A 55,139-nucleotide genomic window follows, 5' to 3' on the forward strand; every position below is an offset into this window, starting at 1 on the left:
CACCGTGACGTCCACCGGCCCCGGCCGCTGCCGCTGTCGGGTTCCGGGTGCCGGTTCGGCTCCGCTCAGCCGCTCAGCGCCGCCCGGAGCGCCGGTCACCGCGGCCGCCGTCGCCGCCGCCGCCGGTCAGGCCCGCGCGGCGCAGCGCGTCCGCCATGGCGCTGTTGGCCGGCGCACCGCCGCCGGAGCCGCCGCGGTCACCGCCGCCGCCCTGACCGCCGCCGCGCCGGTCCTGGCCGCCGCGACCGCCCTGGCCCTGACCGCCCTGGCCGCCCTGGCCACCGCCCCGGCGCTCCTGGCGCGGCGGGCGGGCCTGGCGGTCGCCGCGGTCGCCGCGGTCACCGCCGCGCTCGCGCCCGACCTCGTCGTCCAGCCGCAGGGTCAGCCCGATCCGCTTGCGCGGCACGTCCACCGTGAGCACCCGGACCTTGACGATGTCGCCGGGCTTGACCACCTCGCGCGGGTCCTTGACGAAGTTCCTCGACAGCGCCGAGACGTGCACCAGCCCGTCCTGGTGGACGCCCACGTCCACGAAGGCGCCGAAGGCGGCGACATTGGTGACCACGCCCTCCAGCACCATGCCGACCTCCAGGTCGCCGATCTTGTCGACGCCCTCCTTGAAGGTCGCGGTGCGGAAGGCCGGGCGCGGGTCGCGGCCCGGCTTGTCCAGCTCGCCGAGGATGTCGGTGACGGTCGGGACGCCGAAGGTGTCGTCGGCGAAGTCCGCCGGGCGCAGCGCCCGCAGCCGCTCGCCGTTGCCGATCAGCTCGCGCAGCTCCCCGCCGGTCGCGGCCAGGATGCGGCGCACCACCGGGTAGGCCTCCGGGTGCACGCTGGAGGCGTCCAGCGGGTCCTCGCCGCCGGGGATGCGCAGGAAGCCCGCGCACTGCTCGAAGGCCTTGGGGCCGAGCCGGGAGACGTCCTTGAGCTGCCGGCGGGTGCGGAACGGGCCGTTGGCGTCGCGGTGCGCGACGATGTTGTCGGCCAGCGTGCCGGTGACCCCGGAGACCCGGGTGAGCAGCGGCGCCGAGGCGGTGTTGACGTCCACGCCGACGGCGTTGACGCAGTCCTCGACCACGGCGTCCAGCGAGCGGGAGAGCTTCACCTCGCTCAGGTCGTGCTGGTACTGGCCGACGCCGATCGACTTGGGGTCGATCTTGACCAGCTCGGCCAGCGGGTCCTGGAGCCGGCGGGCGATCGAGACCGCGCCGCGGATCGACACGTCCAGGTCCGGCAGCTCCTGCGAGGCGAACGCCGAGGCCGAGTAGACCGAGGCGCCGGCCTCGCTGACCATCGCCTTGGTGAGCTTCAGCTCGGGGTGGCGCCCCAGCAGGTCCTCGGCGAGCTTGTCGGTCTCCCGGGAGGCAGTGCCGTTGCCGATCGCCACCAGGTCGACGTCGTGCTTCTTCGCCAGGGCCGCCAGCGTCGCCAGGGCCGCGTCCCACTTGTTGGCGGGCTGGTGCGGGTAGATCGTGTCGTACGCGACGACCTTGCCGGTGGCGTCCACCACGGCGACCTTCACGCCGGTGCGGAAGCCCGGGTCCAGGCCCATGGTGGCGCGGGTGCCGGCCGGGGCGGCGAGCAGCAGGTCGCGCAGGTTCGCGGCGAAGACCCGCACCGCCTCCTCCTCGGCCTCGGCGCGCAGCCGGGCGCGCAGGTCGATGCCGAGCCGGACCAGCACGCGGGTGCGCCAGGCCCAGCGGACGGTGTCGCCCAGCCACTTGTCGGCCGGGCGGCCGCGGTCGGCGATGCCGAAGCGGGCGGCGATCCGCTGCTCGTAGTCGTTCTCGCCCGGAAGGTCGCCCTCGGACTCACCGTCGTACGGGGAGAGGTCGAGGTCGAGCACCTCCTCCTTCTCGCCGCGCAGCATCGCCAGGATGCGGTGCGAGGGGAGCCGGGTGTACGGCTCGGCGAAGTCGAAGTAGTCGGCGAACTTGGCGCCGTCGCCCTCCTTGCCGTCGCGGACCTTCGCGACCAGCCGGCCGCGGGTCCACATCCGCTCGCGCAGCGAGCCGACCAGGTCGGCGTCCTCGCCGAAGCGCTCGACCAGGATCGCCCGGGCGCCCTCCAGGGCCGCGGCGCCGTCCGCCACCGACTCGTTGAGGTACTGGGCGGCCAGCGCGGCCGGGTCCTGCCCCGGGTCGGCCAGCAGGGTGTCCGCCAGCGGCTCCAGGCCGGCCTCGCGGGCGATCTGCGCCTTGGTGCGCCGCTTCGGCTTGAACGGGAGGTAGATGTCCTCCAGGCGGGCCTTGGAGTCCGCGGCGAGCACCCGGGCGCGCAGCGCGTCGTCCAGCTTGCCCTGGGCCTCGATCGACTCCAGCACGGCCGCCCGGCGGTCCTCCAGCTCGCGCAGGTAGCGCAGCCGTTCCTCCAGGGCACGCAGCTGGGCGTCGTCGAGGGAGCCGGTGACCTCCTTGCGGTAGCGGGCCACGAAGGGCACGGTCGAGCCGCCGTCGAGCAGATCGACGGCCGCCTTCACCTGCCCCTCGCGGACACCCAGCTCCTCGGCGATCTGCCGCTCGATCGCCTGCTGGGCCTGCCGGGCCACCTGTTCGACTGGCGTGGTCACGAAGCCGGTCACCTTCTCCATCAGTGCTTGCGCCGTACGCCCTGCATTCTGGCAGGTGCCGACGACACCGACCGGCCGCCCCCGGGACGGCCGGGCGTGGCGCGCGCCTCCGGCTGACGGCCCCGGGGCTCCACCGAGGCTTGAGCGGGGCCCAGTTGCGGCTTCCTAGGCTGGCGGGCATGGACACTCTGGATGCCGCCGCCGAGTTGGAGCGGCTCGCCGCCGCCAAGTACCTGCTGTTCACCACCTACCGGAGGAACGGCACTCCGGTCGCCACCCCGGTGTGGGTCGCGCGCGACGGGGACGCGCTGGTCTTCACCACCGTCACCAAGACCGGCAAGGTCAAGCGCCTGCGCAACCGTTCGGACGTGCTGGTCGGGCCCAGCGACATCCGCGGGAACCTGCTCGGCGCCCAGGTGCCGGCCACCGCGGTGCTGGACCCCGACCGGGCGCCCGCCTACCGGAAGCTGCTGCGGCGCAAGTACGGCCTGCTGTGCGCGGTGGCGCTGACCGCCAACGTGCTGCGCTTCGGCAAGGGCGGCACCATCGGGGTGCGGGTCACCTTCGGGTGACCGTCGGGGCCGTCGGGGCCGTCAGGGCCGTCGCCGGGTGGCCGAAATCGCGCGTTCCGGTTCGAACGACCGTCGGAATGTGAGCAGTTCGGCAATCCGGCTGAACGGCGACGACCGGAGCTGTACGCTGCCGGGCATGTGCGCTGCCACCCGGATCCACCCCGACGGGCCGGTGGTCGACGCGGCCCTGGTGCGGCGGCTGATCGCCGCCCAGTTCCCGCAGTGGGAGCGCCTCCCGGTCACCCCCGCCGCCACCTCCGGGGCGGACAACGCGATGTTCCGCCTCGGGCCCGAACTCGCCGTCCGGCTGCCCCGGGTGGAGTGGGCCGCCGGGGGCCTGCGGCGGGAGCAGCAGTGGCTCTCCCGGCTGGCCCCGCGGCTGCCGCTGCCCGTCCCGGCACCGCTCGCGGTCGGCCGGCCCGCCGCCGGCTACCCGTGGGAGTGGTCCGTCCTGCACTGGCTGGACGGCGCCAACCCAGTCGTCCACGCCCTGGCCGCACCCCAGGCGCTGGCCCGCGACCTGGCCGGCTTCATCAACGCCCTGCGCGCCGTCGACCCGGCCGACGCCCCCGTCTCCCAGCGCAGCGTCCCGCTCGCCTCCCGCGACGGCGCCACCCGCGCGGCCATCGCCCAGCTCTCCGGCTCGATCGACACCGAGGCCGCGACCGCCCTGTGGGACAAGGCACTTCGACTGCCCGACTACGCCGGCCCGCCGGTCTGGCTGCACGGCGACCTCACCCCCGGCAACCTGCTGCTCACCGGCGCCGGCCGGCTCGCCGCCGTCATCGACTTCGCCCTGATGGGCGTCGGCGACCCGACCGCCGACCTGATCGCCGCCTGGAACCTGCTGCCCGCCACCGCCCGCCCCGCCTTCCGCGCCGCCCTCCACGCGGACGAGGCCATGTGGGCCCGCGGCCGCGCCTGGGCGTTCTCCCTCGCCCTGGTGACGATCCCGTACTACCGCCACACCGACCAGGCCCTGACCGCCAACGCCCGCCACGTCGTCCGCGAGGTCCTCGCCGACCGCGGCGTGTAGGGCAGGGCGGTGCCCGTCACCACTCCCGGGGCTCGACCATCTCCTCCACGTCCGCGTCCTCGAAGCCGTAGGCCGAGGCGATGATCCAGAAGGCCTCGGCGATGTCCTCCCGCGCCGCCGTCTCGATCTCGCTCCCCGCTGCCTTCAACTCCGTGTCCAGACGGTTGAACTCCTCCGCGGCGGCGTGGGAGAGCACGTACAGCGTCGGCAGGTCCGCCGGCCGCTCGGCCTCGATCCGCTCGCACAGCCGCACCAGGATGGCCCTGCCCTTGGCCACGAGGTGGTCGGGGAAGTACGGGTCCTCGGACATCTCCCGCAGGAACTCCTGCTCCGTCACCTGCTCGTTCGTGATCGCCATGACGCCCTTTCCGTCCCTCCGAAGAACCGACGTGCCGATCCTGCCCGACACCACTGACAGACGGCGGCGCCCGGGCCGGCCGCCGCCGCTCCCCCGGCCCGGCGGCGCTTGACGTGCTGGTTAGAGTGCCGCGCATGACCACACGTCACATCGAGTTCGAGGCCCTGCACAACTTCCGCGACCTGGGCGGCTACCCGGGCGCCGGCGGGCGGTCCGTCCGGTGGGGGCTGGTGTACCGCTCCGACTCGCTCGGCAAGCTCGGCTCCCCCGCCGATCTGGACCGGCTCCGGGCGCTCGGCGTGCGGACCGTGATCGACCTCCGCTACCCCTGGGAGATCGACGCCAAGGGCCGGGTGCCCGGGTTCGAGGGCCTGGAGTACCACAACCTCTCGATCGAGCACCGCCCGTACGACCAGGCCGAGATCGACCCGGAGGTCGACCCCTGGCGCCACCTCGCCGACCGCTTCGCCGAGGTCGCCGAGGACGGGGTGAAGGAGATCCGCCAGGCGCTGGACGTGATCACGGCCGCCGAGGCCCCGGTGGTCTTCCACTGCGCCTCCGGCAAGGACCGCACCGGGCTGATCGCCGCCCTGCTGCTCACCCTGCTCGGCGTCGGCGAGGACGACATCGCCGCCGACTTCGCCCTCACCGAGCTCGCCACCGCGCACTTCGTCGCCGAGTGGCACGCCGCCCACCCCGGCCGTACCCTGCGCTGGCCCGGCTACGGGCGCGCCCCGGAGGCCGTCATCCGGCTCACCCTCGCCGACCTCGCCGACCGCCACGGCTCGGTCGGGGCCTACCTCACCGGCGTCCTCGGCATCGACCGCGCGCAGATCGACACCCTGCGCGCCCGCCTGCTGACCGACTGAGCCCCGCCACCCCGCACGGGAGGTCGGCCGGCCCGACGCCCCGTGCGCGGACACCCCCGAAAACGCCCTCGCCCGGCGGGAGCGGCGCCTGGCAGCATGCCGCCATGCCCACGCCGAGCCCCGACCCGGACTACAGCGTCACCACCGGGTACGACCTGTCCGACGACGCCTACTTTCTCGAACTGCGGCTCAGGGCGGACCCGCGGGCCCTGGTCGCCGCGGTCGTCCCCGACGAGGACCCGGCGCGGGAGCCGACGATCAGCCTCGACCCGCGGGGGCGGGCCGTCGACATCCCGTACGAGGTGATGCGCTGGTTCCTGCGGCTGGTCGAGGAGGAGGCCGACGCCGTCCGCGCCTGGATGCGGCTGCGCCCCGAACTCGTCGCGCTCGTCCACCGGTTGCGCCGGGAGCACCGGGGCGTGATCGACGACGAGGGGTTCCCGGGCGTCCTGGCGGAGGTCCGCGCCGCCGTGCCGGAGGCCGACGTCGCCACCGTGCTCCGGGCCGTCTTCGGGGCGGAGGGCGAGCGGCTGCTCCGGGGGTCGGGGGTGCGATAACCCGGTGGCGGCCGGGGGTGGTTGCGAAGGAGGATGCCGGGCATGACCGAGCAACCCGTGCGATGGACCGAGGCGACCGTCTACCCCGACATGTGGGCCGACCCGGACGACGACCCCCGCAACAGTGAGGGCCCGAGCCCGGACGGCGAACTCGCCACCCTCCAGGACTACCTGACGAACTACCGGCTGACCCTGCGGATGAAGTGCGACGGCCTGGCCCCGGAGCAGCTGGCCCGCCGCTCGGTGCCGCCGTCCACGATGTCGCTGCTCGGCCTGGTCCGGCACCTGGCCCGGGTGGAACGGGACTGGCGGAACTGGATCACCGACGGCGAGCCGCTGCCCAAGCTGTACGGCGGGCGGGACGCGGACTTCGACGGGGCCGTCGGCGAGCAGGCCGTGGTGGACGCAGCGTTCCACGACCTGGAGCGCGAACAGGCCGCGCTGGACGCCGCGTTGGCCGGGTACCAGGACCTGGGCGAGCGGGTCGGGAAGGACCGGCTCTCGATCCGGGAGCTGCAGGTGCACCGGATCGAGGAGTACGCCCGCCACTGCGGCCACGCCGACCTGCTGCGCGAGTGCGTGGACGGCCGGGTGGGCCAGTAGCGCCTCAGCGCCGGCGGCCGCTCCGACCGGGGCGGCCGCCGCCCTTGCCCGCACGGGGTCCGGCCCCGGCGCCCGCGGCGGGAGCCGGGGCGGTCTCGGGCCAGTGGGCGGGCCGGGTGAGGCCGGCCGGGAGGCGGGTGGTGGCGTCGCCGCGGGCGGCGTCGAGCTGGGCCTGGGTGAGGAAGAGGGCCGTGCTGAGGTCGGCGCCGGCCAGGGCGGCGTCCCGCAGGTCGGCGCCGACCAGGTCGGCGAGGCGCAGGTCGGCGCCGGAGAGGTCGGCCGCGACGAGCAGGGCACCGCGCAGGTTGGCGCCCCGCAGGTCGGCGCCGCGCAGGCGGGCGCCGAAGAGGTCGGCGCCGCGGAGCTCGCGGCGGCGCGGGACGGCCGCGCGGACCAGTTCGCCGGCCCGCAGCAGCAGCTCGCTGACCCGCTGCCGGTGGGCCGGGACGTCGACGGCGAGGATCTCCTCGGGGGTGCCGCCGGCCAGCCGGTCGGTCTCCGCCAGCGCCTGCCGCAGTTCGTCGTGGACGGGCTGGGCAGGGGCGAAGGTGAGCGCCTCGGTGAGGTACCGGAGCAGCTCGTGCAGCTGCCGCACGACCGGGAAGACGTCGAACATCGCCTTGGCGCTGTCCGGCTCCTCGCGCCAGCTGCGGCCGCCGAAGGTGACCTGGGAGACCCGCTGCCCGGCGCCGAAGCAGTCGTAGACGGTGCAGCCCTGGAAGCCCTTGTCGCGCAGCCGCACGTGGATGCCGCAGCTGAAGTCGGTCTGGAGGTTGTGGCAGGGACTGCCGGCCTGCTTGTTCATGGCGAAGTCGGACCCGGCGGCGAACGGCAGGGCGACGCAGCAGAGCCCGAAGCAGCTGCCGCAGTCGGCCCGGAGCGCGGTCGGCTGCGGGGTCGGTGGCGGGGTCGGCGCGGCCGCCGTCTGGTCCTGCGGCGACTCGGTCTCGCGCACGTTCCGGGGTCCTTCCAGCAGCGGGGCGCCGGTCGGCGCGGTGAACCCCGGAATCCTACTGGGCAGACGACCCTCGACGCCGGTAAGCTGCCCAGCGCAGTAGAGACCATTACACACGGGGGTGGGTGCCATGCGGGAGCCGGACATCAGGGAACTGGTCCGGATGTGGATCTCGGGCTGGGCCGTCTCGCGCGGCTCCGCCGAGCCGGTGGACCAGCCCTGGGGCTGGAGCATCGACGTCGGCGCGCCGGTCGGCGAGGTCGGCCGGCACGTGCTGCCGGAGCCGACCGAGGCCGAGGTCCGCAAGCTCGGCGAGACCGTCACCGCGCCGACCACCTGGCTGAAGCTGTTCGCCGAGGACGCCACCGTACGCCCCTGGCTGGACGAGCGGTGGCGGCTGGACGCGCCGGGCTTCCTGATGAGCGTCCCGCTCGTCCCCGAGCGGTCCGAGGCCCCGGCCGGGTACACCGTGACCACCTGGGAGCGGGGCGGGATCCTCCGGGTGCTGGTGCGCACCGGGGACGGGCACCTCGCCGCCCGCGGCCAGGCGGGCCTGGCCGGCCCCGTGGCCGTACCGGACCAGATCACCACCGCGCCGGAGCACCGCCGCCGGGGCCTGGGCGCCCTGGTGATGCGGACGCTCCAGTCCGCCGCGCACGAGCGGGGCGCGCGCACCGGCGTGCTGGTCGGCACCCCGGAGGGGCAGGCGCTCTACACGGCGCTCGGCTGGGCCACCCACGCCCCGATGGCGAGCCTGGTCCTCGACGCGCCGGGCGTCCACGACACCGAGTAGGCCGGGGCCTGTGGCGCCTGGGCACCGGGCGGCGGGCCTCAGCGGTACGGCAGCAGCTCCGGCCGCTTCGCCGGGCGGCCGTCGCCCGAGGAGCGGCCGGTGAGGCGGCGGCCGATCCACGGGCCGACGTGGGTGCCCAGCCAGCGGGCGTCCTCGCGCAGCCGCTCGCCGCGGCCGGCCGGGGCGGCGGCGGGCAGCGGGGCGCGCCAGTCGAAGGCGGCGGGGCGGCCGAGCGCCTCCAGCACGCCCTCGGCGACCCGGCGGTGCCCCTCGGGCGACAGGTGCAGGCGGTCCTCGGCCCACAGCCGGCGGTCGTCGAAGCAGGGCGCGGAGAACAGGTCGACCACGACGAAGCCGTCCTGCCGGCCCAGTTCCTGGACGAAGGCCTTCATCCGGAGGATCGCGGGCAGCAGCCGGGCGCCGCCCGCCATCCGGCGGGTCGGGTCGGTGCTGGTGAACAGCACGACGGTCGCGCCGGTGGCGCGCAGCCCGTCGGCGCAGCGGCCGAGCAGCCGCTCGACGGCGTCGATGTCGCAGCCGGGGCGCAGCACGTCGTTGAGGCCGCCGGCCAGGGTGACCAGCTCGGCGCCCATCGCGGCGGCGGGGGCGAGCTGCTCGTCGTGGATCTGGCCGATGAGCTTGCCGCGGACGGCGAGGTTGGCGTACCGGAAGCCGGTGCCCGCGGACTCCGGCTCGGCGCGCTCGGCGTGCTCAGAGCCTTCGCTGTGCTCAGAGCGTTCGGCGCGCCCAGAGCGTTCGGCGTGCTCCGCGTGCTCGGCGGCCAGTGCCGAGGCGACCCGGTCGGCCCAGCCCCGGTAGTGGCCGTCCGGCAGCAGGTCGTCGCACATGCCCTCGGTGAAGGAGTCGCCGACGGCGACGTAGCTGCGGTAGGGGGTGGGCACGGGCTGGCCTCCGCTCTCCCGGGATGACTCCGGCGGTTCGACGATCCGACGATCGTACGTGCGTGCCCGTCCGGAACCACAGCGGGCCCCGGCGGCTCCGGCGGACCCCCGACGGTCCCCGGCGACCACCGGCGAACCTCGGCGCTCATCGCACGCCGATCGTTCGTTTATCGGCCCGGGCCATCCTGAGTCCACGGGGCGGCGGTCGGCGACGGGGGCCTTGCCGCCGCCCCATTCAGGCCACCGTGCCCGCCGCAGGCACCGCGCCCACCGCGACGGTCAGCCCGTCACGGCCACCGCCTCCTCGCCGGCCTCCTCGCCCGCCTTCCGGGGCGTGAACCAGTGCTCGCGCACGGCGTCGGTGGGCCGCTGCTCGCCGAGGGCGGCCAGGCCCCACTCCCCCAGCGCCTCGACGACCGGCCGCAGTTCGCGGCCGCGTCCGGTCAGCTCGTAGACGGTCGCGTTGGCGGGCCGCTCCAGTCGGCGGCGGGCGATCAGTCCGTCGCCCTCCAGCTGCTTGAGCCGGGCGGCCAGGATGTCGGTGGAGACGCCGGGCAGGTCGGCGTGCAGGTCGGTGTAGCGGCGCGGGCCGCCGAGGAGCTCACGGACGATCAGGAGGCTCCAGCGCTCCCCCACCGCGTCCAGGGCGCGGGCGACGGCGCAGTACTGGTCGTAGCTTCGGCGTGACATGCGGATCAGCATAGCCAAGAGGTTGGACTTTCCAAGTACTCACTTGGTAGAACAAAGCTGAAGCAACGGAGCGGTGGTGACGGTCGGGAGGCCGCAGATGGAGTTTCGACAGTCCAGCAAGCTCAATGACGTGTGCTACGAGATCCGGGGCCCGGTGGTCGACCAGGCCAACGCCCTGGAGGAGGCCGGGCACAGCGTGCTGCGGCTGAACACCGGCAACCCCGCCCCCTTCGGCTTCGAGGCGCCCGAGGAGATCCTCCAGGACATCATCCGCAACCTGCCCAAGGCGCACGGCTACAGCGACTCGCGCGGCATCCTGCCGGCCCGTCGCGCGGTGGTGCAGTACTACCAGCAGCGCGGGGTCGAGGGCGTCACCGTCAACGACGTCTACCTCGGCAACGGCGTCTCCGAGCTGATCCAGATGGCCGTCACCGCGCTCGTGGACGACGGCGACGAGGTGCTCGTGCCGATGCCCGACTACCCGCTCTGGACGGCCGTGGTCCGGCTGGCCGGCGGCAAGGCCGTGCACTACCTGTGCGACGAGCAGGCCGAGTGGTACCCGGACCTGGACGACATCGCCGCCAAGATCACCGCCCGCACCAAGGCGATCGTCGTCATCAACCCCAACAACCCCACCGGCGCGGTCTACCCGAAGGAACTGCTGGAGGGCATCCTCGACCTGGCCCGCCGCCACCACCTGATGGTGCTGGCCGACGAGATCTACGACAAGATCCTCTACGACGACACCGAGCACCACTGCCTGGCCGCCCTGGCCGACGACGTCCTCACCCTCACCTTCAACGGCCTCTCCAAGGCCTACCGGGTGGCCGGCTTCCGCAGCGGCTGGCTGGTCGTCTCCGGGCCCCGGCAGCACGCCACCGACTACCTGGAGGGCCTGACCATGCTCTCCGGCATGCGGCTGTGCCCCAACGTGCCCGCCCAGTACGCCGTGCAGGCCGCGCTCGGCGGCCACCAGTCCATCAACGACCTGGTGCTGCCCGGCGGCCGGCTCACCGAGCAGCGCGACATCGCGGTCAAGGCGCTCAACGAGATCCCCGGCGTCAGCTGCGTCAAGCCCAAGGGCGCGCTGTACGCCTTCGCCAGGCTGGACCCGGCGGTGCACCGGATCGTCGACGACGAGCGGTTCGTGCTGGACCTGCTGCTGCGCGAGAAGATCCACGTCGTCCAGGGCACCGGCTTCAACTGGCCCCGCCCGGACCACTTCCGCTTCGTCACCCTGCCCCGGGCCGACGACCTGGAGACGGCCATCAACCGGATCGGGCGCTTCCTCGCGACGTACCGGCAGAGCTGACCGCCTAGGCTCTGGGTCGTGACCGTCCTGCGCTCCATCGCCCTGTTCGTCCTCGCCGCCCTCGCCGAGATCGGCGGCTGCTGGCTGATCTGGCAGAGCGTGCGCGAGCAACGGCCGTGGTGGCTGGCCGGGGTGGGCGTGGTGGTGCTCGGCGCGTACGGCTTCGTCGCGGCCCTGCAGCCGGACAGCCACTTCGGCCGGGTGCTGGCCGCGTACGGCGGGGTGTTCGTGGCCGGCTCGCTGCTGTGGGGCATGGCCGTGGACGGCTTCCGGCCGACCCGCTACGACGTGCTGGGCGCGCTGATCTGCCTGGCCGGGGTCGCCGTCATCATGTACGGCCCCCGGCGCTGAACGCACCGGTGCCCCGGTGTCGGACCCATCTCCGACACCGGGGCACCGTCACGACCACCGGGCCCCGTCACCCTCGCCGGGGCACCGTCGCGACCGGCGGGGACTACCAGCCCCAGCCGCCGCCCTGGCCGTCGTCGTCCCGGTCCGAGTCCCAGCCCTCGCCGACCGTGCGCAGGATCGTGTAGTTGTCGATCTGCGTGCCGTCCTCGGCCAGCGCGGTGACCTTCATGACCGACTTCTGGCCCAGGTGCTTCGGGGTGACGTCGACCTTGATGAAGGAGTAGCCGGTGTAGCGCACCCGCGACCACTGGATGGTCTCGGGGGTCTTCACCTTGCCCTTGCTCCAGTAGTAGGTCTTGACCTCGTCCTGGTGGTTCTCGTGCCCCTCGTAGGTGTCCGGCACGTCGAACTTGTACAGGCTGCGGCCGGCCGCGCCCGCGGTGACGTAGACCACGCCGTCCTTGGCCGGCTCGATGGTGGCGCCGCTCGGCACCTGCTTCGAGACCTTGTTGCCGAGGATCGCGTCGGTGCGCTCGTAGATGTGGTTGTGGCCGTTGATGACCAGGTCCACCCGGTACTTCTCGAACAGCGGCACCCAGGCCTCGCGGACACCGCCCTCGGAGGCGTGCGCGACGGTGGTGGAGAAGGCGCAGTGGTGGAAGAAGACCACGACGAAGTCGATGGTCTCGTCGTTGCGCAGGTCCTTGAGGGTGCGCTCCAGCCACTTGGTCTGCTTGTTCGCCGAGATGCCCAGGTTGGCCGGGATCTCGTAGGAGACGTCGTTGGCGTCCAGCGAGATGACGCCGACGTTCTTGTAGCGGAAGGTGTAGACGCCGGGGACCTGGCGCGGGTCCGGGCCGTTGTTCGGCAGGAAGAAGCGGGCGTTCTCGCCGCCGTAGCCGTTCGGCGAGTACCAGGCCTCGATGTCGTGGTTGCCGTACGCGACCATCCACGGGATCTCGGCGGCGACCGTCTCGGTCTGCACCAGGAAGTCGTCCCAGGTCTTCGCGTTGAAGACGGACTTGTCCGGGTCGGTGCCGGAGCCGGCCGGGTCGGCGTAGCAGATGTCGCCGGCGTGCAGGTGGAAGGCCGGGTTCTGGGCCTTGATGATGTGGTCGTTGCCCGCCGCGTGCGCGCTGACGCCCTGGTCGCCGAAGGCGGTGAAGGTGAACGGCTCGTACACCTTGCCCCAGCGGTGGTCGCGGGACGGCGCGGTGCGGAAGGTGTGCAGGGTGGAGATCTGCTGCTGCGCGGCCGGGTCGAAGCCCTCGTGGCCGACACCGTAGTAGTAGGTGGTGTCGGGGCGCAGGTCCTCCAGCGCCACGTGCAGGTAGTACTGGTCCACCGGCTGGCTGTTCGGGGTCAGCGCCGGGGTGTGCAGGGCGCGGACCTCGGCCTGGACCTTGTGGCTCAGCTCCCACGGGGTCTTGCCGAAGCGCAGGAACGGCTTCTTGACCGGGGCCGGGACCTGCCAGGAGATACGGAACTGGGTGTCCGGCTCCGGGCCGAACTGGAGGTGACGGCCGATCGGCGCGACCAGCGAGCCGTCGATGCCACTGGTCGTGCCACCGGTCAGCAGCTGCGGGCCGGCCGGGGCGGCGAAGGCCGTGCCGCTGCCCAGCGCGCCACCGACGGCGACGGCGCCCACGGTCACGGCACCGGCGCGCAGCATCCGGCGGCGGGAGAAGCGGGCCCGCAGGTACTCGTGCTGCTCGGCCATGCTCATGCGGTCGGCAAGCTTGGCCGGCACGCCCATGTTGGGGATATCCATGCGCGGGACTCTTCCAGCGGCGCGTTGATCGCGCACGGACGCCGGGTGAACGGGTCGCAGCGTACCGCCCATTCGAACGCCAATGTTCGACCATGGTTTGGCAAAGGCCGTGTCCGCACCGTTCCGACGCCGCATCATGGCCCCCATCCGCCCCGTGGCCTGAGCGGGCGTCGGCGGAAGCGCGGACAGCGTTCGGGCCTGGTCAGCCGGAGCGCTCGTCCCACTGGGTGGCGGTCCGGTTGCCGGTGCCGTCGCAGGTGCGGCAGATCTCGTCCCGGTAGGCGTGCTTGGCGCCGGTCGCGTCGACCCGGTAGCGCACGTACACCCCGGTGCCGTCGCAGAGGAAGCAGTTGCCGCCCCCGCCGCCCACCTCGGTGGTGCCGGTGCCCTGGCAGGTCCGGCAGCTGAGGCCGGCGGTCCGGCCGGTGCCCGCGCAGATGCGGCAGACCGTCGTCATCGGCTTCCTCCCTCGCGCGGAAACGGCTCGGCGCCGTCCGGAAGGGCCCGACACCACCGGTCATGGTAGTGGTGAAGGCACCCGGGCCGACCCGGGTTCGGCCCGGGTAGACATGATCCGACGATCATCCTGTAGGACCAATGGCCGACCTCAGCCGGGGCCCGACCTCACTCCGGCAGACCCGTCCTCACTCCGGCAGGCCCTCGCGGACCCGCCGGGACACCGAGATCAGCTGGAGGTCCAGCAGCCCCGGCGGATCGGCCAGGCCCGGGCCGCCCGCGCGCACCCAGGCGCCGATCTCGTCGATCATGTCGTCCATCAGCACGAAGCCCAGCCAGACCGGCCGGCCGCCCGCCGCCCGGCCCTCCGCCGAGGGGCCGACCACCACCACGTTCGACTGGGTGCACACGTCCAGGCACTTGACCGCCCGGACCCGGCCCGCCGAACCCACCGCCGTCCGCAGCCGCTCGTACTGGCCCGCGTGGTCCACCCCCGGGTGCTTGGCCTCGGTGCCGCAGCAGCAGCCCCGGCAGACCGTCACGGTCACGGGGGCACCGGCGCCCCGCTTGCGGTCCCGGGCACCGTCGCGCTCTCGGCGGCTCATCGGCTCTGCTCCCCCTCGTGGTCGGCGGCGCGCTCCGCACCGGCCCCCGCACTGTACCCGCAGGCCAGCGGGCATCCCAGACCCTTAGGATGCGCACGGCCCACGGGCCACCACACGACACACGCGCGACAAGGGGAGGACGGCCTGATGCCGAAGCGAAGGGGCCGCCGCGGTACATGGATATCGGTGGCCGTGGGAGTGGTCGGGGTCCTGTGCGCCGTGCTCGGGTTCGCCGTGCTCGGCTCCGGCTACGGCTACCACCGCATGACGGGCGACACGATGTCGCCGGAGCTGCGGTCGGGCACCGGGCTCTGGACCGAACGGGTCCAGCCCGCGGACGTGCGCCACGGCGAGGTCTACGCCGTCGACTCCCCCTGGACGCTGCAGGGCATCGTCATCCAGCGGGCCATGGCCCTGGGCGGCGACCGCATCGCCTGCGTGAACGGGCAGTTCAGCCTCAACGGGAAGCCGGTCGACGAGCCGCCGGCCCGGCAGGTCCACACCTGCTACCTCGACTTCGACGTCACCGTCCCGCCGGGCCGGGCCTTCCTGATGGGGGACGTCCGCGGCGACGCCTTCGACTCCCGGATCAACCTGGCCGACCAGCAGGGCACCGTCGACCTCGCCAAGGTCGGCGAGCGGGTGGTGTGGCACAGCGGCGCCGACTCCGAGGCCCTGCCCGGCAAGCTCGCCGGCGCGCTCGTCGTGGCCGCGCTCGGGCTGCTGCTGGCCCTCGTAGGCCTGATCGCGGCGATCGTCTTCGCCGTCCGCGGCCGGGCCGCCCGGCCGCTGGGGTTGGAGCCGCCGGCCACCTTCTGACGCCGTCGCCACCCGTCGGCGCCCGGTCGACCAGCACTACGCAGCCAGGCCCTGACCGCCGGTTCCCGACCGGCCGGCCCTCGGTCTCGCCGACGGCGGGCCGGTCAGTCCGCTCGCAGGACACGGGAGACGTAGACCCGGGGCGGGTCCGCGTCCTCGTTCACCGCGTACTCCACCAGCCCGAGGTCCCGGCGCAGCGGGGCCGAGTGCATCCCGGGCCGGCCGGGCACCGGCATGCTCAGGCGCGGGAACGGATCCTCCCGCAGGTCGACCAGGAAGGCCACGACCGCCGAGAACACGTCGGCCGGCGTGCCAGGGTCGCCGAGGAACTCCTCCACGGCCGGGGAGACGGTGATCGGGTCGTCGTCGTCCGGGAACTCGTCGTAGCCGCTCACAGGGCCCCGAGCCGGCGCAGGACCGCGGAAGCGGAGGCGCCGGGAGCGGTGCCGGCCTGGACGGCGGCGTGGATCCGGTCGCCCTCCGGGTCGCGGTACAGCTCCGCCCGCAGCCACCACCGCTTCAGTACGCCGCCGATCGTCTCGATGTCGGCTTCGCCCATCTCCCGGTAGAACTCCATGCGCTGCGCGGGCGGCAGGGCCGCGGCCACGCCGTCCTGGGTGCGGGGGACGGGCTGGCGGCTGTCGTGGTGACCGTGCAGGGGTGCTGCGCTCACCGTTCCTCCGAACGTCTCGTGCGGGCGGGACCGCTACCAGTGTCCTCCCCCAGGGGCCGGTCCGGTACCGCCTTCCGACCGCCGGGGCCCTCCCCTGTCCGGCCGAGGGACATGCCGCAGGCCCGGTAGCAGGGGCCGGGGGGCGCCGCTACCCGACGGCCCCGGCGCCGCTACCCGACCGCCCGCGCCGCCGCCCGGCCCGCCGTGCGGCCCGAGAACAGGCAGCCGCCCAGGAAGGTGCCCTCCAGCGAGCGGTACCCGTGCACGCCCCCGCCGCCGAACCCGGCGGCCTCGCCTGCCGCGTACACCCCGGGCAGCACCTCGCCGTCGGGGCGCAGCACCCGGGAGGAGAGGTCGGTCTCCAGGCCACCCAGCGACTTGCGGGTCAGGATGTTCAGCCGGACGGCGATCAGCGGGGCGGCGCCCGGGTCGAGGATGCGGTGCGGGGCGGCGGTGCGGATGAGCCGGTCGCCGAGGTGGCGGCGGGCGCCGTGGATGGCGGTGACCTGGAGGTCCTTGGCGAAGGGGTTGGCCAGCTGCCGGTCGCGGTCCTCGACGGTGCGGCGCAGTTCGTCCGGGTCGATCAGCGGCTCGGCGGTCCTGGCGTTCATGCCCCGGGCGAGGTCGGCGAGGTTCCCGGCGACCACGAAGTCCCGTCCGTGCCGCAGGTGTCCCTGGACCGGGCCGGGGGCGCCGGGCAGCGCGCGTCCGAGCACGCCGCGCACCGACTTCCCGGTCAGGTCGGGGTTCTGCTCGGAGCCGGAGAGGGTGAACTCCTTCTCGACGATGCGCTGGTTGAGCACGAACCAGGTGTACTCGTACCCGGTGGTCATGATGTGTTCGAGCGTTCCGAGGGTGTCGAAGCCGGGGAACAGCGGGACGGGCAGCCGCCGGCCGCGGGCGTCCAGCCAGAGCGAGGACGGGCCGGGCAGGATGCGGATGCCGTGCCGGGCCCAGATCGGGTCCCAGTTCTCGATGCCCTCGGTGTAGTGCCACATCCGGTCGCCGTTGATCAGGCTGCCGCCGGCCCGGCCGACGACGTCCAGCATCAGTCCGTCCACGTGCGCGGGCACCCCGGAGAGCAGCCTGGCGGGCGGGGTGCCGAGCCGGGCCGGCCAGGCCTTGCGGACCAGGTCGTGGTTGCCGCCGATGCCGCCGGAGGTGACGATCACGGCCTGGGCGCGCAGTTCGAAGCTTCCGGCCACCTCGCGCGAGCTGGCCTCGCCCCGGCCCGCCGGGCTGGGCACCAGCACCTCGCCGGTGACGGTGTCGACGGCGCCCGCGGTGGCGGACAGCCCGGTGACCCGGTGCCGGAAGCGCAGGTCCACCAGGCCGCGGGCGGCGGCCGCGCGGACCCGCCGGACGAAGGGTGCGAGCAGTCCCGGCCCGGTGCCCCAGGTGATGTGGAAGCGCGGCACCGAGTTGCCCGGCCCGTCGGCGAGTTGACCGCCGCGCTCGGCCCAGCCGACCACCGGGAAGAACCGCACGCCCATGCCGTGCAGCCAGGAGCGCTTCTCGCCCGCCGCGAAGTCCACGTACGCCTCGGCCCAGCGGCGCGGCCAGGCGTCCTCGGGGCGGTCGAAGCCGGCCGTGCCGAACCAGTCCTGCCGGGCGAGGGCGTGCGAGTCGTGGATCCGCATCCGGCGCTGCTCGGGCGAGTCGACCAGGAAGAGTCCGCCGAAGGACCAGTGCGCCTGGCCGCCGAGGGAGGCCGCGGGCTCCTGGTCGAGCAGGATCACCTTCCATCCGGCGTCGGCGAGTTCGGCGGTGGCGGCGAGGCCCGCGAGGCCCGCCCCGATGACGATGACGTCGGCGTCCAGGGCCATGCGCAGTCCTCCGTGGCGGCTCGCGGTGGCGGCGCGCCCGGGACGCGCCGTCGCTGTGCGCCCGATACTGCGGCCTGCGGTGACGTCCGGTCAACCGGCGGGTAACAACCGCCGGCGTGAATTCCGCTCCACGCCGTTTCGGAATTGCCGTCGACGGCCGGGCGATACCCGCGCGATTGCCGAGCGATACCCGGTGGAGCGAAATGCGAAATGCCGTTCGACACCGTTCGACCACATCTGACGGAATGTCGGCGATTTCCGCGCGAACCATGGACGTCCGGGAAACACGGCAGTAACTTACCTGCGAGTAGCCGTAGTCCGGCTCCGCACGAACCCCCACCCGTCGTTTCTCTCCCCCAGGAGGAACCGTGCTCCGTCCTGCCCGGAAATCCCGGCACCTCCGGAATTCCACCGCCCTCGCCGCCGTCGCCCTCGGCGCCGCGCTCGCGCTCACCTCCACCACCGCCCAGGCCGCCACCCAGGCGCCCGGGCACTACGTGGCGCTCGGCGACTCCTACGCCGCCGGCGCCGGAGTGCCGGGCCAGTCGGCCGGCCTGTGCCTGCGCTCCGACCGCAACTACGGCCACCTGGTCGCCGGCGCCCTCAAGGCCGGCCGGTACACCGACGTCACCTGCGCCGCGGCCAAGATCAAGGCGATGACGCAGCCCCAGTACGACGCCTTCATCCGGGTCAACGACCCGCAGCTGGACGCGGTCACCGCCGACACCGACCTGGTCACCCTCGGGATCGGCGGCAACGACCTCGCCGCCAGCGACCTCGGGCTCGGCGAACTGGTCGCCACCTGCATCGCCGGCGCCGTCGTCAACCCGTTCGGCACGCCCTGCAAGGACGTCTACCACCACGGCCACTGGGACTGGAGCACCATGTCCTGGCAGTACGGCACCGACGACCTCGCCGAGCGGATCCGCACCACCATCACCCCGCAGCTGACCGACACCCTCAAGCGCATCCACACCAAGGCGCCCGGGGCCCGGGTGCTGCTGGTCGGCTACCCGTCCGTGCTACCCGCCGACGGCTCGACCTGTGTGCTGCGCCAGCCCGTCACCCCGGGCGACGTCGAGTACATGCACGGGGTGCTCGACAAGCTGAACGCCGCCCTGAAGGCCACCGCGGCCGCGAACGGCGCGACCTACGTGGACACCGCGACGCCGACCCTCGGGCACGACGTCTGCTCGGACGACCGCTGGATCGAGGGCGCGCTGCCCGGCTCGCCCGCCGTGCCGTTCCACCCGAACGCGACCGGCGAGCAGGTGATGGCGCAGGCGGTGCTCGCCGCGCTGAAGTAGCGGCGGGGCGGTGCCACCGCGGCGCCGGAGACGATGCGGCCGGGAAAGCCCCGAGGGGCCGGTGACCAGACCCCGGTCACCGGCCCCTGGGTTCTCGTGCGCGCGCTACTCGGACTTCGCGGAGGCGGAGCCGGAGGCCGAGCCGGAGCCGGTGGCCGAGGCGGCGGCCAGCCCGGCCGACCACTTCTCCTCGACGTTGCCGAGCTTCCAGTAGGCGATCGCCGCGGCCCAGGTGAGCACGAACAGTCCGACGATCGCGTAACCGACGAAGTTGAGGTCCAGCCCGCCGATCCAGGCGATCGGGCCGCTGGTGATGTCCAGCTTCTCGCCGAGCAGGCCGATCAGCTCGATCGAGCCGATCACCAGCGCGACGAGCACCGACAGCCCGGTGACGGTCAGGTTGTAGTAGATCTTGCGGACCGGCTTGGAGAAGGCCCACTCGTACGCGAAGTTCATGAACGAGCCGTCGATGGTGTCCAGCAGGCTCATCCCGGCCGCGAACAGGATCGGCAGGGTGAGCAGCGCGTACCAGGGCAGCGAGAAGGCCGCCGCGCCGCCCGCCAGCACCAGCAGGGACACCTCGGTGGCGGTGTCGAAGCCCAGGCCGAACAGCAGGCCCACCGGGTACATGTGCCAGGGCTTGGTGACGGCCCTGGTGACCCTGCCGAGGATGCGGTTCATCAGCCCGCGCCGCTCCAGCTGGCGCTCCAGCTCCGCCTCGTCGTAGTCGCCCAGGCGCATCCGGCGGAAGACCTTGAGGATGCCGTTGAAGGCGCCCAGGTTGATCAGGCCGAGCAGCAGCAGGAAGGTGCCGGAGACGGTGACGCCGATCAGGCCGGTCATCTCGTGCAGCGTCGAGTCGTCGGACTCCACCTGGCCGGCCAGCGAGCGGATGCCGAAGGCCAGCAGGGCGCAGAGGCCGAAGACGATCGAGGAGTGCCCGAGCGAGAACCAGAAGCCGACCGACAGCGGCCGCTTGCCCTGGCCCATCAGCTTGCGGGTGGTGTTGTCGATGGCGGCGATGTGGTCGGCGTCGAAGGCGTGCCGCATGCCGAGGGTGTAGGCGGTCAGGCCCATGCCCGCGCCGAACACCTGGCCGCCGACGGTGTAGTGCTCGGGCTCGACCAGCGCGAGCAGGGTGAACCAGCCGACGACGTGCAGCGCGAGGATGAATCCGCCCATTCCGGCCAGGCGGATCCACTCCTCACGGGTGAGCCGGTCGCGCCAGCGGGGGGCGGTCATCGTCGTGTCCTTTCGGTCGGGCGGTCGAAGCTGGGCCATCTTTCCGCCTTGACGCGCGCAGTTGCAAGTCATGCGCAATTACGGATTCGTCTCCCCCCGCTTCCGCACCGTTTCCGCCCCGCTTTCACACCGCTTCCCCCCGGCTTCCCCCGACTTCCGATCGACCCCCGGAGATCGTCACCACCCGTACAAGGCTTCGTAACCTCCCGGGGCTTTCACCGTGCGCTCTACGCGCGGATACTCCCGTTCTACGCGCGAAAACCTGCGCTCCGACCCCTCAACTCCCCACGGAGGAACGGCTCATGACGATCCGTATTCGAACCGCCGCGGCCCTGGCCGGTGCGGCGCTGCTCGCGGCCGGTCTCACCACCCCCGTCGCCACCGCCGCGCCGGGCCCCACCGCCCCCACCACCCGAGCCGCCGCGGCCGGCGCCACCCCGCACCGGGTGCTGTTCGACAACAGCAAGGCCGAGACCGCGGGCAACGCCGACTGGATCATCAGCACCAGCCAGCCCGACCCGCTGACCCAGAACGCCAACCCCACCACCGAGAAGAGCTGGACCGGCGCCCTCTCCGCCTGGGGCGTCGCCCTCCAGAAGACCGGCCAGTACAGCCTGAAGACGCTCCCGGCCGGCTCCACCATCAGCTACGGCACCGGCGCCGCGCTCGACCTCGCCAACTTCGACACCTTCGTGATCCCGGAGCCCAACATCCGGTTCAGCGCGAGCGAGAAGACCGCGATCATGAAGTTCGTCCAGAACGGCGGCGGGCTCTTCCTGGTCTCCGACCACGTCAACAGCGACCGCAACAACGACGGCTGGGACTCCCCGAAGATCATCAACGACCTGCTGACCAGCAACGGGGTGAACAACAACGACCCCTTCGGCTTCTCGGTCGACCTGCTCAACATCACCACCGACAACCCGCGCGCGGTCAACGACGCGACCGACCCGGTGCTGCACGGCCCCTTCGGCACCGTCACCGGCTCGATCCTGCGCAACGGCACCACCTTCACCCTCAAGCCCGCCGACAACCCGAACGTCAAGGGCTTGGTCTACCGGACCGGCTACAGCGGCAACACCGGCGCCTTCTTCGTCACCAGCACCTTCGGCTCCGGCCGGGTCGCGGTCTGGGGCGACAGCTCCCCGATCGACGACGGCACCGGCCAGTCCGGCAACACCCTGTACAACGGCTGGGACGACCCGGCGGGCACCGACGCCGCCCTCGCCCTCAACGCCACCGCCTGGCTCAGCAAGGCCTGACCGGCCGCGCCCCGCGCCCGGGCGGCTCGCCCCGGGCGCCCTCGCCAGGAGACCCGGGCGCCCTCACCAGGAAAAGGGCCGCTCCCTCCCCTACTGTCGGAGTACCGACGCCCGCGGCGCGCTCGTACGGAGCGGCACCCCGTCCGTACGCGCCGCGGGCCCGCCGGTGCTCCACCGGCCCGGGACCGACGGGAGCGGCCGATGCCGTCCTACCCCTTCCACACCACCCGCGAGGACCTGCGCGTCCCGCTGCCCGACGGCACGCGGCTGGCCGCCCGGCTGTGGCGGCCGGTCGGCGACGAGCCCGGCCCCGCGCTGCTGGAGTACTCCGGCGGCCGCCTCACCGACCGGACCGCCGCCGAGGACGCCCGCCGCCACCCCTGGTACGCGGGCCACGGCTACACCGCCGTCCGGGTCGACACCCGCGGGCACGGCAACTCCGAGGGCGTCCCCGGCGAACCCGGCGGCGAACAGGAGCTGGCCGACGGCGCCGCCGTGGTCCACTGGCTCGCCCGCCGCCCCTGGTGCAACGGCCGGCTCGGCCTGCTCGGCGTCGGCGCGGCCGGCACCACCGCGCTGCGGCTCGCCGCCCGGACCCCCGAGACCGTCGGCGCCGTGGTCACCGCCTGCCCCGAGGGCGGGCACCGGACCGGCGGCGCCGTGCTCGCCGCCGACCTGCAGACCCGGCTCACCGCCCTGGTCGCCGACGCCGCCCTGCCGCCCGACCCGCGGTACGTCGGCGACGCCTGGCGGGCCGCCTGGCTGGCCCGGCTGGAGTCCCTGAACCCGCCCGTCGACGACTGGCTCGCGGCCGGCGAGAGCACCGTCCCGGTGTCCGTGCCCACCCTCGCGGTGGCCGGCTGGGGCGACCCGTCCTGCTCCTTCGTGCTGCGGCTGCTCGCCGAGTCCCCCACCGCGCGCGCCCTGATCGGCCCCTGGCCGCACGGCCTGCCCGAGGCCGCCCTGCCCGACACCCTGCGCTGGTGGGACCACTGGCTGCGCGGCGTCGACACCGACGCCCTCCAGGAACCCGCCCTGCGCAGCTGGCTCACCACCCGCTGGACCGGCGACGAGGCCTGGCCCTCCCCCGACGTCCGCGCGATCCACTACGGCCTGGACGGGCCGCTGCGCACCGCCGGCACCGCCTCCGACGAGCGGTACGTCCGGGTCCGCTCCCCGCAGCACACCGGCCTCAACGCCGGCGCCTACGTCCCGCACGGCCGCCCCGCCGACCAGCCGCCCGACCAGCGGGAGGAGGACGGCCGCTCGGTCTGCTTCGACTCCCAGCCGCTGCCCGAACCGGTCGAACTGCTCGGCACCCCGACCGTACGGCTGCGGCTGCGCGAGGACGACGCGCCCGCCCAGGTGGCCGTCCGGCTGTGCGCGGTCGGCCCGGACGGCACCTCGGACCTGGTCACCCGGGGCGTCCTCGCCGCCGGGGGCCCGGACGCCGAGGTCGAACTCGCGGCCTGCGCCTCGACCATCCCGGCCGGGCACCGGCTGCGGCTCGCCCTCTCCTCCGTCTACTGGCCCTGGGTGTGGCCCCCGGCCGAGGACACCGGGTACGGCGTCGACCCGTCCCGCTCCACCCTCAGCCTGCCGGTGCGCCACCTCGCCGCCGACGTCGGCTCCCGGCCCGTCACCTTCGAACCCCCGATACTGCCCGAACCGCTCGCCGTCCACCTCACCGAACCGCTCACCGCCCGGCCCGAGCACCTCACCGTGCACGACATCGGCCGCCACGAGTGGCGCGCCGAGTTCTCCCCCGCCACCGACGGCACCCGCACCCACCCCGACGGCCTGGTCCGCGACGAACACACCGTCACCGCCTACCGCGTGCTCACCGGCGCCCCGCTCAGCGCCCAGGCCCGCACCGACCACACCGTCCGCCTGGAGCGCCCCGACATCGGCTGGGACGTCACCGTCCAGACCCGCACCCAACTGCGCTGCGACGCCGGGCACTTCCTCAGCATCGTCCAACTGCGGGCGCTGGAGGGCGGATCGGAGGTGTTCGCCCGGGAGTGGCAGCACCGGGTGCCCCGGGAGAGCTGATCAAAGATTTACTTATGCACTTGCCTCGCATTTCGATTCCGGCTTATAAATGGCCCCATGAAGACCATCGGCCTGATCGGCGGCATGAGCTGGGAATCCACCGCCGAGTACTACCGCCTGCTGAACCGACTCACCCGCGAGCGCCTCGGCGGACTGCACTCCGCCCGACTCGTGCTCTACTCCGTCGACTTCGCGCAGATCGAACGGCTGCAGACGGCCGGCCGGTGGGAGGAGGCCGGCGAAGTCCTCGCCGACGCGGCCCGGTCACTGGAGGCGGCCGGCGCCGACCTGCTGCTGATCTGCACCAACACCATGCACAAGGTCGCCGACCAGGTCGCGGCGGCGGTCTCCGTCCCCCTGCTGCACCTGGCCGACACCACGGCGGCCGCCGTCCGGGCGGCGGGCCTGCGGCGGGTCGGACTGCTCGGGACGGCCTTCACGATGGAACAGGACTTCTACCGCGGCCGGTTGGCGGCGGGCGGCCTGGACGTCCAGGTGCCGCAAGCCGACTCGCGCGCCCTGATCCACCGGGTGATCTATGAGGAACTGTGCGTCGGACTGGTCCGCGAGGAATCCCGGGCGGCCTACCGGCAGGTGATCGGGGAACTGGTGGCCGGGGGCGCGGAAGGCATCGTCCTCGGCTGCACCGAGATCGAACTGCTCGTCCGGCCGGAGGACAGCCCGGTCCCCGTCTTCCCCACCACCCGGCTGCACGCCGAAGCGGCGGTCGACGCCGCCCTGGCCGGCCCCTGAACCCCGACCGCCGCCCTGAGGTGCGCGGTCGGCGGGCACCGGGACAATGGTGAGCGGACCGGTTTCTCCAGCACTCCGCCCCGCGCCGCCCACCCCGAAACCGGGGGCCACGGGGCGCGAACGAGAGGGACGACCATGGCCGTTTCCAGCACCCCGATCAACCTCACCCTCGCCGCCCACGTCGGCATCTCGGTCTCCGACCTGGACGCGTCGATCGCCTTCTACACGGCCCTCACCGGGCGGGAGCCCGTCGCGCAAGGCACCATGCACAGCGTGCCGTTCGGGAAGTCGCAGGGCCTGCCCGTGGCGAAGCTGCGCTACGCCACGATCAACCTGGACAACAGCCTCGGCATCGACCTCATCCAGTTCCAGGAGCCGGTCGGCGAACGGACCGGCGGCATGGCCAACCGGCCCGGCTCGATGCACCTGTGCCTGCGGGTCGACGACTTCGACGCCGTGTACCGGCGGATGAAGGACGCCGGCTACGACTTCCTCGGCGACGACTACACCTTCATCGAGGGCGAGGTCACACCGGACGCCGCCCTCGGCACCCGGGTCGCCTACTTCAACGACCCGGACGGCACCAACCTGGAGATCATCCGCCCCGAAGGCGGCTTCGCCAGCTAGGAGTTCGCGGCGACCGGCCGCCCGGGCCACCCGCGCAGGGCGGCGCGGGCGCGGGCGACGCCTCCGGGGGTGGCGGGCGCGCCGGTGCCGACGGCGACGGTTCTCGTGCCGAGGCCCGCGCAGGCGCGGCAGATGCCGGGGCGGGGCACCGGGTCGTGGCAGCGGCCGCACTCGGCGTACGGCGTCGGTGGAGGCGCGGCTCGTTCCGGTGGCAGCTTCCGTTGCAGGCGGTCCCGGAGGATCGCCACCGGGGAGTGCATCGGCTGCGGCAGCCCGGGCAGCAGGGCGTGGGCCAACTCGGCTTCGTCGCAGCCCCGTTCCAGCCACTGCGCGACGAGCGGTGCCAGCGCCTGCGCCTCGGCCTCGCCGAGGCGCAGGCGGGGTTCGGGCCGGATCACCCGGAACAGGGTCGCCACGGCGGCCCGCGTCCGTTCATCCGGGAGGGTGGGTTCTTGTCCCGGGTCCTTTACGGGAGGGGTGACAGCGCGGCCGGAACTCCCTCCACCGGAGGCCGGGCGGGGGACAGCCGGTTCGGGCTGCGGGGCGTCGAAGACGTGGGCCTCGGACCGGACCGTCCCGTCGGCCATCCGGACCCTGTCGACCCGGTAGTACCCGGCGCTGGTCAGCTCCTTGAGGGCCCGCCGGACGGCGCCCCGCCCCTGTGGACTGCTGTCCGCCATCTGCCGCCCGTCCTCCCGCCACCCGTCGGGGCGGGAGAGCAGGTCGGCGAGGAGGCCACGGGCGGTGTAACTCAACCGCCGGTCCTGCAACAGGCCGTTCGGAAGAACGGTGAACGCGCGCGTGCGCGCGCTACGATGAATCCGCATCTGGAGCTCTATCTCCTGGTGCCAGACCCCGGGGTGTTACGAGCACCGCCGGGGTCTCCTATGTTCTGTTGATGATGCGGAAAGTAGCACAGCGACTACGAAGAGTGCGAACCGTTCGAGCGCAAAGCCCGGACCCCCACATCACGCACGCCCCTACCTTTGGCGTGGGAAGTCGGCGGGGCCGACTTCCCACGCAGAGCACGGTGTTCAGGAGTGGGCGCGTTCGATCGCTTCGAAGATGTCCGCATCGGTCTCCTGCTGCCACGACGGCAGATCGACCCAGTCGGCGACATAGCCCGGCTTCGGATTCTCGATGTGCTTGTGGATCTGAGCGATCCAGCACGTAGCGACGAAGCGGCCCTTCTGCTCCCGGGTGAGCTTGGACGTGTTGCCGCCGCTCACACTGATGAAGTCCCGGACCTGGCCGAACACGGCAGCGGCGCACTCCCGCTCCCACTCGGGGGTCTCCTCCCACGGGGCGACATAGCCCGCCTTCGGCTCGCCCGGGTAGTGCTTCGACACGCCCGCGATCCAAGCTTCGCGGAAGATCTGCCCATCAGTCGACATGCGTAACTCCTTTGTCAGATGGCACCGTCAAGCGCCGAAAAGCGGTCGAAGACGAGTGTCGGTGGCGTCACGCGAGGTAGACCTTCTGCCACTCCAGGGACGTCATGGTCAGTGCGGCTTCGGCGAGGGCGTGGGCCGATTCGGTCTTGAGGCTGCCGAGGCTGCTGTCGATCCACGGCTGCACGTTCCGGTAGCCCTGCTCGCGGTACTCCACGGCCTGGATCAGGCACTCCAGCTTGTCCGCGTCGTGGGCGACGGTGACTTCCAGGTTCTCGGCGTTCTCGTACTCCTCCACGAGGGCCTGGAGTCCGGCAACGACGGCCGGGTGAGCGGCGCTGACCTGGTCGGCGGTCACCCGCTCGTTCGACGCGGCGGTGAGGTAGCGCCGACTGATGTGCGGGATATCGCTGACCCGGGTCTCCTGGGTGTCGTGGAAGAGGCACAGCAGGGCGACCTTGGCCGGGTCGGCACCCTCCATCATCGCGAGCACCGCGCCGATGACACCCGTCCGGAACGAGTGCTCGGCGATCGACTCGGGATCCTTGACGCCGGCGATCCACCAACCCTGACGCTTCGCCCGCTTGAGCATGCCCGCCTCGAACAGGTAGCTCGCGGTGCCCCTCACCTGCTTGTCGTCCGTCATGACTGCCCTTCGCTACCGGATCGGCTGCTGCGGTAACCGCCTACCCACAGACCGTAGTGCACAGACTCCAGCTCTCGACGGGCCACCGTGAAAGGCCGTCACCATCAAATCGACACGGGGGCTCGCCGTGCCAGCGCGGTGAGGCGCGCTACGCCTCTGGCGGCACGCTGTAGCGGTCCAACACGTCGTCAGCCGTGGACCTGTCCAGTAGGCGCAGCTCCCAGGGCCCGGTGTTGACGTCGAACTCCTTGCCGAAGCCGACCCACTTGCCGGCCATGCGGCGCCCGGTCGGATCGACCAGCAGCTGAATGGCGCCGTGGTACCTGGCCCCCTGGTAGTAGCCGTCCTGTGCGGTCTGCTCCACCCACGAGCCCGTCACGACGTTCCGGTCGACGGTGAGGTCGAACGACAGCGGCGAGTCGGGATTGGACGACGCACCGGGGAGCGACCGGCCGGTGATCCGGTTCCCGCTCTGGGACAGTACGACGTGGTGCAGGCCGGTGAACGTGTTCTCCCGGCTGCTGCTGAAGAACTCGTAGTGGCTGACCCAGACCCCCGAGTAGTCCTCACCCATGGGAGCGGGTGCGGCCTGCACGGGCACGCCCGGTTCGTCGCTGCTCATGTCATGGCCTCCCGTACCGTTCGCGGTACCTGCGGGCGGACGCCGGTGAGGACGTCCGCAACTGGTCGTCCAGGGACCTGATCCGTTCGGTCATCGCCGCGACGGACTGGGCCGCCGAGGCTCCCCACGTCGATCAGTCCTGACACCGTATCCGTCGACTGGCCGGCGGAAGTAGCTATCTCATGGAACCCGGCCGCGCACCAGCCGACCAACGTCAACGTTGTTTGACCGAATGATCTGTGACCAGGCGAGTTCGAGGGTACGGTCCCCTATGCAGGGTTCAAGGAATTCACGAGATGGGGCCAGCGTGGCACCTCCGGACGGAATCAGCACCGGCCAGCGCATCGCCGCCTACGAAGATGTGAGAGGCCTGAGCCATCGGCAACTCGCTGATCGTGCTCACGTCTCGTACAGCCTGCTCACGAAGGTGGTGGCCGGGCACAAGCCGGCGACGCCGGAGTTCGTTGCAGCGGTGGCCAGGGCTTTGGGAGTTGAGCCCGGCGACCTCCAACCACCCCCGTACAGCGACGGGACGGCAGATGACCCGTTGGTCCCGCTGATGGGCCCGATCCGTACGGTGCTCGATCTGTACGACCTGCCGCCGCAGGAGGCCGTTCGGCCTCGCGCCCTGCCCGCGCTTCGGGCAGCGGTACGACAGGTGAACACGCTGGCCCAGGCCGCGAAGTACAAGCCGATGGTGGCGATGCTGCCGGGCCTGCTGGTCGAACTGCACACGGCCGCACACGAGTTCACCGGTGAGCAGCAGCGGCAGGCGTGGGGCCTGCTGGCGGAGGCCTACCGGTGCGGGCACTCGGTCGGGATCGCCATCGGGCTGAGCGACCTGTCCGCGACCGCACTGGCCCGGATGGACTGGGCCGCGGAGCGGGCCGGCGACCAGGCACCCGCGCTACGGGCCGCCCGCGAGTACCTGCGGGTCACCGCCTACCTGCGCGTCGGCGACCTCGCGGCCTGCCGGCGCCTCCAGGAGTCCGGCCGCGGCCACCTGGAGGGGACCGACGCCAAGACTCCGAGCGCACTGGTCACCACCGGGCAACTGCACCTCGGCTCGGCCGTGGTCGCCGCCCGCGCCGGACAGAAGGACCTGATGCAGCACCATCTGGACGAGGCTGAACGCGTAGCCGCCCGGACCGGCGAGCAGCCGGACCTGTCGCTGCACTTCGGGCCCACCAACGTGCAGGTGCACCGGGTGATGACCCTGGTGGAGGCCGGCGAGCACGACCGGGCGGTGGCCGCCGCGAAGGGGCTGCGCTTCCCCACCGGATGGGCCCCGACCAGGATCGGGCACCACCACATCGACCTGGCCCGTGCCTACCGATGGATGGCCCGACCGGAGGCCGCACTCGACCAGCTCGACGCCGCGTACGCGGTCGCACCCGACCAGGTATCCCGGCATCCGCTCGCCCGCGAGACCGTGACCGCACTGTCACGCTCCGCTAGCCGCCGGAGTCTGCGGCTGTCAACCTGGATCACCCGAACGGGTATCTGACGATCTTTCACTTCTGGTGAAATTCAAGGCCTTCCAGCAGCGGCATCGTGGTGCTCAGCACCCCGAGAAGCGACGCCTCGGGGTGCGAGCCCGGTCGGGTCCGGGCTCGCACACACCACTGCCGCATCCCTTGGAGCCCGCGATGGCCGCCGCACCCCGCCCTTCGTGTCCTGCCCAGACGCCGACACCCGGGCCGCGCAGATCCGCCGAGGACCGCCTCCGACGGAACGCCCTGGCCACCGCAGCGGCCGGCTGGGCAGAGTTCGCCCCGACCGCCGACCCCCGGGCCCGCCGGGCCTCGTGAGTTCGGAGACGGCTCTCTCCCCGCTTGCAGCACGCCCCGCCCCGGTCGGGTGTCCAAACCCCCGATCGGCGGCAGGCCTGGCGTACGTCGCACTTCCTTCACATGCTCCCGCCCCGCCCCTCCGAGGTACCCCCATGTTCACGTCCCGTCGTCCTCGCATGTTCGTCGCCCGGCTCTCCTCCCGGGCCGAATCCGCGCCCCTGGCCCGGTACTTGCTCCAGGCCTACCTCTCCGGGCTGCCCTCCGGGGACCGCTACCGCGACACCGCCGAGCTACTCCTCGGCGAGCTCTTCGCCAACGCCGTCCAGCACTCCGACGGGCCCGACGACCACCACATCGAAGTCCGCTTCGCCCTCACCGGCTCCCGGCTGCGACTGGAGGTACACGACGCCGGTAGCAGCCGCCCGTCGGTCCGCACCGCCGCGCCTGACGACGAGCACGGACGCGGCCTCTACCTCGTCAACGAGCTGGCCGAGCGCTGGGGCTGCGCCTCCCGCCCGTACGGCATCGGCAAGTTCCTCTGGGCCCACATCGCCCCCACCACCGCCTGAAAGCCCGACTTCCTATGCACCTCGCGACCCGCGCCCGGCGCACCCTTTCCCGTGGCGCCACACCCGCCGCCACCTACGCCCATGGCAGCCTCCGCTCCGGCCACCACCACGACCCCACCCGCTGGTTCACCACCGAAACCCTCACCATCACCCACTGCCGCACCCGCGCAACCCACCCGTAAGCGCAGGAAGTCGGCCTGGCCGACTTCCTGCGCAGCAGACATCGAGAGGCCAAGATGACCACGATCCAGCGCGCCACTGCACACGCCACCACCGGCTGGCTCCAGGGCCGCTCGGTCTCCTCGCATGCGAGAACGTCGTGCTGCGCGGGCACTGCGAAGGCGCCGACCATCGCGAGCTGATGGCCTGGCCGCACTGGGCGTTGAAGCACCTGTACGCCCCGGTCGGAGTCATGTTCGGCAAGTTCCCCCAGAGCGTTGTCGAGACCGGTCGGCGCGGGCAGCGGATCCCGCCGCCGCCGTTCTCGTTCCTCCCGGTGCGGGCGGGAGTCCGGCCGCTGGACCCGCAGTTTCTGGAGACCACCCCGGACCTCGCGGCGGCGCTGGCGGTCTCGGCCGACGACGGCCGCGACGTGTTCGAGCACATCCCTTGTGAATGGAAGGCAGTTCGAGAATGGGCGAGTTCCTTGCCGAGGCCCGCGAAGCGCTGAGGGCGGCGGAGGCCTTCTGTGGGCCGGTCGAGCTGACGGAGGTCAGCAACCGCCGGGGCTCGGCGGTGTGGAAGGCCAGCGGTCCGCGCGGCTCCGCGAGCATCAAGCTCGGCACCGGCGGGGCCGCCGAGGTCACCGCTCGCGAAGCCTCCGTGCTGGACCAGCTCCCCGGCTACACCGTGACCGCCGGCCGCTTCGCCGACGGCATCTGGTACGTCACCCCGTGGCTCGCCGGCCCCTCCACCTGGCAGGTCTTCCGCCCCGTGCGCAAGGGCGACGGCGGGAAGGACGAAGCCCTCGCCGCCGCCGTCGGACTGTGCCGCGCCGTCGCGGACTTCCACGCCGACGGCTGGGTGCACGGGGACCTCCAGCCCGCGCACGGCATCCACAGCGAGGACGGGACGGTGCGCCTCCTCGACTTCGCCTGGTCCCGCAGGCTCGACAGCACCCCGTGGCCGACGTTCGAGGGCACGATGATCCACCTCACCGCGCCCGAACTCGCCGCCCGGATCATCAACGGCCCCCAGCCCGTCGCCACGACCCAGACCGCCGACATCTACGCCCTCGCCGGAACCCTGTGGACCTGCACCACCGGCACGTGGCCGCTGGACTACGACACCGCAGGCCTCCCCAAGGGCACGCCCGTGGAGGAGATCCGCAAGGCCATCGCCCACCGAGCCGTCCCCATGTCCACCGCGATGCCCTGGCCCGCCCTCCAAGCCCGGCTGCGCTGCGTCCTGCTGGCCGCCCCCGACGAGCGGCCCACCGCCGCCGAACTGGCCGAGATCATCGAAGCGGTGGACGGATGATCGAGCTGCGGGAGCTGCGCCCCGGCGACGAAGGAGCCCTGCTCCGGATCTACAGCGCGGAGTCGACGAAGTACCTGGGCCGCGCACCCATACAATCCCGCCTCCGGTCACGTCCTCCGCAAGACGGGGTTCATCCCGACCGGCGAGCGCGCCGGCTTCAAGACCTACGCCCTCGGATCGACCGAACCGGGACACGAGCAGATCAGACAACCGCCCGGTGGCGAACCTACTACTGCCATGGGCAATTGACCGTCTATCGCTGGCAGATCGCCAACGATGACGTGGATGACCCCCTCTCCTTTTGCTTCCAAGGTGCTCCCTCATGCCCACTTCCCGTCGCCCCCGGGCTTTCGTCGCCCGGCTCTCCTCCCGGGCCGAATCCGCGCCCCTGGCCCGGTACTTGATCCGGGCCTACCTCTCCGGTCTGCCCTCCGGGGACCGCTACCGCGACACCGCCGAACTACTCCTCGGCGAGCTGTTCGCCAACGCCGTCCAGCACTCCGACGGACCCGACGACTGCCACATCGAAGTCCGCTTCGCCCTCACCGGCTCCCGGCTGCGACTGGAGGTACACGACGCCGGTAGCAGCCGCCCCTCGGTCCGTACCGCCGCGCCTGACGACGAGCACGGGCGCGGCCTCTACCTCGTCAACGAGCTGGCCGAGCGCTGGGGCTGCGCCTCCCGCCCGTACGGCATCGGCAAGTTCGTCTGGGCCCACATCGCCCCCGCCACCGCCTGAAAGCCCGACTCCCCATGCACCTCACAACCCTCGCCCGGCACACCCTCTCCCGTGGCACCACACCCGCCGCCACCTATGCCCTCATCGCCCGCCTCGGCCACCCGCCCCTGCCCGTCGCACGCGCCGTCTGCCTCGCCCTCGACATCCCCCACGCCGAAACCACCCGCCGCCTGGCCGAGTGCTACGACGCCCTCCTCGCCGACCCACGGCCCGACACCGAGACCGACACCGGCGAACTCCTCGAAGCCCTCGGCGTCTTCGACGTCCCCAAGTCACTCACCGACACCGAACTCGCCGTCGTCGAACACCTCCTCACCGCCATCGACGCCCACGGCAGCCTCCGCCCCGGTCACCGGCACGGCCTCCAACGCTGGTTCACCACCGGCAACCTCGCCACCGCCTACCTCTCCCTCGCCGCCGCCCACCCCCTCCCCCGCACCGGCGACCCCGCCCTCTACTGGACCACCCTCGTCACCGCCGGCGAACTCCTCGCCACCATCCTCCCCTCCGACCGCCGCATCACCTACGCCCTCACCCACTGCCGCACCCGGGCAACCCGCCCGTAAGCGCAGGAAGTCGGCCCCGCGACTCTGCTGGCAAAGTCGAGGGCTGGTTCTGTGGTACTGCGACAGGTTTGTCTCACGATATGAGACCACGGGATGGGTGCTTCCAGCTGTTTTGTCACGAAGTGCTCGCTGCGACATACCCGGCAAATCGACTTTGCCAGCAGAGTCGCCCCGCCGACTTCCTGCGCAGGAGCGGCCCGTCGCCGCTTCGGCCAGGCCGAAGCGGCGACGGATGATGGGGTGAAGCAAGTGCTGCTCGGCGGTGGTTTCGGCGGCCCCGGCCATGCGTGGCCGGGGCTGCCGTTGCTCTTGCGGGTTCCTGAAAGGGACGGAATGCGGGGTGCTTCCCTCGCCTTTTCTTGTCGTCGGGCGGGCCCGCCCGACGACATTGATCGGCCGCCGGACCCGCCCGGCGGATCGCCTCGCCGCGCACAGGAAGTCGGCCCGGCCGACTTCCTACGCAGCCGCAGCGGCGCTGCCTGGTGGGGTGAAGCGCTATTCGGCTGTCGACCATCACCGTCCCCGAGATCCCGCAGGCCGTGCGGAACTTGACCGCCGTCGGCATCCGCTCGGTGAAGGTGTTCGCCAACAGTCCGCGCCGTGACGAGCGGGCCGCCGGTGCCGTCGCGTCGGACAGCCTGATGGTGCGGGCAATCCGCGCCGTCAAGGACACCGAGCCCGGCATGGCCGTGATGACGGAGAACTGCCTGTGCGGCCACACCGACACCGGCGAGTGCCACCTGACCGTCGGCGCCCGGATCAATCTGGAAACGACGGCCGCGCTGACCGCCGCCCAGGCCGTCATCCAGGCCGGGGCCGGCGCCGACATCGTCGGCCTTGCCGCGATGACCCGGGGTACCACCCGGGCCGTGCGGCAGGCGCTGGACGAGGCCGGTCACCGGGACGTGGCGACCATGCCGCACCTGATCGTCGACTCCGCCCTCTACGAGGGCTACCGCACCACCATGCGGGCCGTCCCCACCCCCGCCGCCCGCCGCCCGTTCCGGATCAGCCCTCGCAGTCCGGAGACCGCCGTCGACACCGGACTCGCCTTCCTCGACGAGGGGGCGGACATGCTGCTGCTGGAGCCGGGGATGCCGTCAGTGGACGTGCTCGCCAGCCTCAGGGTCAGGACGGCAGCCCCGCTGATGCCGTTCTCCGTCTCCGGCGAGTACACCCGCCTCGCCTCGCCCCGCCCGACCCGGCCACCGGACGGCGGGACTTCCACCCGCTCGCGGAACTGTTCACCATGCTCAAACGGGCCGGAGCGGACCGGATCGTCACCTACGCGGCAGTGGGCCGGACCTCCGCCAGGATGCCCTCCGCGCCCTGGTCCAGCAGGAGGCCTGCCACCAGCGCGCCCAGCTTCTCCGGCTCGCTCACCGGGCCGGAGAGCCGGGCCTCCACCTGCCGCCCGCCGTCCACGGAGGTGACCTGCCCGTGCAGGGTCAGCACGTCGCCGTCGGCCTTGCCGAACGCACCGACCGGCACCGAGCATCCGCCGTGGAGCTCCCCCAGCATCGCCCGCTCGGCCCGGACCTCCGCGTCGGTCACCGGGTCACCGGAACCGGCCAGGACCTCGCGGGCCCACTCGTTGTCCTCCCGGATCTGGATGCCCAGCGCGCCCTGCCCGGGAGACGGCGGAAACAGCCCGACCGGCAGGATCTCGCTGATCTCCTCGCCGCGGCCGAGCCGCTTGATCCCGGCGGCCGCCAGGACGACAGCGTCCAGCTGCTGCGTCCTGAGCTTGCCGAGCCTGGTCGGGACGTTCCCCCGGATCTCCACCGGCACCAAGTCCGGACGGACGTGCAGCAGCTGGGCGATCCGGCGCGACGCCGACGTCCCGATCCTGCCCCCGTACGGAAGGTCCGCCAGCGTCGAGCCGCACAGGGCGTCGTGCACGTCCGCACGGGTGGGTGGGGGCAGGAGGATCAGGCCGGGCGGGTTCGCGGTGGGCAGGTCCTTGAGCGAGTGCACGATCACGTCGACCTCACCGGATACCAGCGCGTTCACCTGGTTCACCGAGAACGCCGAGCCGCCGCCACGCTCCGAGACGTCCCTCAGGGCCGACCTGCGGTCCTGGTCACCGGCCTCCGTGATCACTCGCCGGCGGAACACCACGCCGGGGAAGCGCCCCCGCAGCGGCGCCAGGAACTCCCTGACCTGAGCCCGCGCCAGGTGACTGGCCCGCGACCCCACCACCAGTGTGCTCATAAGCCAACTCCAAGCATCAGACGAAGCGTTGGCCGCATGCTACCCGCATCGAACATGCCCGGTTTCCGACGTTATGTCGGAAACCGGGGAGAAGTCCACGGGGGCGTACATCACCCGAACCGTCGTCGGCCCAGTGCCGCATCAAGCAGCGTCCGCCCTGGGTGACGCGCCGTCCGGATGGTGATCCGGGCGGCGCGTTGTGCGTCATGCCGAGTCTCGCGATCAGGCCCAACACGGCCTGACTGTCGACGATTTCTCGAAGACCGGCTCTCCACGCCCCGGTACGGAGCATCGCTGAAATCGCGGTCGCGGACAGCCGTGGCTGACGGTCTCCTCCAGAGCGCGTGCTTCGCTCTGACAGGATGCGCCGGTGATCAACTACAGCACCGATCTCTCCGATCTTGCGGAGCAGGACCTTTCCGGGTTCTTCGTAGGCTGGCCCGCACCGCCGACGGCCGCGCAGCACCTTGCCGTACTCAAGGGCAGTTACCGGGTCGTGGTTGCTCTGGATGCCGGGACGGGGCGCGTCGTGGGCTTCGTCAACATGATCAGCGACGGGGTCCTCACGGGCTTCATCCCGTGGCTGGAGGTCTTGCCCGAATACCAGGGGAAAGGCATCGGCGGGCAGTTGGTCCGGCGGGTCCTCGCCGAGGCGGAACATCTGTACTCCGTGGACCTGACCTGCGACGAGCCGCTGCGCGCGTATTACGAGAAGCTCGGAATGCTGCCGCTGAGAGGCATGGCCGTCCGACGGTGGCAGGTACTGGCCCCGGAGCGCCGAGTTCCGGCGGAGTCCTGAAAGCCACGGTTGACTTCGGCCCCGCCGACTTCCTACGCAGGTGTGGTGGTGCCGTTGCCGCTTCGGAAAGGCCGAAGCGGCAACGGGCTCAGCTGGTCATCCCGTAGCGAAGCGATCCCGCATGCATGCCGCCGACTCTGGATTTCACTGAACTCCGGTCAGATCATCGATTCTGGCGATTTCTCATGTTCGCCGAGGTTCCGCCCTCGGCCTCGACTTGGTTCGCTCATCGTCTGCGCAGGAAGTCGGTGGGGCCGACTTCCTGCGCAGCGATAGCGGCGCCGGATGGTGGAGTGAAGCGCTGCTCGGCTGCCGACCTGCCGATGTCGACCGTCACCGTCGCCGAGATACCGCAGGCCGTACGGGAGTTGGCCGCCGGCTGTTGCCGCTCTTCCGGCCTGCTCTCTTCGGGTGGCCCCGCCGGCCGCCCCCCTCCTTCCCCGGGCTGGATCCGTCGGCGGTGTGAGAATGCCGGGACGGGAAGGCGAGCCAGGGGAGGGCGAGCATGCTGACCGAGTCGGTGTACCGGACCGAGGACGTGGAACCGCGGGACCGTTTCGAGTACTGGCAGCAGCAACTCGTCCGGCTGATCGCGCCGTTCGACGTCCGCACCGAGCACAGGGCCGACTTCCGGTCCGAGGTGCACATCCTGCCGCTCGGCGACGTGGCGCTCTGGACGATGGAGCACCCGCCGCTCGCCGCGAGGCGGTCACCACGCCTGATCCGCTCGTCCACCGACCCAGAGCTGTACCTGTTCTCGCTCCCGTTCGGCGACTCCGCCACCGCGGTCCGCTCCGACGGCCTCGGCGCCTACCGCCCGCACGACGTGGTCCTGCAGGACAGCGCCCGGCCCCTCCTCCTCCAGGCGAGCACCGACGATCCGCGCCAGCGGGTCCGCGGGGGCTGGCTGACCGTGCCCCGGCAGGCGCTGCCGCTGTCGCCGGACCGGATCGGCACGCTCACGGCCCGCCGGATGCCCGGGGGCACGGGCGTGGGCGCCCTGCTCGTCCAACTGCTCGCCGGCATCGCCGCCGACCCCGGCGCCTACCGGGCCGGCGACGCACCCCGACTGGGCACCGTCGCCCTCGACCTGGTGTCGGCGCTGCTCGCCCACCACCTCGACGCCGAGGACGCCGTACCGCCGGAGAGCCGGCGCCGGGCGCTGGTCCAACGGATCCGGGCCTTCATCCGCTCCCACCTGCACGAGCCGGACCTCGACCCCGGCGCCGTCGCCGCCGCGCACCACATCTCGGTCAGCTACCTGCACCGCCTCTTCGAGGGCGAAGAGGAGACCGTCGCCGCCTGGATCCGCCACCAGCGCCTCGAACGGGCCCGCCGCGACCTCGCCGACCCGGCCCTGGCCGCCACCCCCGTCCACGTCATCGCGGCCCGCTGCGGGTTCCCCCGCGCCGCCGACTTCAGCCGCGCCTTCCGCGGCGCGTACGGGCTGCCGCCCCGCGACTTCCGGCACGGCGCCGCCGCGACGGCCGCGGGTGGACGCTGAGCGAAGCGGACGTGGACCGGCTGCTAACGACAACTCCCTTGGTGTCTCGGCAAGCTGATGCTGTGTCCACCACGGGGAACCAGGTGGTGGACGCGAACCCACCGACACCCTCGAAGGGGGACCATCCATGTCCAGCAACGGACTCCGCAGGAACCCGCGCTCCGCCGCCGCCGTCGGCCTCGCCGCCCTGGCGCTCGGGCTCACCGGCCTCGGCGGCGGTCAGGCCGTCGCCGCGCCGCAGGACGACCCGCGCACGATCGGGACGCCCGTCACCATGTCGGAGTCCGCGATCACGGCGGCCAGCCTGCCGTGCATCACCAGCCCCGGGGTCAAGACCTGCTTCGACAAGGCCGGCGACAAGGTGCTCGTGCTCGACACCGCAAAGGACGGCTTCTCCGCCGTCGGCCGGTGGAGCACCGACTACGGCCGCACCGGCGCGTGCCGCAACGCCCTCGGCGTCGGCCACTGGGCGGAGTGCAACTACGACATGCGCGAGACGGGGCACATCCAGCTGAACAACGCCCTCTACGACGGCGACACCGGGCTGTTGGTGCTGACCGACACGTACTCGGGCTGGCTGTCGATCGGCTGACCTGCCGACGGCCCGGCCGCTCCCCGCCCGTCGTCTCGCGGGCGGGGAGCGGCCCGTACGCCTACGCGTGGTCGGCCAGCACCTCGGCGATGACGTGGCGGGCGATGGCGGTCATCCGCGGGTCGCTGTCCCGGTAGTAGGAGACTTCCATCAGCGCGACGGACAGGGCCCAGCCGCGGGCGCGGTCCCAGGCCGCGTCGTCGGCCGCCACGGCCGTACGGAAAGCGGGGCGGGCGGCGGCGGGCAGGACGTACCAGGCGGGGATCAGGTCGACGGCCGGTTCGCCGAGGCCCGCGCAGCCGAAGTCGATGACGGCACTCAGCCGGCCGTCCGGGGACACCAGCAGGTTGCCGGGCTGGAGGTCCCCGTGGAGCCAGACCGGCGGGCCGTCGGGAGCCGGGGCGGCCAGGGCCCGCTCCCAGGCGGCGGTCGCGGCGGGGGCGTCGACGAGGTCCGCCACGGCCGCGATCGAGGTCCTGGTCCCGGCGTCCCGCGAGGCCAGCGACTCGCTGCGGTGGGCGGCCGGGGCACCGGTCGGGTCGATCCGGCGGATGGCCGTCACGAAGTCGGCCAAGTCCCCGGCCAGCGCCCCGGGTTCGGCGATCCGGCCGGGCACCGGTGTGGCGCCGTCGAGCCAGCGCAGCACCGACCAGGGCCAGGGGCAGCCGTCGACCGGTCCGCCCACGGCCAGCGGGACCGGCACCGGGACCGGCAGCCGCGGGGCCAGCCGCCGCAGCCAGACGTCCTCCTTGGCGATCTCCTCGACCACCCCGGGGATCCGCGGGACGCGCACCACCAGCTCCGCCCCGAGCCGGTACATCGCGTTGCTGGTCCCGGCCGGTTCCACCGGCTCGACCGACAGACCGGCCCAGTGCGGGAAGTGCTCTGCGACCATCCGGCGCACCAGCGCCTCGTCGATGTCCAGTTCGTCGGCGTGCAACTTGTGGGAGGTGGCCATAGCGCCCGACCCTGCCAGCCGCGGGCCGCGCCGGGCAACCGATTTGCCGCCGGACCGACGGCCGCCCGGAGGGCGGCGGCTAGCCCTGGCGGACCGCGCCCGCCGCGATCAGGGCGGGCAGCTCGCGCATGTCGTCGAAGACCACGGTGCCCGGTCCGGCCAGCCGTTCCGCGGCGGTGACGCCGCCCGCGTAGCCGAGTGCGCGCATCCCGGCGGCGCGGGCGGCCTCGACGCCGGGGCGGCTGTCCTCGACCACCACACAGGCGGCCGGGTCGACGCCCATCGAGCGGGCGGCGTGCAGGAAGAGGTCCGGTGCGGGCTTGCCGCGCTCGACCTCGGTGGCGCTGAAGATCCGCCCGGCGAAGTGGTCGTGGAGGCCGGTCCGGCCCAGGGTGTGGCGCATCTTCTCGTGAGTGCCGCTGGAGGCCACGCAGGTGGGCAGGGTGATCGCGGCCAGCGCCTCCGGCAGGCCGTCCACGGGGGTCAGTCCGGCGTCCACCGCCTCGGCGTGCAGTTCGACGAAGCGCTTGCTCCACACCGTCGCCGTCTCGCCGCCGAGCCGTTCGGTGACCGTGGCCCGGTTGGCCGCCTCGGACCGTCCGACGAAGAGCTCGATCGCCTCCGCCTCGGTCAACGGCCAGCCGTACTCCTCGCCGAGCCGCACCAGCACCCGGACGGCGATCACCTCGCTGTCCACCAGGACGCCGTCGCAGTCGAAAATCACCAGCTCAATCGGCTTGATCATCCCACCAGCATAGGCCGGTGCCCGCGCCCGGGGGCCGGTGGCCGTCGAACTGGCCACCGGCGCCCGGGCGTTGACCTCAGCTGGTCTGGATGGAGGTGTCGTCGATCACGAAGCTGGTCTGGAGCGAGGCGTCCTCGGTCCCGGCGAACTTCACGGTGACCGTCTGGCCCGCGTAGGCCGACAGGTCGAAGGTGCGCTGCTGGTAGCCGGCCGCGGCGTCCACGTTGGAGTAGGTCTTCAGCGCGGTGCCGTTCACCGAGACGGTCAGCTTGTCGTACGCGGTGGTGCCCGACTCGGCGGTGTCGATGTGCAGCCAGAAGCTCAGCGTCGCCTTGCAGCCGGCCGGGATGCTCACCGTCTGCGACAGCGAGTCCGAGTGGGTGGAGCCGTAGCCGTTCAGCCACGCCTTCCAGGAGCCGCTGTGGGCCGCCTGCGAGGCGCTGCTGTCCACCACGCCGCTCGACGTCGTCCACGGCGTGGCCGTGCCCGACTCGAAGCCCTCGTTGCCCAGCAGCTGGGCCGGGGTGCAGCCGCCGCCACCGGTGGAGACGGCCCAGGTGAAGCTGGTGGAGGCCGACTTGCCGGCGGCGTCCGTCACGGTGACGGTGACGGTGGAGCTGCCCGCCGTGGAGACGGTGCCGGTGATCGCGCCGGTGGAGGAGTTGATCGACAGCCCGGCGGGCAGGCCGCTCGCGGCGTAGGACAGCGGGGCGGTGCCACCGGAGGCGTTGATCTGGAGGTTGACCGCGCCGCCGACGGCGGTGGACTGGTTGCCCGGGTTGGTCACCGAGACGGCGCTGCCGGCCGGCTTGGTGAGCAGGCAGCCGGCCACGTTGAGGTCGATGGCCCGGGTCGAGGAGTTCAGGCAGGTGGTGAACCAGTACGTCTCCTCGCCGTAACTCTGGCCCTTGTAGGCCTTGGTGGTGCCGTCGGCGGCCACCTCGCACGGGTTGTTGAGGGTGCACATGCCGCCGTCGTCGTTGCCGGTGTTGTTGATGCCGACGATCCGCCCGCTGGCGGAGTCGACGATCGGCGAGCCGGAGGTGCCGTGCGTGGTGTTGCAGCCGGAGCTGTAGCGCAGCGAGTCGTGCCAGGTCCAGGCGTCCTCGCGCAGGGTCGGCACGAAGCCGTTGACGGAGCAGTTCCAGACCTGCTTCCAGTACGACGAGGGTATGTACATCGACGCGCCGTCGGTCGGGTGGGCGTCGCTGATCGTCAGCGCGGTGGCGCCGTACTTCGAGCTGATCGACCCGTAGGTGTCGGTGAGTTGGTAGAGGGCGACGTCGGTGCCGGTCATGGTCGCGTAGAGCAGCTTGTCGGCCTGGACGGTGCCCAGGCTGTTGCCCGCGCCGTCCAGCAGGGTGCCGCTGCGGCTGGCGGTGGTGTTCTGGATGACCTGGCCGGCCGAGGGCATGGTCGGCAGGCAGTGTCCGTTGGTGAGCATCAGCGCCCGGTCGCCGGCCGCCGAGGTGGGGTAACGGACCAGCGAGGCCGAGCAGTTGCTCAGGGCGATGGTGGACGTCAGGTCGGCCGCCTGGACGGCGTGCGCGGGGGCGGCGGCGAAGGCCAGCCCGCCCGCGACGACGGCACTCGTACCGGCCACCGCGACAAGTCTCTTGAACATGGCTCTCCTTGTGGGGGATCGCGGGGTGTACGACTGGTCGCCGACGCCCGCGCCGCATGAAAGTGCCATGGCCACTTCAAGAGGTCAAGGAGTGTGACCGAACTCGCCACTGCCCGGCACGGGCCGTGCCATCCGACGGCAACGACCCGTCCCGGTATGCCCGTTACGGGCCGGGGCAGTGGATACGGCTGCGGCTGCGGTCGCGGTTGCGGCTACGGCTACGGCTGCGGGAAGGCGTTCGGGTCCACGTCGTTGGTCTTGGCGTTGCCGTCGGCCACCGGCTGGAGGGTGATCTCCCAGGAGGTCGCGGTCCGGCCGGTCTCGAACGGGAAGGTGTCCTCGAACTTGGTGAACTGGCAGTTCTGGGTGAAGCCCTTGGCGTCGGAGTCCCAGTCCGCGCCGCCGGAGACGTAGACCTCGTACGTCCCGTCCTCCACGCCGTCGACACTGGCGTGCTGCCCCTTGCCGACGAACACCGAGTGCACGGCCTTGCCGTTCAGCGCGAGCGACACCACGGCGTCCACCTTGCCGCCGTTCTCGACCTTGAACACGCCCTCGCCGCGCAGCTTCCCCTTGCGGACCATGGTGCCGTTGTCCAGCGCGCGGGACTGCTGCTGGGGCAGCGGCGGGACGGCGAAGGTGGTCTGGTAGCCGGCCGCGGTCATCGTGACGAGGGCCGCCGACACCGCCGCCAGCCCCTGGGAGGCGCCCAGTTCGGCCTCGGCCGAGCTCAGCGCGCAGACGTCGTGGAACTTGATGTCGCTGCGGACCTTGCCGGCGTCGGTGGCGAGCGAGGTCAGCGCCGCCACCAGTTCCTTCCGCGCCGCCGTCACCCCGGGCGGCTCGTCCGCCACGCTCAGGGACTTGGCGGCGCCCTGCGCGCTGGTGACGATGCCGCCGAGCACGGTGTCGAGGTCGCCCAGGTCCTTGGCGCCGGCCACCTGGGCGAGCGCGACGGTGACCGGGTCGACGCTCGCGCTGAGCACCGGGCCGTACGGCGCCCGGGTCGGGGTCGGCGTCGGCGTCGCGGTCGGCTTCGCCGAGACCCCCGTCCCCGCCGCCCCGGGCGCGGACGAGCCGCCCGCCGAACCACCGCCCCCGCCACCGGAGCAGGCCGCCAGCACCAGCGCCGTGCCGACGGCCAGAGCGGCCTTCCCCACGAACCTCTCGGACCCCGTGAACCTCATGCCCCACCCCCGGGTAGCCGGACCGCGCGCACACCGCGCAGCCGTGCGGTCACACATGGTCCCGAGCACGAACGACCCCGTCAACCCATTACCCGGCGGTCACCTCCGAGGGGCCCTCCGAGGCCGTCTCCGGAGGTCAACTACGATCGGGCCCGTGCTCAGTCTCACCGGACTCCCCCTCCAGATCATCGCCTCGCTCCTCGCGATCGCCGTCTTCGCCGCCACCATGTGGCTCTGGCCGCGGTTCGGCGGGAAGGGCTGGAAGGCGTGGCTGGGCCGGCTCGGGGCGTTCCTGGCCACCCAGGTGTCGGTGCTGGCCGCGATGGGCCTGATCGCCAACAGCTACTTCGGCTTCTACAGCTCCTGGACGGACCTGCTCGGCACCAGCGGCGGGCTCGGCACGGTGGTCGACCACCAGCCCAACGCCTCCGGGGTCGCCGTCACCGGCGAGCAGAAGTTCTACTCCGCGCAGGGCTCGGACCCGGAGCGCTCCGGCCTGATCCAGAAGGTCGACGTCAAAGGAGCCGGCAGCGGCCTGACCACCGAGGCGTACGTCTACCTGCCGCCGCAGTACTTCCAGCCGGACTACGCCAAGCAGCGCTTCCCGATGGCCCTGGTGCTCACCGGCTACCCGGGCACCCCGGAGAAGCTGATCTCGCTGATGCAGTACCCGGCGTCCACGCTGAACGCGATCGAGCAGAAGAAGCTGCCGCCGACCGTCCTGGTGATGACCCGCCCCACCCTGGTCGGCGACCGGGACACCGAGTGCGTGGACGTGCCGAACGGCCCCCAGGTGGAGACCTTCTTCACCAGCGACCTGCCCAAGGCCCTCGCCACCACCTACCGGATCGGCACCGACCCGGCCAGCCGGGCGGTGATCGGCAACTCCACCGGCGGCTACTGCGCGCTCAAGTTCGCGCTGCGCAAGCCCGACGCCTACCGCTCGGCGGTCGCGCTCTCCGGCTACTACGACGCGGCCCACGACGCGACCACCGGCGACCTGTTCGGCGGCAACGACCGGCTGAAGCAGGAGAACGACCTGCTGTGGCGGCTGAAGAACCAGCCGCCCGCCCCGGTCAACCTGCTGCTGACCACCGCGTACGACGAGAACAACTACGACGAGACCAAGGCCATGATCGCGGCCTTCAAGGCCCCCACCACGATGTCCTCCATCACCCTGGACACCGCCGGCCACAACTTCCACACCTGGACCAGGGAGATCCCCCCGGCCCTGGAGTGGCTGGGCAAGCACCTCGCCGTACCGCCATCCGCCTGACGTTCCAGATCACACGCGCCTCACACTCCCGTCTCACGGTTCTCTCAGGCACGCCACCGACGGTATGGCGCATGACCACGAGCAGCTACTCCCCTCCGGCCGGCGAACCGTGGCCCGAGGCCGCGCACTACCCGCCGCCGGAGGTGCCGGGGCCGGACCCGGTCCGGTCGGACCCGGCGCCGCTCTTCCCCGAACAGCCCCTGCCGCCCGCCGGCCCCAAGGGGTTCGCCAGCTGGCCCGACCGGCTGCGCACCCTCCCCGCCCGCGCCTGGCGCGGGCGCGCTGACGACCCGCGCTGGGTGCGCCCGGCCCTGCTGGCGCTGCTGGCCGCGACCGCCGTCCTCTACCTGTGGGGCCTGAGCGCCTCCGGCTGGGCCAACTCCTTCTACTCGGCCGCCGTGCAGGCCGGCTCGCAGAGCTGGAAGGCCTTCTTCTTCGGCTCCTCGGACGCGGCGAACTTCATCACCGTCGACAAGCCCCCGGCCTCGCTGTGGCCGATGGCGCTCTCGGCGCGGATCTTCGGCCTCTCCTCCTGGTCGGTGCTGGCCCCGCAGGCGCTGATGGGCGCGGCCACCGTCGGCGTGCTGTACGCGACGGTGCGCCGGCGCTTCTCCCCGCTCGGCGGCCTGCTGGCGGGCGCCGCGCTGGCTCTCACCCCGGTCGCGGCGCTGATGTTCCGCTTCAACAACCCGGACGCGCTGCTGGTGCTGCTGCTGACGCTGGCCGCGTACGGGATGGTCCGGGCCGTCGAGGCGGCGGGCACCCGGTGGCTGGTGTTCACCGGGGTGATGTTCGGCCTCGCCTTCCTCACCAAGACCCTGGCGGCCTTCCTGGTGCTGCCCGCCTTCGCGGTGATCTACCTGGTGGTGGCGCCCACCGGCCTCTGGCGGCGGGTGCGGCAGACCCTGCTCGCGGGCGCGGCACTGCTGGTCTCGGGCGGCTGGTGGGTGGCGGTCGTCGAGCTGATGCCCGCCTCGGCCCGCCCGTACATCGGCGGCTCGCAGGACAACAGCTTCCTCTCGCTCACCTTCGGCTACAACGGCCTCGGCCGGGTCGACGGCAACGAGCGCGGCAGCGTGGGCGGCGGCGCCCGGATGCCGGCCGGGGTCGACCTGCCGGGCGGCGCGGCTCCCGGCGGCGGTCGCGGCTGGGGCCAGACCGGCCTGACCCGGATGTTCGGCACCGACATCGGCGGGCAGATCGCCTGGCTGCTGCCGGCCGCGCTGATCCTGCTGCTGGCCGGCCTCTGGGCGACCCGCCGCTACGGCCGCGCCGACACCGCCCGCGCGGCCTTCCTGGTCTGGGGCGGCTGGCTGCTCTCCACCGCGCTGGTCTTCAGCTTCATGTCCGGGATCTTCCACCAGTACTACACGGTGGCGCTGGCCCCGGCCGTCGCGGCACTGGTCGGCATGGGCGTGGACGGGCTGTGGCGGGCGCGGCACCGGGTGCCCTGGGCGCTGGTGCTGGCCGGGACGCTCGCGGTGACGGCGGTCTGGGCGTTCGTGCTGCTCGGCCGCAGCTCCGGCTTCCTGCCGTGGCTGCGCTGGGCGGTGCTGGCCGGTGGACTGCTCGCGGCGGCCGCGCTGGCGGCCGGGCCGTTCGTCGGGCGGGTCTCCGGCCGGGCCGGCGCGCGGATCGCCTCGGTGGCGGGCCTGCTGGGCCTGGCGGCGGCGCTCGGCGGTCCGGCCGCGTACGCGGTGGACACCGTGGACTCCCCGCACACCGGCTCGATCGTGACCGCCGGGCCGGGCGTGAAGGGCGGGTCCGGGCCGGGCGGCATGGGGCACCGAGGCGGCAAGGGCTTCCCGGGCGGCACCGGCAACGGCAACGGGCACTGGTTCGGCCAGGGCGGCCCGGGTGCTCCGGGTGGCCAGGGGGCCTTCGCGGGCGGTCAGGGCGGTCAGGGCGGTCAGGGCGGTCAGCAGGGCTTCGCGCCCGGGCAGGGCTTCCCGGGCGGCGGCACCGGCAACGGCGGCGACCGCGCCAACGGCCGCCACGAGCGCGGCACCGGCGGCGGCACCGGCCTCCCCGGCACCCAGGACCCCGAGGGCACCGGCACCGACGGCACGAACAGCACCGGCGGCACGGCCGGCGGCCCGCCCCCCGGCGGCATGGGCGGCCTGCTCGACGGCCCCAAGGTGACCGACGAGGTCGCCGCCATGCTCAAGGAGAACGCCGACCACTACACCTGGGCGGCCGCCGCGATCGGCTCGCAGACCGCGGCCGGCTACCAACTCGCCACCGGCGAACCGGTGATGGCCCTCGGCGGCTTCAACGGCACCGACCCCTCGCTGACCCTGGCCGGCTTCCAGAAGTACGTCCAGGAGGGCAAGGTGCACTGGTTCATCGGTGCGGGCGGCTCCCGCCGCGGCTTCGGCGGCGGCGCGGGCGGCGAGGGCGGGCAGCAGAGCGAGTCCGCCCAGATCGAGTCCTGGGTGACCGCCCACTTCACCGCGAAGCCCATCGGCTCGACCACCTTCTACGACCTGACGGCCCCCACCTCCTGACCGGGGGTCCGCGACCCCGGAGGGGGCGTGCCGCGCGAAAGCGGCACGCCCCCTCCGCGCTGTCCCCGGTCGCCCCTCCGCCGTCCTCGGCCCGGCCCCCGCCGCCCTCAGTCCGACCCGCAGTGGGTGCCCGCCGCCGGCAGCCGCCCGTCCACCAGGAACGCCGTCACGGCCGCCCGGACGCAGCCGCTCTTGTCGTACGCGGTGTGCCCGTCGCCCTCCCGGGTGAGCAGCACGCCGTGCTCCAGCCCGGCGGAGAGCCGCTCGGCCCAGGCGTACGGGGTGACCGGGTCGGCGGTGGAGCCGATCACCAGGAGCGGGGCGCTGCCCGGCGCCCGGACCGGTCGCGGCGGCTCGGCCGGACGGTACGGCCAGGAGCGGCAATCCGCTTCGAGCAGGGTGCCGACCGGGTCGTGCCCGCTGGTCAGCGGGGCGCGGGCGGCGAGTTCGGCGAGGGCCGGGCGCAGCTCCGCCTCGGTGGGCGGCGGCGGGCCGTCCGCGCAGGAGATGGCGGCGAAGGCGTCGGCCGGGGTCCGGTAGCGGCCGTCCTCGCCGCGGCCGTCGGCGCCGTCGGCGAGGGCGAGCAGGCCGTCGGCGTCGCCCCGGGTGACGGCCGGTTCGAGGGCCTCGCGCAGCCGGGGCCAGGAGCGGCGGCCGTCGGAGAGCACGTCCAGGGCGGCGACCCAGCCGAGCGCGGCGGTGAGGGTCCGGCCGTCGGCGGCGCGCAGCGGGTGGTCGCGCAGGCCGTCGAGGAAGCGGGCGAGGCGCTGCGGGGCGGCGGCCGGGTCGGCGCCGAGCGGGCAGGCCGGCCCGTCCTCGGTGGCGCAGGCGGCGGCGAAGGCCCGGAGCCCGGTCTCGGCGGCGACGGCGGCTTCGATGCCGAGCCGCGCCGCGGGGGCGCTGTGGTCGACGGCGCCGTCGAGGACGAGCCGGCCGGTGCGCTCGGGGAACTCCTCGGCGTAGCGGGCGCCGAGGTGGGTGCCGTAGGAGAAGCCGAGGAAGTCCAGCCGGCGCTCGCCGAGGGCGCCGCGCAGCACGTCGAGGTCGCGGGCGGTGTCGCGGGTGCCGAGGTGCGGGAGCAGGTCGGCGTGCCGGGCACGGCAGGCCTCGGCGAGGATCCGGGCGTGGTCGTAGGCCGGGTCGTCGGTGGCGTTCCACTGGTCGCGGGTGCGGTCGTCCAGGCAGCGGACGGGGGTGGTGTCGCCGGCGCCGCGCGGGTCGAAGCCGACCAGGTCGTACCGGTCGTGCAGCGGCCCCTGGTAGCTCTGCCAGCCCCAACGGACCATGTCGACACCGGAGTTGCCGGGTCCGCCGGGGTTGAGCAGCAGGGCGCCGAGCCGCCGCTTCGGGTCGGCGGCGGGCACCTTGGCGAGGGCGACGTCGACGGTGCGGCCGCCCGGGTCGGCGTAGTCCAACGGGACCTTGAGGGTGGCGCACCGCACGGCGGCCGCGCCCTGGTCGCCGTCGTCCTCGCCGGGGCAGCTCCGCCAGTCGATCCGCTGGTCGTAGAGCGCGCGCAGGGCGGGGGCCGCGGTGGCGGCGACCCGTTCGTCCAGCGGCGGGCGGACGGCCGGACGGGCGGAGCCCGTGCAGCCGCTCGACAGCGCGAGGGCGAGGGCGGCGGCGAGGGCGGGCACGGCGCGCCCGGCCGACCGGGGGAGCGGGGAGATCATCGGGGCCACCGCCCACGAATACCACCCGGCCCGCGCCCGGCCGTCACCGGGGGCACACCGCGCCCGTCCTTCGACGGCGGGGATTGACGTTTCGTCAGCCGCCGCACAGCTGGAGCATGGTCTTCTTGTCGGCCTCGGTGACGGGCAGCTGGTACTTCAGCGAGACCTGGGCGAAGCGCACCGCGTAGGAGCAGCGGATCTCGGTGTTGGCGGGCAGCCAGGAGGCCGGGCCGGAGTCGCCCTTGGAGGCGTTCTGCGAGCCGTCGGCGGGGATCAGGTTCAGCGGGTCGTTGGCGATCTGGACGCGCTTGGCCTTGTCCCACTTGCTGGCGCCCATCTGCCAGTCATAGGAGAGCGGCATCACGTGGTCGATCTGGATCTTGGAGGCCTGCTGCTTGGTCCACTGGACGCTCTTGCCGGTGTACGGGTCCCAGATGGTCATCGCGGTGACCGTGCAGTCCGAGCCGTCCTTGTGCTCGACGGCGGTGCCGTCGCGGGCCAGCAGGTCGTTGCGGGTGTCGCACTTGTTGCCGCCGAACGGGACGCCCTCGACGTTGTCCGTCCAGGCGGGGCCGAACTCGTTGCGGTCGTAGCCGTCCTTGGTGCCGACGGCGGCGGTGGTCACCTTGGCGATGACGTCCCGGCCGGCCTTCTGCTCCTCGGGGGTGGTCAGCGGCGCCAGGCCGGGCTTGGTGCCGTCCGGGTTCTGCAGCGGGCTGGTGCCGGTGGCCCCGGCGGCGGCGGTGCCGCCGTTGGCCTTGGGGCCGGTCGACTTGTGGTCGCGGCCGCCGATCAGCCAGCCGACCAGCGCGAGCGCGCATATCAGGAACACGGTGGCGGCGGACAGGGTGGAGCGGCGGGCGGGCACGGGGAACTCCGGAGGTCAGGGGCGGGTTGACGGCAAGCCAGCAGACCAGCCGCCCGGGGGGAGGTCAAGCCGACGCCACGCGATCCCGCCGAGCATGTCGAAGCTCACACCCGCTCATGCCCTGGTCCGGGCCCCAGCCCCGGCCGCGCCGTCAGCCGCCGATGGCGGACATCGGGCGGTCGGGCCGGACGAACTCCGCGCTGCCGACGGCGTGTCCGGGCCCCTTGCCCGCCACCGCGGCCCGCCAGGCCGCCTCGATCGCCGCGTCGTCCGCCCCGCCGCGCAGCAGCGCCCGCAGGTCCGACTCCTCCGTCGCGAACAGACAGGCGCGCAGCTGCCCGTCCGCCGTCAGCCGCACCCGGTCGCAGCCGCCGCAGAACGGCCGGGTGACGGAGGCGATCACGCCGACGACCGCGTCCGTACCGGCGATCCGCCACTCCTCCGCCGGGGCGTTGCCGGACCGGCCGACGGGGACGAGGTCGAACCGCTCCCCCAGCGCCGCCAGGACCTCCGCCGCCGTCACCATCGCCGAACGGTCCCACGCCCCTTGCGCGTCCAGCGGCATGGACTCGATGAACCGCATCCGGTACCCGTGCCCGACGGCGAACTCCACCAGCTCCACGATCTCGTCGTCGTTGACCCCGCGCACCGGTACCGCGTTCACCTTCACCGGCCCCAGCCCGGCCGCCCTCGCCGCCGCCAGCCCCGCGAGCACGTCACCGATGCGGTCCCGGCGGGTGATCGCGGCGAAGCGCTCCGGACGCAGCGTGTCCAGGCTGACGTTCACCCGCCCCAGCCCCGCCGCCGCCAGCCCGGCCGCCGCGCGCGCCAGCCCGATCCCGTTCGTGGTCAACGACACCTCGGCCCCCAGCGGGGCGATCCGCCCGACCAGCCCCGCCAACCCCCGCCGCAGCAACGGCTCCCCGCCCGTCAGCCGGACCGACCGCACCCCCAGCCGCTCCACCGCGATCCGCACCAGCCGGACCACCTCGTCGTCCCCCAGCAGCCCGGCGCGCCCCAGCCAGGGCAGCCCCTCCGCCGGCATGCAGTAGGTGCAGCGCAGGTTGCAGCGGTCGGTCAGCGAGACCCGCAGATCGGTGTGGACCCGGCCGAAGCGGTCCACCAGCGGGGGCGGGGCGGGGTCGCGGGCCTCGGTGTCGTGCGGTCGCGTGTCGTACGGAGGCGCGGTGCGCGGGGCGGGGCTGTGCGGGGCGGGGTTGTGCGGGGCGGGGTTGTACGGGGCGGTGTTCATCGGCCCAGTACAGGCGGGCCGGGCCCGCCCCGGCCAGCGGCCGAACCGCCGGGGCGCGGCCACCGCGCACCGCCTCCGCTTGTGGCTTCCCACAATGCGCGCCCCGGCCCCGACCGGGCAGGCTGGCCCCATGCAGACAGCGCCGACACCCGCCGGACCGGGCCCGGTCGCCGCCCTGGTCCTCGCCGCCGGCGGCGGGCGGCGCCTCGGCGGGCGGCCCAAGGCGCTGCTCCGGTACCGGGGCCGGCCGCTGGTGGAGCACGCGGTGGCGGTGGTCCGGGCCGGCGGCTGCACGGAGGTCACGGTCGTGCTGGGCGCGGCGGGCGAACGGGTCCGGGCCACCGCGCACCTGCCGGGCTGCCGACTGGTCGGCAACCCGGACTGGGCGCAGGGCATGGGCTCCTCGCTGCGGGCCGGCCTGGCCGCGCTGCCGCCGCAGGCCTCGGCGGCACTGGTGATGCTGGTGGACACCCCCGGCGTCACCCCGGCCGCGGTGGCCCGGCTGCTGGCCGCCCACCGGGCGGGCGCCGAACTGGCCGCCGCGGCCTACGAGGGGCGGCGCGGACACCCGGTGCTGATCGGCGCCCGGCACTTCGCCGAGGCGGCGGCGGGCGCCTGCGGCGACGCCGGGGCCCGCGCCCTGCTGGCGGCGCACGCGGCGGAGCTCGTCCTGGTCGAGTGCGCCGACGTCGCCGCCCCGGACGACCTCGACACCCCCGCCGACCTGGCCCGCTGGTCCGCCGGCTGAACGTCCCGGTCCGCCCCGCCGGGCATCCCCCTCCGGAAGGATTCCTTCCCTACCCGAGCAGGCAGGATCCCCTGATCCGTCCCTGAGGATTGCCCCATTCCGCGCCCTGCGCCGGACATTTCGGGGAGCATGGGAGACGTCCCACCCACCCGACACCGACGGACGGAGCCCGCGATGGCCGGACTGCCCGACGACTTCACCGGACACGACCCCGCTCGGACGGGGCCCGGCGGTGGCGCCCGGGCGATCCGCTGCCCCGCCTGCCGCCGCGAGCACCTCTACGAACCGCCCTCCCTCCCCTGTCCGTGCGGGGCCTCGCTCAAGGTGCCGCTGCTGCGCGGCGGAGTGCCGGTGCAGGTGCGCTTCCGGTCCTGGGAGGACTCCTGGCTGAGCATGCGCTGCCCGCACTGCGGCCGCTCCGACCAGTGGCCGCAGCCCGAGTTCACCTGCAACTGCGGCGCCACCGTCCGGCTGCCGGTGGACCGCGCCACCCGCCTGGGCACCGGCACCGCCGCCCCGCTCGCCGCCCCCGGCCCGCAGGCCGCCCGCCCGCTCCCGGCCCACCCGGCGAACGCCCCCGCCCCGGCCCCGCCCGCACCGTCCCCGACCGGCCGCTCCCGCCCGTTCCGCCACCGCGCGCCGTTCCGCCCGCACCCGGTGCGCACCTCGCAGGACGCGGTGTTCACCGCCGCCCGCTACCTGGAGTGGCTCGGCTTCGACGACCTGGAGCTCACCGAGTCCCAGGAGCGCGACGGGGTCACCCTGCTGGGCGGCCGGATGGTCGCCCAGGTGGACACCTGGACCGAGCCCGCCGACGTGAAGTCGGTCGAGTGCCTCTGGCTCCAGACCCTGCACGCCGAGGAGATGGCCGCCGCGATGTTCACCCTCGCGGGCTATTCGCACCAGGCCACCGTGCGCGGCGAACAGCTGCTGGTGGCCCTGTTCAGCCTGGACCTGGCGGGCGTGCCGCAGCCCGCGAACGGCGCCGCCGAGGCCCTGATGGAGACCGGCTGGACCTCCTGACCCACCGGGCGGCCCCGCCGGGCCGCCCCACCGGCCCCCTCCGGGCCCCTTTCCCTCGCGCACCCCTAGATCATTTCTCTTCCAAAAGCAACAACCTTCGCTCGTGATCTGGTGCACAAGCTCACCCCCGTGTTGAATTGCCGCCACAGCGCGGGCCTTTCGCCCTGTCGTCGCCATGCGTGCGGGTCGTGGCGACAGGGCCTCAGGGGCAGGTCCGTGCCCATGCCGGATGGCGCACACAAGGAGGTGGCGTTGTCGGAGCACGGATGGGACCCGAGCAACCCGGAGGGGCGGGGGCGGGCGGCAGCGGAGGAGCCGGGTGACACCGTGTGGCGGCTGAGGTCCCGGGGGTGCTGGCAGGAGGCCGCCGAACTATTGCGACCGACCGCCGAGCACGACCCGGACGCGGCCCTGGGGCGGGCCGAACTCCTCATCGAGCAATGCCTGTTCACCGCCGCGAACTGGACCCAGGCGGAACAGGCGCTGCGCCTGGCGGAGGCCCTGGCCTCCGGCACCGAGCAGCGCGCGGCCGCCGCCTGCGCCCGCGGCTTCCTCGCGTACGTGGCGAGCGTCCTCGGCCCGCGCGACCGGCTGGACGAGGCACAGGCGGCGCTCGGCCGCACCTCGGCCCTGCTGCCGCCGGACGCCCCGGGCCGCCCGCTGCTGGACTTCCGGCGCGGACTGGTCGCCGAGAACCTGCTGCGCGACCGCAGCGCCGCCTGGATCGCCTACCGGCGGGCGCACGAGGGCGCCGGCGAACGCGGGGACGAACTGCTGCGCTCGTACACCTGGCGGCACCTGGCCGCGCTGGCGCTCTCGCGCGGGGAGCGCGGGAACGCCCGGGAGGGCTTCGACGCCTCCCTGCGGCTGCGCGAGCAACTCGGCTTCACGGTGGGGGTGGCGCCGGCGCTCGCGGCGCTCGCCGAGGTGTCCGAGCCGCCCGAGGCCGCGCGGCTGCGGGCCGAGGCGACCCGGCTGGTGGACGCCCTGGGCGGCGTGCCGGTCTGGCTCGCGCGCCAGCTGAACGCCCTCCGCACAACCGGTGCTCCCCCGGACGGGCGCATCACCAGCGAGACCGGGGGGACGATCAGCTAAGGTGAGGCTAACCTGGCCGGGGGGAGCAGTACCCCGGCCAGGTCGCCTTGCCGTTCCCCGGGCACCGCCATGCCCCGGTCCGGCCGCGTCCGGCGCCGCCACCACCCGGCCGGGCACCGCCGGGCGGACCATGGGCGCCCCGGTCGACCCGATGGGGCCGTCCATGACCGCGAGCAGCACCCGGCCCGGCCCCAGGCCGCGCGTCCCCCGCGCCACCGGGGCGCGCACCCCCGCCCCCACCACCCCGGGCGCCCCCTCGTACCACCGGCTGTCCGGACTCACCCCCGTCCTGACGGTGCGCTGCGCCCCGCCCCGGCGCGGCGGCGGCTGGCTGCCCGTCGCCGACCTCGCCGCCCGCCCCGAGGCGGTGCGCGAGCTGATCGCCCACGACGCCCGGCAGGGCCTCGCCCGCTACGGGCAGCCGCTGCGCCCGGACGTCGCGGCCGGCTTCGGGCTGCACCGCTTCGTCTGGCCGGTCTCGCTGCTGTTCACGCTGCCGTGGTTCCTGGAGCGGCGCGTCCCGCTGCTCGGCCTCGGGGACGTCGCGCTGCGCCGACGCCCCGACGCGGTCGAACTGACCGTCCGCCCGGCGGAGTTCGCCTGCCTTCCGGACGACCCGGCGGCCGGGTCGGGGGCGGGTTCGAAGCCCGGGACGGCCGTCGGCTCCGAGTGGGCCCGGACGGTGCCGGACGAGGCGGCGCTGGCCGCCGCCCTGCGGTCCGCGCTGGGCGCCTTCCTGGCCCCGGTGCTCACCGCCTTCGGCCCGGAGGCGCGGCGCGGGCCCCGGGTGCTGTGGGCGATGGCCACCGACGCGGTGGTGGAGGGGCTCTGCTACGCGGGCGGGCTGCTCGGGGAGCAGGAGCGGGCGCGCGCCGAACTGTCCGCGCTGCTGGCGCCCGGCGGGCCCCCCGACCCCGCGCGCACGCCCGGCGCGGGCGACCGCCTCGCTCCGGCCCCGGCCCCCTTCATCCCGGGCGCCGGATTCACGCCCCCGGCGCCCGGCGGGGGTGGCACTCCGGCCCTGGAGCGGTCCCGGGCCAGCTGCTGCCTCGTCTACACCGCCGATCCGAAGGACATGTGCGGCGGCTGTCCGCGCGTCACGCGGCGTTGACGAAAACCTGTCCGATATCAGGTCCGAAAAGCCCGCGATTCCGGGAAAAGCCCGCTTCAAATTCGCATGACAATGCGATGGTAACCGGGTCAGAAATCCCTCTCCTCAGCGCATTGACGGCGAATCGGCCATTTCCTCGCCGCGCGTCCGCCATGATGGTCCCCGCCGTCACGACGCAGAAAAGCGACGCAGGAAAGCGAGGCTGGTTTCGGCGATGAAATTGTCCGACATACCGCTCGGATGGGCGATCACCGTGGTCGTGGGGCTGCTGGTCAGCGCACTCCTGGTGGCCCTGCTCCGCAGCCGGGGGTCCGCCTCCTCCACCGCCGGCACGGATTCCTGGGAGCGCTCCGAGGAACGGCGCCGCCGCAAGGAATCCCTGTACGGCGGCGCCTCCTACACCCTGTTGTTCTGCTGCGCGGGCGTCGCGGCCGCCCTCTCCTTCCACGGCCTGGTCGGCTTCGGCGTGCAGAACCTCGGCCTGTCCGGCGGCTGGGAGTACCTCGTCCCGTTCGGCCTGGACGGCGCCGCCATGTTCTGCTCGGTGCTCGCCGTCCGCGAGGCCAGCCACGGCGACGCCGCGCTCGGCTCCCGGCTGCTGGTCTGGCTCTTCGCCGGCGCCTCGGCCTGGTTCAACTGGGTGCACGCCCCGCGCGGCCTGACCCACGCCGGCGCCCCGCAGTTCTTCTCCGGCATGTCCCTCTCCGCGGCGATCCTGTTCGACCGGGCGCTCAAGCAGACCCGCCGGGCCGCGCTGCGCGAGCAGGGCCTGGTGCCGCGCCCGCTGCCGCAGATCCGCATCGTCCGCTGGCTGCGCGCCCCGCGCGAGACCTACGCGGCCTGGTCGCTGATGCTGCTGGAGAACGTCCGCAGCCTTGACGAGGCGGTCGAGGAGGTGCGCGACGACAAGCGGGAGCGCGCCGACGAGAAGCAGCGCCGCAAGCTGGCCGGGCGCCGGGAACGGGCCGAGATCCGGGCGATCAACCGCTCCCACAGCGCCTGGCGGCGCGGTGGTGGCACGGCGCGGCGGCTGGGGTCCGGCGCGGAGCCCGCGACGGCCGCTGCGGCGGACCGCCCCGGGGTGGAACGCGTCTCGACGAAGCGGGTGTCGGCTGAACGGGTGTCGACGGAGCGGGTGTCGGCGGAGCGCGTCGGGGCCGAGCGTCCCGAGGTGGAGCGCCCCGCCGGTCCGCGCGAG

The 55,139-nt window shown here is 73.3% G+C and carries 51 protein-coding genes and 7 pseudogenes (1 of these 58 running past the window's edge); 33 read left to right on the forward strand and 25 right to left on the reverse strand.

Annotation, left to right across the window (positions count from 1 at the left end; genetic code table 11):
• Positions 1–73: 73 nt before the first annotated feature.
• Positions 74–2,569 (reverse strand): Tex family protein, encoded by a 2,496-nt coding sequence (locus ACFCY1_RS07350; RefSeq protein ID WP_375873873.1) that lies wholly within the window; start codon positions 2,567–2,569, stop codon positions 74–76.
• 179 nt (positions 2,570–2,748) lie between these two features.
• Between ACFCY1_RS07350 and ACFCY1_RS07355 the strand changes: the two genes are divergently transcribed.
• Positions 2,749–3,141, forward strand: a complete 393-nt coding sequence (locus ACFCY1_RS07355) for a PPOX class F420-dependent oxidoreductase (protein ID WP_074002216.1) — start codon at positions 2,749–2,751, stop codon at positions 3,139–3,141.
• A gap of 136 nt (positions 3,142–3,277) precedes the next feature.
• The gene (locus ACFCY1_RS07360; protein ID WP_375873874.1) at positions 3,278–4,177 is read left to right on the forward strand and encodes an aminoglycoside phosphotransferase family protein; all 900 of its coding nucleotides are present in this window, start codon (positions 3,278–3,280) and stop codon (positions 4,175–4,177) included.
• A 16-nt stretch (positions 4,178–4,193) separates the two neighbouring features.
• Here the strand turns inward: ACFCY1_RS07360 and ACFCY1_RS07365 are convergent, their stop codons facing one another.
• On the reverse strand, positions 4,194–4,535 hold the full coding sequence (locus ACFCY1_RS07365) for a DUF5713 family protein (protein ID WP_375873875.1): 342 nt from the start codon (positions 4,533–4,535) through the stop codon (positions 4,194–4,196).
• Between the two features lie 134 nt (positions 4,536–4,669).
• Between ACFCY1_RS07365 and ACFCY1_RS07370 the strand changes: the two genes are divergently transcribed.
• From ACFCY1_RS07370 to ACFCY1_RS07380, 3 genes are all read left to right on the forward strand, one after another.
• On the forward strand, positions 4,670–5,404 hold the full coding sequence (locus ACFCY1_RS07370) for a tyrosine-protein phosphatase (protein ID WP_117487306.1): 735 nt from the start codon (positions 4,670–4,672) through the stop codon (positions 5,402–5,404).
• A gap of 104 nt (positions 5,405–5,508) precedes the next feature.
• Positions 5,509–5,961 (forward strand): hypothetical protein, encoded by a 453-nt coding sequence (locus ACFCY1_RS07375; RefSeq protein ID WP_375873876.1) that lies wholly within the window; start codon positions 5,509–5,511, stop codon positions 5,959–5,961.
• A 42-nt stretch (positions 5,962–6,003) separates the two neighbouring features.
• Positions 6,004–6,564: a DinB family protein gene (locus tag ACFCY1_RS07380; RefSeq protein WP_079272064.1), complete on the forward strand. Its 561-nt coding sequence runs from the start codon at positions 6,004–6,006 to the stop codon at positions 6,562–6,564.
• A 4-nt stretch (positions 6,565–6,568) separates the two neighbouring features.
• Here ACFCY1_RS07380 and ACFCY1_RS07385 read toward each other — a convergent pair whose 3' ends face one another.
• On the reverse strand, positions 6,569–7,519 hold the full coding sequence (locus ACFCY1_RS07385; protein ID WP_074002212.1) for a pentapeptide repeat-containing protein: 951 nt from the start codon (positions 7,517–7,519) through the stop codon (positions 6,569–6,571).
• A 130-nt stretch (positions 7,520–7,649) separates the two neighbouring features.
• Between ACFCY1_RS07385 and ACFCY1_RS07390 the strand changes: the two genes are divergently transcribed.
• A complete protein-coding gene (locus ACFCY1_RS07390; protein WP_375873877.1) occupies positions 7,650–8,312 on the forward strand; it encodes a GNAT family N-acetyltransferase in 663 nt (220 codons plus the stop codon).
• A 38-nt stretch (positions 8,313–8,350) separates the two neighbouring features.
• Here ACFCY1_RS07390 and ACFCY1_RS07395 read toward each other — a convergent pair whose 3' ends face one another.
• Both ACFCY1_RS07395 and ACFCY1_RS07400 read right to left on the reverse strand, forming a co-directional pair.
• Complete coding sequence (locus ACFCY1_RS07395) at positions 8,351–9,214, reverse strand: SGNH/GDSL hydrolase family protein (RefSeq protein ID WP_375873878.1); 864 nt, start codon at positions 9,212–9,214, stop codon at positions 8,351–8,353.
• Positions 9,215–9,550: 336 nt separating this feature from the next.
• Positions 9,551–9,904, reverse strand: a pseudogene (locus ACFCY1_RS07400) (winged helix-turn-helix transcriptional regulator); the annotation flags it as partial.
• A gap of 97 nt (positions 9,905–10,001) precedes the next feature.
• Between ACFCY1_RS07400 and ACFCY1_RS07405 the strand changes: the two are divergent.
• Together ACFCY1_RS07405 and ACFCY1_RS07410 are read left to right on the forward strand one after the other, a co-directional pair.
• Positions 10,002–11,216: a pyridoxal phosphate-dependent aminotransferase gene (locus tag ACFCY1_RS07405; protein WP_049652769.1), complete on the forward strand. Its 1,215-nt coding sequence runs from the start codon at positions 10,002–10,004 to the stop codon at positions 11,214–11,216.
• Between the two features lie 18 nt (positions 11,217–11,234).
• On the forward strand, positions 11,235–11,567 hold the full coding sequence (locus tag ACFCY1_RS07410; protein WP_049652768.1) for a YnfA family protein: 333 nt from the start codon (positions 11,235–11,237) through the stop codon (positions 11,565–11,567).
• 103 nt (positions 11,568–11,670) lie between these two features.
• Here the strand turns inward: ACFCY1_RS07410 and ACFCY1_RS07415 are convergent, their stop codons facing one another.
• The 3 genes from ACFCY1_RS07415 to ACFCY1_RS07425 all read right to left on the reverse strand — a co-directional run bounded on the left by ACFCY1_RS07415 (position 11,671) and on the right by ACFCY1_RS07425 (position 14,399).
• Entirely contained in the window at positions 11,671–13,338 is a 1,668-nt protein-coding gene (locus tag ACFCY1_RS07415) for a metallophosphoesterase family protein (RefSeq protein ID WP_079272061.1), read from the reverse strand.
• 202 nt (positions 13,339–13,540) lie between these two features.
• The gene (locus ACFCY1_RS07420; protein ID WP_049652766.1) at positions 13,541–13,795 is read right to left on the reverse strand and encodes a hypothetical protein; all 255 of its coding nucleotides are present in this window, start codon (positions 13,793–13,795) and stop codon (positions 13,541–13,543) included.
• A gap of 187 nt (positions 13,796–13,982) precedes the next feature.
• The gene (locus ACFCY1_RS07425) at positions 13,983–14,399 is read right to left on the reverse strand and encodes a hypothetical protein (protein ID WP_049652764.1); all 417 of its coding nucleotides are present in this window, start codon (positions 14,397–14,399) and stop codon (positions 13,983–13,985) included.
• Between the two features lie 147 nt (positions 14,400–14,546).
• On the opposite strand from ACFCY1_RS07425, the gene lepB reads away from it, so the two are divergent.
• Positions 14,547–15,218: a signal peptidase I gene (gene lepB / locus ACFCY1_RS07430; RefSeq protein WP_375873879.1), complete on the forward strand. Its 672-nt coding sequence runs from the start codon at positions 14,547–14,549 to the stop codon at positions 15,216–15,218.
• A 104-nt stretch (positions 15,219–15,322) separates the two neighbouring features.
• On the opposite strand, the gene ACFCY1_RS07435 is transcribed toward lepB, so the two are convergent.
• The 3 genes from ACFCY1_RS07435 to ACFCY1_RS07445 form a co-directional block, all read right to left on the reverse strand.
• Complete coding sequence (locus ACFCY1_RS07435) at positions 15,323–15,613, reverse strand: hypothetical protein (protein ID WP_049652761.1); 291 nt, start codon at positions 15,611–15,613, stop codon at positions 15,323–15,325.
• Positions 15,610–15,891, reverse strand: a complete 282-nt coding sequence (locus ACFCY1_RS07440) for a hypothetical protein (protein ID WP_375873880.1) — start codon at positions 15,889–15,891, stop codon at positions 15,610–15,612. Before ACFCY1_RS07440 ends, ACFCY1_RS07435 begins: the two co-directional genes overlap by 4 nt.
• Positions 15,892–16,061: 170 nt before the next feature.
• Positions 16,062–17,717, reverse strand: coding sequence for an FAD-binding dehydrogenase (locus ACFCY1_RS07445; protein ID WP_375873881.1), 1,656 nt, complete (start codon positions 17,715–17,717; stop codon positions 16,062–16,064).
• Between the two features lie 368 nt (positions 17,718–18,085).
• Here ACFCY1_RS07445 and ACFCY1_RS07450 point away from each other — a divergent pair, with 368 nt between their 5' ends.
• Entirely contained in the window at positions 18,086–19,024 is a 939-nt protein-coding gene (locus ACFCY1_RS07450) for an SGNH/GDSL hydrolase family protein (protein WP_375873882.1), read from the forward strand.
• Positions 19,025–19,129: 105 nt separating this feature from the next.
• Here the strand turns inward: ACFCY1_RS07450 and ACFCY1_RS07455 are convergent, their stop codons facing one another.
• Complete coding sequence (locus ACFCY1_RS07455) at positions 19,130–20,266, reverse strand: HoxN/HupN/NixA family nickel/cobalt transporter (RefSeq protein ID WP_375873883.1); 1,137 nt, start codon at positions 20,264–20,266, stop codon at positions 19,130–19,132.
• Between the two features lie 302 nt (positions 20,267–20,568).
• Here ACFCY1_RS07455 and ACFCY1_RS07460 point away from each other — a divergent pair.
• From ACFCY1_RS07460 to ACFCY1_RS07475, 4 genes and pseudogenes are all read left to right on the forward strand, one after another.
• Positions 20,569–21,525: pseudogene (locus ACFCY1_RS07460) on the forward strand (hydrolase); the annotation flags it as partial.
• Positions 21,526–21,729: 204 nt separating this feature from the next.
• Positions 21,730–23,580, forward strand: coding sequence for a CocE/NonD family hydrolase (locus tag ACFCY1_RS07465; RefSeq protein WP_375873884.1), 1,851 nt, complete (start codon positions 21,730–21,732; stop codon positions 23,578–23,580).
• Between the two features lie 57 nt (positions 23,581–23,637).
• Positions 23,638–24,333, forward strand: coding sequence for an aspartate/glutamate racemase family protein (locus tag ACFCY1_RS07470; protein WP_375873885.1), 696 nt, complete (start codon positions 23,638–23,640; stop codon positions 24,331–24,333).
• 135 nt (positions 24,334–24,468) lie between these two features.
• Positions 24,469–24,960, forward strand: a complete 492-nt coding sequence (locus tag ACFCY1_RS07475) for a VOC family protein (protein ID WP_375873886.1) — start codon at positions 24,469–24,471, stop codon at positions 24,958–24,960.
• Here the strand turns inward: ACFCY1_RS07475 and ACFCY1_RS07480 are convergent.
• The 4 genes and pseudogenes from ACFCY1_RS07480 to ACFCY1_RS07495 form a co-directional block, all read right to left on the reverse strand.
• Complete coding sequence (locus ACFCY1_RS07480) at positions 24,957–25,715, reverse strand: hypothetical protein (RefSeq protein WP_375873887.1); 759 nt, start codon at positions 25,713–25,715, stop codon at positions 24,957–24,959. The two genes, ACFCY1_RS07475 and ACFCY1_RS07480, sit on opposite strands and share 4 nt — an antisense overlap.
• Before the next feature lie 279 nt (positions 25,716–25,994).
• Positions 25,995–26,354, reverse strand: a complete 360-nt coding sequence (locus tag ACFCY1_RS07485) for a hypothetical protein (protein WP_375873888.1) — start codon at positions 26,352–26,354, stop codon at positions 25,995–25,997.
• Between the two features lie 67 nt (positions 26,355–26,421).
• Entirely contained in the window at positions 26,422–26,997 is a 576-nt protein-coding gene (locus tag ACFCY1_RS07490; RefSeq protein ID WP_375873889.1) for an HD family hydrolase, read from the reverse strand.
• Positions 26,998–27,145: 148 nt separating this feature from the next.
• Positions 27,146–27,643, reverse strand: a pseudogene (locus ACFCY1_RS07495) (XRE family transcriptional regulator); the annotation flags it as partial.
• A gap of 247 nt (positions 27,644–27,890) precedes the next feature.
• Here ACFCY1_RS07495 and ACFCY1_RS07500 point away from each other — a divergent pair.
• From ACFCY1_RS07500 to ACFCY1_RS07540, 9 genes and pseudogenes are all read left to right on the forward strand, one after another.
• Positions 27,891–28,115, forward strand: a pseudogene (locus ACFCY1_RS07500) (helix-turn-helix domain-containing protein); the annotation flags it as partial.
• A 162-nt stretch (positions 28,116–28,277) separates the two neighbouring features.
• Positions 28,278–29,126, forward strand: a complete 849-nt coding sequence (locus ACFCY1_RS07505) for a transcriptional regulator (RefSeq protein ID WP_375874016.1) — start codon at positions 28,278–28,280, stop codon at positions 29,124–29,126.
• A 438-nt stretch (positions 29,127–29,564) separates the two neighbouring features.
• Positions 29,565–29,981, forward strand: coding sequence for an ATP-binding protein (locus ACFCY1_RS07510; RefSeq protein ID WP_375873890.1), 417 nt, complete (start codon positions 29,565–29,567; stop codon positions 29,979–29,981).
• A 14-nt stretch (positions 29,982–29,995) separates the two neighbouring features.
• The gene (locus ACFCY1_RS07515; protein WP_158077694.1) at positions 29,996–30,163 is read left to right on the forward strand and encodes a hypothetical protein; all 168 of its coding nucleotides are present in this window, start codon (positions 29,996–29,998) and stop codon (positions 30,161–30,163) included.
• A gap of 137 nt (positions 30,164–30,300) precedes the next feature.
• A complete protein-coding gene (locus tag ACFCY1_RS07520; protein WP_375873891.1) occupies positions 30,301–30,651 on the forward strand; it encodes a hypothetical protein in 351 nt (116 codons plus the stop codon).
• Positions 30,615–31,460 carry a hypothetical protein gene (locus tag ACFCY1_RS07525; protein WP_375873892.1) on the forward strand — a complete coding sequence of 282 codons (846 nt, stop codon included), beginning with the start codon at positions 30,615–30,617 and terminating at the stop codon, positions 31,458–31,460. Before ACFCY1_RS07520 ends, ACFCY1_RS07525 begins: the two co-directional genes overlap by 37 nt.
• Before the next feature lie 322 nt (positions 31,461–31,782).
• The gene (locus ACFCY1_RS07530; RefSeq protein WP_375873893.1) at positions 31,783–32,199 is read left to right on the forward strand and encodes an ATP-binding protein; all 417 of its coding nucleotides are present in this window, start codon (positions 31,783–31,785) and stop codon (positions 32,197–32,199) included.
• 14 nt (positions 32,200–32,213) lie between these two features.
• Positions 32,214–32,765, forward strand: a complete 552-nt coding sequence (locus ACFCY1_RS07535) for a hypothetical protein (RefSeq protein ID WP_375873894.1) — start codon at positions 32,214–32,216, stop codon at positions 32,763–32,765.
• A gap of 512 nt (positions 32,766–33,277) precedes the next feature.
• Positions 33,278–33,937 (forward strand): annotated as a pseudogene (locus ACFCY1_RS07540) (hypothetical protein); the annotation flags it as partial.
• A 112-nt stretch (positions 33,938–34,049) separates the two neighbouring features.
• Here the strand turns inward: ACFCY1_RS07540 and hemC are convergent.
• On the reverse strand, positions 34,050–34,979 hold the full coding sequence (hemC, locus tag ACFCY1_RS07545; RefSeq protein WP_375873895.1) for a hydroxymethylbilane synthase: 930 nt from the start codon (positions 34,977–34,979) through the stop codon (positions 34,050–34,052).
• A gap of 370 nt (positions 34,980–35,349) precedes the next feature.
• Here hemC and ACFCY1_RS07550 point away from each other — a divergent pair, with 370 nt between their 5' ends.
• From ACFCY1_RS07550 to ACFCY1_RS07560, 3 genes are all read left to right on the forward strand, one after another.
• Complete coding sequence (locus ACFCY1_RS07550; protein WP_375873896.1) at positions 35,350–35,778, forward strand: GNAT family N-acetyltransferase; 429 nt, start codon at positions 35,350–35,352, stop codon at positions 35,776–35,778.
• Positions 35,779–36,283: 505 nt separating this feature from the next.
• A complete protein-coding gene (locus ACFCY1_RS07555; RefSeq protein ID WP_375873897.1) occupies positions 36,284–37,282 on the forward strand; it encodes a helix-turn-helix domain-containing protein in 999 nt (332 codons plus the stop codon).
• Between the two features lie 127 nt (positions 37,283–37,409).
• The gene (locus tag ACFCY1_RS07560) at positions 37,410–37,874 is read left to right on the forward strand and encodes a hypothetical protein (RefSeq protein ID WP_375873898.1); all 465 of its coding nucleotides are present in this window, start codon (positions 37,410–37,412) and stop codon (positions 37,872–37,874) included.
• Positions 37,875–37,935: 61 nt separating this feature from the next.
• On the opposite strand, the gene ACFCY1_RS07565 is transcribed toward ACFCY1_RS07560, so the two are convergent.
• From ACFCY1_RS07565 to ACFCY1_RS07585, 5 genes and pseudogenes are all read right to left on the reverse strand, one after another.
• Positions 37,936–38,832 (reverse strand): aminoglycoside phosphotransferase family protein, encoded by an 897-nt coding sequence (locus ACFCY1_RS07565; protein WP_375873899.1) that lies wholly within the window; start codon positions 38,830–38,832, stop codon positions 37,936–37,938.
• 79 nt (positions 38,833–38,911) lie between these two features.
• Positions 38,912–39,577, reverse strand: a complete 666-nt coding sequence (locus ACFCY1_RS07570) for an HAD family phosphatase (protein WP_074001028.1) — start codon at positions 39,575–39,577, stop codon at positions 38,912–38,914.
• Between the two features lie 76 nt (positions 39,578–39,653).
• Positions 39,654–40,379 (reverse strand): annotated as a pseudogene (locus ACFCY1_RS07575) (putative Ig domain-containing protein); the annotation flags it as partial.
• A 204-nt stretch (positions 40,380–40,583) separates the two neighbouring features.
• Positions 40,584–41,270 (reverse strand): annotated as a pseudogene (locus ACFCY1_RS07580) (serine protease); the annotation flags it as partial.
• A gap of 149 nt (positions 41,271–41,419) precedes the next feature.
• Positions 41,420–42,388: a hypothetical protein gene (locus ACFCY1_RS07585; RefSeq protein WP_375873900.1), complete on the reverse strand. Its 969-nt coding sequence runs from the start codon at positions 42,386–42,388 to the stop codon at positions 41,420–41,422.
• Between the two features lie 154 nt (positions 42,389–42,542).
• On the opposite strand from ACFCY1_RS07585, the gene ACFCY1_RS07590 reads away from it, so the two are divergent.
• On the forward strand, positions 42,543–43,664 hold the full coding sequence (locus ACFCY1_RS07590; RefSeq protein ID WP_074001025.1) for an esterase family protein: 1,122 nt from the start codon (positions 42,543–42,545) through the stop codon (positions 43,662–43,664).
• Positions 43,665–43,735: 71 nt separating this feature from the next.
• On the forward strand, positions 43,736–46,171 hold the full coding sequence (locus tag ACFCY1_RS07595; protein WP_375873901.1) for a glycosyltransferase family 39 protein: 2,436 nt from the start codon (positions 43,736–43,738) through the stop codon (positions 46,169–46,171).
• Positions 46,172–46,278: 107 nt separating this feature from the next.
• Here ACFCY1_RS07595 and ACFCY1_RS07600 read toward each other — a convergent pair whose 3' ends face one another.
• The 3 genes from ACFCY1_RS07600 to moaA form a co-directional block, all read right to left on the reverse strand.
• A complete protein-coding gene (locus ACFCY1_RS07600) occupies positions 46,279–47,844 on the reverse strand; it encodes an alpha/beta hydrolase (RefSeq protein WP_375873902.1) in 1,566 nt (521 codons plus the stop codon).
• Between the two features lie 94 nt (positions 47,845–47,938).
• Positions 47,939–48,712, reverse strand: coding sequence for an HNH endonuclease family protein (locus tag ACFCY1_RS07605; protein ID WP_117487336.1), 774 nt, complete (start codon positions 48,710–48,712; stop codon positions 47,939–47,941).
• Between the two features lie 151 nt (positions 48,713–48,863).
• Positions 48,864–49,964, reverse strand: a complete 1,101-nt coding sequence (gene moaA / locus ACFCY1_RS07610) for a GTP 3',8-cyclase MoaA (RefSeq protein WP_375873903.1) — start codon at positions 49,962–49,964, stop codon at positions 48,864–48,866.
• Positions 49,965–50,094: 130 nt separating this feature from the next.
• Here moaA and ACFCY1_RS07615 point away from each other — a divergent pair, with 130 nt between their 5' ends.
• The 5 genes from ACFCY1_RS07615 to ACFCY1_RS07635 form a co-directional block, all read left to right on the forward strand.
• A complete protein-coding gene (locus ACFCY1_RS07615; protein WP_375873904.1) occupies positions 50,095–50,712 on the forward strand; it encodes an NTP transferase domain-containing protein in 618 nt (205 codons plus the stop codon).
• A gap of 174 nt (positions 50,713–50,886) precedes the next feature.
• Positions 50,887–51,735, forward strand: a complete 849-nt coding sequence (locus tag ACFCY1_RS07620; RefSeq protein ID WP_241852729.1) for a hypothetical protein — start codon at positions 50,887–50,889, stop codon at positions 51,733–51,735.
• Between the two features lie 222 nt (positions 51,736–51,957).
• A complete protein-coding gene (locus tag ACFCY1_RS07625) occupies positions 51,958–52,830 on the forward strand; it encodes a hypothetical protein (protein ID WP_049660965.1) in 873 nt (290 codons plus the stop codon).
• Between the two features lie 163 nt (positions 52,831–52,993).
• A complete protein-coding gene (locus tag ACFCY1_RS07630) occupies positions 52,994–53,941 on the forward strand; it encodes a (2Fe-2S)-binding protein (RefSeq protein WP_375873905.1) in 948 nt (315 codons plus the stop codon).
• A gap of 214 nt (positions 53,942–54,155) precedes the next feature.
• Positions 54,156–55,139 carry the 5' portion of a DUF2637 domain-containing protein gene (locus ACFCY1_RS07635; protein ID WP_375873906.1) on the forward strand. It continues 156 nt past the right edge of the window, so the window shows 984 of its 1,140 coding nt (coding positions 1–984); its start codon is at positions 54,156–54,158; its stop codon lies off the right edge, out of view.

The organism is Kitasatospora sp. NPDC056273, assembly GCF_042268845.1.
Lineage (GTDB): Bacteria > Actinomycetota > Actinomycetes > Streptomycetales > Streptomycetaceae > Kitasatospora.

Coding starts and splice junctions, on each gene's coding strand:
- ACFCY1_RS07355 (WP_074002216.1), top strand. CDS start 2,749: ATGGACACTCTGGATGCCGCCGCCGAGTTGGAGCGGCTCGCCGCCGCC.
- ACFCY1_RS07360 (WP_375873874.1), top strand. CDS start 3,278: ATGTGCGCTGCCACCCGGATCCACCCCGACGGGCCGGTGGTCGACGCG.
- ACFCY1_RS07365 (WP_375873875.1), bottom strand. CDS start 4,535: ATGGCGATCACGAACGAGCAGGTGACGGAGCAGGAGTTCCTGCGGGAG.
- ACFCY1_RS07370 (WP_117487306.1), top strand. CDS start 4,670: ATGACCACACGTCACATCGAGTTCGAGGCCCTGCACAACTTCCGCGAC.
- ACFCY1_RS07375 (WP_375873876.1), top strand. CDS start 5,509: ATGCCCACGCCGAGCCCCGACCCGGACTACAGCGTCACCACCGGGTAC.
- ACFCY1_RS07380 (WP_079272064.1), top strand. CDS start 6,004: ATGACCGAGCAACCCGTGCGATGGACCGAGGCGACCGTCTACCCCGAC.
- ACFCY1_RS07390 (WP_375873877.1), top strand. CDS start 7,650: ATGCGGGAGCCGGACATCAGGGAACTGGTCCGGATGTGGATCTCGGGC.
- ACFCY1_RS07405 (WP_049652769.1), top strand. CDS start 10,002: ATGGAGTTTCGACAGTCCAGCAAGCTCAATGACGTGTGCTACGAGATC.
- ACFCY1_RS07415 (WP_079272061.1), bottom strand. CDS start 13,338: ATGGATATCCCCAACATGGGCGTGCCGGCCAAGCTTGCCGACCGCATG.
- ACFCY1_RS07420 (WP_049652766.1), bottom strand. CDS start 13,795: ATGACGACGGTCTGCCGCATCTGCGCGGGCACCGGCCGGACCGCCGGC.
- ACFCY1_RS07425 (WP_049652764.1), bottom strand. CDS start 14,399: ATGAGCCGCCGAGAGCGCGACGGTGCCCGGGACCGCAAGCGGGGCGCC.
- lepB (WP_375873879.1), top strand. CDS start 14,547: ATGCCGAAGCGAAGGGGCCGCCGCGGTACATGGATATCGGTGGCCGTG.
- ACFCY1_RS07445 (WP_375873881.1), bottom strand. CDS start 17,717: ATGGCCCTGGACGCCGACGTCATCGTCATCGGGGCGGGCCTCGCGGGC.
- ACFCY1_RS07455 (WP_375873883.1), bottom strand. CDS start 20,266: ATGACCGCCCCCCGCTGGCGCGACCGGCTCACCCGTGAGGAGTGGATC.
- ACFCY1_RS07465 (WP_375873884.1), top strand. CDS start 21,730: ATGCCGTCCTACCCCTTCCACACCACCCGCGAGGACCTGCGCGTCCCG.
- ACFCY1_RS07470 (WP_375873885.1), top strand. CDS start 23,638: ATGAAGACCATCGGCCTGATCGGCGGCATGAGCTGGGAATCCACCGCC.
- ACFCY1_RS07475 (WP_375873886.1), top strand. CDS start 24,469: ATGGCCGTTTCCAGCACCCCGATCAACCTCACCCTCGCCGCCCACGTC.
- ACFCY1_RS07485 (WP_375873888.1), bottom strand. CDS start 26,354: ATGTCGACTGATGGGCAGATCTTCCGCGAAGCTTGGATCGCGGGCGTG.
- ACFCY1_RS07490 (WP_375873889.1), bottom strand. CDS start 26,997: ATGACGGACGACAAGCAGGTGAGGGGCACCGCGAGCTACCTGTTCGAG.
- ACFCY1_RS07510 (WP_375873890.1), top strand. CDS start 29,565: ATGTTCACGTCCCGTCGTCCTCGCATGTTCGTCGCCCGGCTCTCCTCC.
- ACFCY1_RS07515 (WP_158077694.1), top strand. CDS start 29,996: ATGCACCTCGCGACCCGCGCCCGGCGCACCCTTTCCCGTGGCGCCACA.
- ACFCY1_RS07525 (WP_375873892.1), top strand. CDS start 30,615: ATGGGCGAGTTCCTTGCCGAGGCCCGCGAAGCGCTGAGGGCGGCGGAG.
- ACFCY1_RS07530 (WP_375873893.1), top strand. CDS start 31,783: ATGCCCACTTCCCGTCGCCCCCGGGCTTTCGTCGCCCGGCTCTCCTCC.
- ACFCY1_RS07535 (WP_375873894.1), top strand. CDS start 32,214: ATGCACCTCACAACCCTCGCCCGGCACACCCTCTCCCGTGGCACCACA.
- hemC (WP_375873895.1), bottom strand. CDS start 34,979: ATGAGCACACTGGTGGTGGGGTCGCGGGCCAGTCACCTGGCGCGGGCT.
- ACFCY1_RS07555 (WP_375873897.1), top strand. CDS start 36,284: ATGCTGACCGAGTCGGTGTACCGGACCGAGGACGTGGAACCGCGGGAC.
- ACFCY1_RS07560 (WP_375873898.1), top strand. CDS start 37,410: ATGTCCAGCAACGGACTCCGCAGGAACCCGCGCTCCGCCGCCGCCGTC.
- ACFCY1_RS07565 (WP_375873899.1), bottom strand. CDS start 38,832: ATGGCCACCTCCCACAAGTTGCACGCCGACGAACTGGACATCGACGAG.
- ACFCY1_RS07570 (WP_074001028.1), bottom strand. CDS start 39,577: ATGATCAAGCCGATTGAGCTGGTGATTTTCGACTGCGACGGCGTCCTG.
- ACFCY1_RS07585 (WP_375873900.1), bottom strand. CDS start 42,388: ATGAGGTTCACGGGGTCCGAGAGGTTCGTGGGGAAGGCCGCTCTGGCC.
- ACFCY1_RS07595 (WP_375873901.1), top strand. CDS start 43,736: ATGACCACGAGCAGCTACTCCCCTCCGGCCGGCGAACCGTGGCCCGAG.
- ACFCY1_RS07600 (WP_375873902.1), bottom strand. CDS start 47,844: ATGATCTCCCCGCTCCCCCGGTCGGCCGGGCGCGCCGTGCCCGCCCTC.
- moaA (WP_375873903.1), bottom strand. CDS start 49,964: ATGAACACCGCCCCGTACAACCCCGCCCCGCACAACCCCGCCCCGCAC.
- ACFCY1_RS07615 (WP_375873904.1), top strand. CDS start 50,095: ATGCAGACAGCGCCGACACCCGCCGGACCGGGCCCGGTCGCCGCCCTG.
- ACFCY1_RS07620 (WP_241852729.1), top strand. CDS start 50,887: ATGGCCGGACTGCCCGACGACTTCACCGGACACGACCCCGCTCGGACG.
- ACFCY1_RS07625 (WP_049660965.1), top strand. CDS start 51,958: ATGCCGGATGGCGCACACAAGGAGGTGGCGTTGTCGGAGCACGGATGG.
- ACFCY1_RS07630 (WP_375873905.1), top strand. CDS start 52,994: ATGACCGCGAGCAGCACCCGGCCCGGCCCCAGGCCGCGCGTCCCCCGC.